This is a genomic window from Lysinibacillus mangiferihumi, from assembly GCF_003049665.1.
Taxonomy (GTDB): domain Bacteria; phylum Bacillota; class Bacilli; order Bacillales_A; family Planococcaceae; genus Lysinibacillus; species Lysinibacillus mangiferihumi.
In genome coordinates, this window is record NZ_PYWM01000001.1 from 288358 (window position 1) to 346028 (window position 57671).

The window sequence follows — 57671 nt, forward strand, 5'->3', positions numbered from 1 at the left end:
TTTAGTCAGTGAGCCACGATTACTGATTTTAGATGAACCAACAGTCGGCATTGATCACGAGAATGTGCAGTCCTTTTATGATATGCTGGCGAAATTGAATAGGGAACAAGGAATTACGATGATTCTTGTTACACATGATGTTGATACGGTATCAAACCGCATTAGCCATGTTGCTTGCCTTAATCAAACAATTCATTTCCACGGCTACAAAAACGAATTTGATTCAATTTCTCAGGATGCGCTAGACGCTTGGTATGGCCATTCGGTGAGAAAGATTCATTAGAAGGAGAAGGCACAATGATTGAAGCAATTTTTCACTATGAGTTTTTACAAAATGCCTTTTTCTCTGGCTTATTAATTGGCATCATCGCACCACTATTAGGTGTATTTATCGTAGTTCGTAGGCTATCACTGATTGCTGATGCATTATCCCATGTTACACTCGCGGGGATTGCTGGTAGCTTATATGTAAGTCAGTCTGTTGCTGCATTAGCAATGCTCAACCCAATTTACTTAGGCATACTTGCTTCTGTGAGTGGCTCGATATTAATTGAGCGCTTACGCCGTTTATATAAGCATTATGAAGAACTTGCCATTCCAATCATTATGTCTGGTGGAATTGGCATTAGCGCAATTTTTATTTCACTTGCCAGCGGCTTTAGTACCGATTTAATGAGCTATTTATTTGGTTCCGTTTCGGCTGTGTCGAGGCAGGATTTATGGGTCGTTATCGGGATTGCGATTATAGTTATTGTGTTTTTATATTTCTTCTTTAAAGAATTATTTGTGCTATCGTTTGATGAGGAATATGCCAAAGCAAGTGGTTTGCCAGCTCGCTCGGTTCACCTGTTGTTTATGATTGTGACAGCACTTGTAATTGCTGCTAGTATGCGCATCGTAGGTATTTTACTTGTTTCATCTTTAATGACTTTGCCAGTGGCTGCAGCCATGCGTCTGGCTAAAGGTTTTAAACAAACCATACTCTATGCAATTGTATTTGGCGAGGTAGCAGTGTTCATAGGATTAGTAAGTGCATTTTACTTAGATTTAGCGCCAGGTGGTACGATTGTCGTTACGTCTATTCTTATTTTATTGCTAGTTATTATCGTGAAGAAAATGATGTTAAAGGTATCTGTAAAACAAGGGGAGGAAGCACTGTGAATATTTCAAGAGCGTGGGAAATTTTAAAAGAAAACGGCTATAAAAAAACAGATAAACGTGAGTTAATTTTAAATATGTTTGCGGAAACGGATAAATATTTAACCGCTCGAGATTTATTAGATGTGCTGAAAAAAGATTTTCCAGGTATGAGCTTCGATACAATTTATCGTAATCTTTCAACGTTTGTAAAGCTTGGCATTTTAGAAGAGACTGAGTTGTCTGGTGAACGAAATTTTCGTATGCATTGTGAATCTGAACATCATCACCATCATTTCATTTGTATGGATTGTGGCAATGTAAAAGAGCTGAATGTTTGCCCGATGGAAATGTTAGGTGAGAAGCTACCAGATTATGAAATTGAAAATCATAAATTTGAAATTTACGGAAAATGCCCAGAATGTAAACATGAAACCCTGTCAAATTAGTTTTGACAGGGTTTTTACTTATATCAAAGGAGTATGTTTAGAAGGAAAGGGTATACTCCATTCTCAGTGAAAGAAGGCTACTATGCTCTTACTATACGGATAGCATCTATTTTTTTGCAATCGATAATAAGTGGTGATGTTGAACCTACTTCTAGGAAATAAGCACAGCAATTTCGTGCATTGAAGCTCACAAAAGTCAAACGAACGAAACTACCTGCTAATAAAACATCAACTACAGCGCCAACTTCTAATTTTCTTAATTGCTCACAGATGCAGCTTCTACAATTGTTCACTGCTTTGTGGCATTTCTCTTCTTTACATTCATGTTCTTTTTTGTGGCTACATTTGCAAGGTTTATGGCATTTACAAGGAGCCCAGTTCATATGAGTAGCATAACGTCTATCTTCCATTCATATTACCTCCTTTCTCCATCACTTAATGTAAAGCTATTGCCTTACACTAATAATCTATGTTTTGTTGAAGAATGCAGGGTGGTAATATGTCCGATAAACAAAGAAAAAACTATTTTTTTCTTTTAATAAATGTTGTTAAAGTTTATTTTATATGGCAAAGGTTGATTGTACCGATATGGTTGTCATAGAGATAGAAGTCTATCAGTGGGGAAATAGGAAAGAATGTTATGTTTAAAGAGCAGAACATGCATTTTAAAAAAAGAAACGACGAATGCTGTTATTTTTACAAGCATTCGTCGTTGTTTCATTATTGGTGTTTTTGTTGGAATGCTACCATGAAATCGCGAAGTGCTTCGCAAGTTTCTAATGGCACAGCATTATATGTTGATGCACGGCAACCACCTACTGAGCGGTGACCATTTAAACCGATAAATCCAGCTGCTTTTGCTTCAGCTAGGAATTGTTTTTCAAGTTCCTCATCAGCGACGCGGAACGTGATGTTCATTAATGAACGGCTTTCTGGCGTTGCGTGACCTTTATAAAAGCCATTGCTGTTATCGATTGCATCGTAAATTACTTGTGCTTTTGCTTCATTAAGTTTAGCAACAGCTTCGACGCCACCTTTAGCTTCCACCCATTTCAATACTTCACCTAACATGTAGATACCGAATGTTGGTGGTGTATTATATAATGAGTTACCATCCGCATGTGTTGTATATTTAAGCATTGTTGGAATTTCTTTATTTGCTTTTTCTAGTAAATCCTTGCGAATAATAACGACTGTTACACCAGAAGGACCAAGGTTTTTTTGCGCACCTGCATAAATGATACCAAATTTACTTACGTCTACAGGTTTAGATAGGATGTCACTTGACATATCTGCTACTAAAGGAACATTACCTGTTTCAGGGAATTCTTTCCATTGAGTACCATAAATTGTATTGTTAGAAGTAATGTGCACGTATGCATCGTCTTCATTAAATTGAATATCTGATAATGCTGGGATGTTACGATAATTATTTTCCTTTGTGCTAGCTGCCTCAACAGGTGTACCGAATAATTTAGCTTCTTTGAATGCTTTTTCTGACCATGAACCAGATAATACATAGCTTGCTTTTTTATCGGCTTGGAGGAAGTTCATCGGTACCATTGTGAATTGAAGGCTTGCCCCACCTTGTAAGAATAGTACTTCATAGTTTTCTGGAATAGCATAAAGTTTTTTTAATAGAGCAATTGCCTCGTTATGTACTTCGTCGAAAATTGCACTACGGTGACTCATTTCCATAATAGACATACCTGAATTACGGAAGTTTACTAATTGTTGTTGAGCGTTTTCTAATACTTCTAGGGGTAGTGCAGAAGGACCTGCGTTAAAATTGTATGCTCGTTGTGTCAAAATGGTACACTCCTTGTTTTGTTTAATAAAAGCACCTTTATTGGATTATAACTTAATTTTCAAGAGAAAAAACAAAATTCTCAATTTTTTATTTATGTACGATGAAAACGAGCATTTTAGTGTCAGGCACGCATACAATTCGCACACAATTTGTTTTATGTATTGCAAATTGATGAAAAACTACATAGATAAAAAATTTTCGGTATACTGAAAGGGAAGAAATAGTGAAAGGGGTGTATGTATGTTTACAGTAGAACAAGCAAGTCTGATTGTTGTGGATGTCCAAGGCAAATTGGCAACGATTGTAGAGGATAGTGAAACAGTCATTCAAAATGTAGCAAAACTAGTACAAGCGATGAAGGCTTTGGATGTACCTATGTTATGGCTTGAACAAAATCCAAGTCGTTTAGGTGGAACTGCCTTAGAAATAGCGCAGCATCTTCAGGGGGCCCCGATTGCCAAAATGGCTTTTAGTGCTTGTCAGGAGCAAGCCTTTATCGATGCAGTCAAAGCAAGTGGTCGTACCCAATTTATCGTGACAGGTATTGAAGCGCATATTTGCGTTTATCAAACAGCAAGACAACTGAAAGAACAAGGATTTGAAGTGGAAGTAGTCGTGGATGCGGTGTCCTCTCGCACAAAAGCCAATAAGGAAATAGGGCTAGATAAAATGAAGGCACTAGGTATATTGCCAACGAGCACAGAAATGATTTTATATGAGCTTTTACAAGGTGCGAATCATCCACATTTTAAAACGGTGTTACAACTCGTTAAATAACGATTTACTTGCCAGCAACCTTTAAAAGTAAATGCATAGCAGACAAAGGCGACAGCAAAAAAGTGTTAGATTGATGGCAGTCAATCTAACACTTTTTCTCTTTTGTGTCAGCACTTTTTATGCAGGCATTTCCGTTGGAGTTGGTTTTGCATAACCATTTTTGTATGTTTTATCAATTGTTTGACGGATTTCTTTTAATGTCATGCCATCTTTATGCATTTTTGCTGATTGTAGTGCGATTTCCAGACAAACAGCGCAACGTGTACCATGATCATCCCATACAATTGTTCCATCTTGCCTTTTTTCTTGAATAAAGCAGTTTAAATTACTTTTATGTCCAACAGATTCTCCACAGCCACAGTAGCATGGCATCCATTCTAAAATTTCGGTTGATTGTCCTGCTATTTGGTAGACTAAGCGAATATTTTCAGATTGGCTATCTAAAAATGTTGGCAGGACATCAGCACTTGCTGTCTCTTCCTGAATATCTCCTGTTACATGAGCATGTCCATCATGTGAAGCTTCATTTTGAGTATCTTTTGGCTGTTCTTCCGTTCCTTGTTTGTCGGTCCCGCAAGCACTTAATACGAGCAATAACAACGTAAAAATGGATATTAGTTTTTTCAAAAAAACGCCTCCTACATGTTTACAATATTTTCATTATAACATTGGTCATGTCAATATTTATAGCTAGCGTAGTCACAAATCAGTGAAAAATATCTAATCCGCGTGTTTTGTTCATTAAAAGTTCCATTTTTTCGCCTAGCAATTTTTTTAAGAAGAAGCCAAACAACAGAAAAACTAACCAGAAGCTTAGTAAGAATGCAAGGTCTATCCATATTTTGGACCAAATGATGCCACCAACTGCTTCACGCATCATGCCGATTGCATAAGTAAACGGTAAAAATGGATTAATTACTTGGAAAAAAGTCGGTAACAATTCAACGGGATAGGTACCGCCAGAACCAGCAATTTGTAAGACCAACATCACAATGGCTAGTGCTTTTCCTACATTTCCAAATATGGATACTAGCGTGTAGACCACTGTAATAAAAACAAAGCTAATGATCAAACCAAAAAGAATAAAGGAAAAAGGCGCACGAATGGAGATATCTAATAGTAAAACATCACCAATTGTAATAATCAATGTTTGTATAATGGATATAGTTGCAAAAGTCATTAATCGCCCAAAATATATTTCACGAATGCTATATTGTGGGTTGTCGTGAATATTCACTGCAAGCAGAGAAATCAGCAACAAACAACCGACCCAAATAGATAAAACGGTATAAAATGGTGTCATGGCTGTTCCGTAATTTGCAATTGGAAATATTCTATGTTCTGCTAGTTTGACTGGTTCTTCAAAAAAATCTCGCTCTGCTTCGACATCATTTTTTAATAATTGAACGATTTCAGAGATATCGGTTTCATTTTCTAATGTCCGTAGCTTATTAGCAAGGTCGATAATCTTTTTACTTAGTGTAGGGAAGTCAGATTGAATGGTAGCTATAGCCTGATTGGCTGTAACTAACGTATTTTTGGCATTGCTTAATCGTTGTTTTGCCTGTGGAATGGAGCTTTGCACCTTCGTTAGCACAGTAGATGCATTTGTTAATGTATCCTTTGCAGTATTCAAGGTTGTATGAATTTGTGGTTCCAGTTTATCTGAATAGTAACTAAGAAACTGATTTAAATGATTTGCAGCATCTTGAGCCGTTTTTTGGACTGCGGCAATATCTTTTTTTACTGTTTGCTCGTCGATATTATTGAATTGTTGTACTTTATTTGAGACATCCGTTACTAGAGAACTTAGTTGACGTATTGTAGAGAGCACACTAATCATAGAGTCGCTAGCAATAGGATTTGCTTGTAACTTTCCTTGTATGGACTCTAATTGCTGAATAATACCTTTATTATCTAATAGAGCGATAACATCGTTCGAACGCTCCTGTTGAAGCGATGAAATCACCGTTTGGAGAGAGTTTTCCAGTTGTTTACGAGATGAGGCATCTGCCTGTGTTAACTTCTGTAAAGCTTCCAACGTTTGGATACTATTATTTACCTTATCTTGTGAAGATGTTAACTGCTTTTGCAGTTCGTCTTTAGATTTTGCTAAGGTAGCTGTATCTGTCTGGATAGTTTGCAATTGCGCTAAAAGCTGTGAGAATCGTTGAGCGATTGTTTGTACGCTTCCTAAATCTTCTTTTACGATAGGTGAAAGTTGAGTGAACAGCGTATCTGCCTCGTTTATCAGCTGTAAACCATTGTGGATAGTTGTTAGACCGCTAGCCGTCATTTTTTCTATCTCGGGAATTTCACTGATAGTGGTGTCCAATAATTTTTCGGCATCTTTTCCACCTTTTGCAGTTTGTGCCAAAAATAATTCAATATCAGGAAGATGTTGCTCAATTGTGAAAATATAATGTTCAAATTTTTTGAAGTCTGGAATTTCGTGTTCGATTTCAATGCCAATGGTATTGAACATAGAAAAAAGTGTGCCATTGACTGTCGAGATAAATTCACTCGAAACTTGTTGGGTAATAACACCGGCGCCTTTACCTGTAATTTTGGGAGCAATAGGATTAATTTTTTCATTTACATAATAATCAATATGCGCTTTTGTAGGTTGATCGGTTAAAATGGATGTAAGATTTTCTGAAAAATCGTTAGGAACGATAAGTACTGCAAAATAATCACCATTGTTTAATGAATCGAGCGCTTCTTGCCTTGGGAGAAAATACCATAAAAAGCTATTGTTTGCTTGTAAATTGCTCATTAATTCCTTTCCAATGTTTAAATTTTCACCTTTAATTGTAGTGCCATCATCTTCATTGACAACGGCAATTTTCATATTTGCCGTGTGCGCGTATGGATCCATCGAAGCATAGATATTCAACCATGCATACAAAGAAGGTAAAAAAATGAGCCCACCAACAATGACAGCAACTACCCAGTTTGATACTATATTTAAGATATCACTTTTATAAATTCGAAAAACATGTTGGAAAGTAGGTTTCATAGTAAATTTCACTCCAAATTCATTTTGAGCATTCTAGTAAGTAGGTTTCCATAAATACACTAAATTATGTTTGAATTGTGCGAAAACTTACTATGAAAGACGAATTAGTTTACTAGGATCTAAAAACACTTTATAATCAATTCCAAATACACTAAAAGTAGGACATTTTTATGTGAAATCGGAGGAGTTTAATTGAAAAAGCTACTAATTATTGGTTCGGTTATTGTTGTATTATTTGCAGCGATTATTGTACTTACAAATGTATCGAACAAAAACAAACTGGCAAGTGCGAATAATCCATACGGTGACAAAAATCTAAAACAAGAAACAATTGACCAATTAGATGATGAAAATTATCAAAATATTATGTTGCCGGATGAGCTAGAAAAGAAGATTAAAGCTGGGGAAGATGTCAATGCGTATTTCTTTAGTCCAATTTGTGGACATTGTCAAGCATTCACACCCGTATTAATGCCGATTGCAGATGATTTAGGCATAAATATTGCACAATTAAACGCATATGAATATGAAGATTTATGGAACAAGTATAATTTCAAAGAAACGCCAACTTTTATTCGTTTTGAAGATGGCAAAGAAACTGCACGTTTTGTAGGGGCATTAGCTGAAGAAGATTTGCGAGCTTTCTTAGATAAAGAAGTATTAAAAAAATAACGCACAGAAGAGACTGAACCAATTGGACAGTCTCTTTTTTGTTCGAATAGATAGCAAACGAAATGGAGGGTGCTTTACAGAGTGAAGTATGTATAATATATACTATATAGAATGAGGTGTATGAAAACTGGAGGAAGAATGTATGACAATGGAAGAATATTTTTATAATGGAGAGCTGATGAAATGTTATAAGGCTGCTTTGCAAGTTGCAGATGGGCCTGATAAGGAGTTAGCTACTAAATATATTACTTTGTTGGATGAGTACGATGTTGCTACATTGCCGAAGCCAACACTTTTCGTGGAAACACAGCATAGTGAACGGGCGAATGAAAGTTATCCTGAATCAGATGATGTTTTAGAAATACGTGCTATAAAAGATGAAGCGGCATTTGCGAAGCGAGTAAAAGCGCTAGAGGAAGTGGCTAAATCAGGTTCAGCTAATGAAAAGGCACAATCATTTTTTACGCAGGGCGAGCTGTTTTTATTTGCCCATCATTACAATGAGAGTGTACATTGCTTCAAGCAGGCAGTAAAAGCAAATCCTAATAAGGCTTTGTATTGGGGCATAACAGGTCAGACGATGCATCGTTTTGGTTGGATGCCTTTTGATGCACTTGCTTATTTAGAGCAAGCCATTGACTTAGATCCGACAAATGCTCGCTGGAAGTGGAATAAAGCCCTTGTGTTAATTCAGCTTGCAAAAGATTTACAGATGGCACCGTTTATAGCGAATGCAGCTATTACATTAGAGGAATCCATTGCTTCTTGTGGTGAGCATCAGCGATCTCTAAAAGATGCAATTCAAAATACCATTGATAATATGGATAGTTATGTATTTTCATAAAATGAACATATTTAAGACTGAAGATAAACTCGTTAATTTCGGGGATATTTTTAGTCTTCTTCCTTTTTTCAACAGTTGAAACATTTTATCCATTTTTCTGTGATTGAATTTTAGGTATATCATGGTAATCTATTAGTAGAATCATCTCAAAATTATTTATACATAATGAATTATTATAAAGTAGCGGTTATCAGCCAAGTGAAAGTAGGAATCATCGTGTGGGAATTAAATAAACATTTTTCTTTATTTAGGAAAGAGATACTATTCATATTATTCTCTAGCGTATTATTGATGATCATTGGTTATTGGAGTGATGAATTTTACGGGATTTTTGGAAAGAGTAATTATGTTTCGATGCATTTGCTAATAGAAATTTTGATAATTGTTGTGACGATGACGATTGCCATCCAATCATGGTTAACAACACCTTATATTCTATCAAATAGAACTCTATATATAGGTGCATTATTTTTAACGTATAGTTTAATTGAAATTGCACATGCACTTTCTTATAAGGGGATGCCGCATTTTATTATGGAGAGTACCCCCTATGCTGCAACATGGTTTTATATTATTGGAAGGTTAGTGTTATCATGTGGAATCTTGCTCATATTTTTCATTAAGGAAAAAGCCATTCTTAATAAAACTTATCGATGGTTCATTTATAGTACACCATTTGTTGTCATTGTTGGATTATCCATGCTTGTATATGTACCGACTACCCCTATTCTGCCACCGCTTGTTGTTGAAGGAGTCGGTCCAACACCTTTAAAAAATTCGTTACAGTATGTCGCAATGGCATGCCATTTTCTCATCATGTACTTATTACTAAAAAAAATCAAGGTAGCACCCAACATTATCTTTTTGTTGTTAGGTAGTGCAAGTTATTTAATCATTAGTGATTTACTTTTTACTACATATCGTGACGTTTACGATATTAAAAATTTTATTGGACATATTTTTCAATTGTGTTCTTTTTATTTTCTTTTTAAAGCAATTTACTTTTCATCTATTGAAAAACCGTTTCAGGATTTAATAGAAATGCAGAAACATTTAGAGAAATCTAGAGAGAAGATGCATTATATGGCTTATCATAACGAGGTGACAAGCTTACCAAATGAACGGTTTTTAATGGAGACGTTACATAAGAACTTATATAAATCGAATGTTAAGAAGGCTATTTTAGCTATTGAGATTGAACGCATTTCAGCTATTAAAGCGTCACTAGGTAGTTCATATGCAGATAAATTAATTAGTCAAGTTGCACAGAGGCTAAAGGATATTTTACCTGAGCAGTATTTGCTAAGTATGCTTCGAGAAGATTATTTTATCGTATTTATTGATGATGCAAATCATACACAACGAATCATGGAGCTTTGTAAACAGTTGCAAATGGCAATGGCGAAATCCTTCCAAATACAACATATTTCTTTAAATGGGCATTTGAATATTGGCATATCTTTATTCCCGACGGATGCCTACAAAGAAGAAGAGCTTGTCAGGTTTGCTGTGTATGCGATGCAGGAGGCGAGAAAAGTACCTTCACGCATCGTATTTTATGAAACTTCCATGTCTAGCGATATTACAGAGAAAATTATTTTAGAAAATGATTTACGTCATGCTTTGGATAATCATGAGTTGTTTGTGGAATATCAACCGCAAATAGATTTGCAGACGGGGCATATATTATCGGTTGAAGCACTAGTCCGTTGGCAGCACCCAAGTAAGGGCATGATTTCACCAGGTTTGTTTATTCCGATTGCCGAAGAGTCAGGTATCATCATTCCGATTGGACAATGGGTATTAGAAACGGCGTGTAGACAAGTGAAGCAGTGGGAACAAGCAGGCTTGCCACCTATCAAAGTAGCGGTTAATCTTTCTTTAGGCCAATTATTTCAGCAAGATCTAGTGGAGATGATTCAATCTGTACTTGAAGAAACTGATTTAGACCCAAAATATTTACAATTAGAAATAACGGAAAGTATGACCATTAATATCGATCATATCACGATGATTTTACATCAATTAAAAGCGCTTGGCGTGACAATTGCTGTTGATGATTTTGGAACTGGTTATTCATCGCTATCATATTTAAAAGATTTTCCAATCGATTGTTTGAAAATTGATCGGTCTTTTGTTCAAAAAATTCAAAGCGATCCTACTGATAAAGCATTAGTTGATATGATATTATCGATGGCTAAACATTTACGTTTGAAAGTAGTGGCAGAAGGAATTGAGGAAGTAGCTCAGCTCAATTATTTAGTGGCAGGGCATTGTGAAACGGTACAAGGGTTTTTATTTAGTAAGCCATTGCATCCGACATACTTACAAGATAACTATCAAGCACTTCAAGATAATGCACAAACGATTTTAGAAGCGTTACACACTCAATGCTGAAACTTTAAAACACCCTTGTTTCGAAAGGAAACAAGGGTGTTTTTGTATGAATCACTTATTTTTGGACAGTATTAAAATGAAAACGATTTCATCTATTTAAAATATTCTAAAAATATTAACAATTTAAAAAGTTTTGTATAGTATTGCACTTGACGACGTTGACTTTAGTTGGATGAAGTAATATAATTTTCAAAATATAACAAGATTAATTATTTAGAATAGTATTACAATAATAATTTTTTTGTTAAGAATGAATGGAAAAACTAAATGACATGTAGATAGAAGATAGGAGTTTAGACAATGGATATTATGCAAAAGGCAAAAGAGATGCACAAAGAAGCACAAGGGAAAATGGAGATTGTAGCAAAGGTACCTGTGCAGGATACATATGATTTAAGTTTAGCTTATTCACCTGGCGTTGCGCAGCCTTGTATTGAAATCGAAAACAATCCGCAAGCAGTGTACGATTATACAATTAAAGGAAATCTAGTTGGCATTGTGACAGATGGGACAGCCGTTCTAGGTTTGGGTGATATCGGCCCAGAAGCGGCATTACCAGTGATGGAGGGAAAGGCGATTTTGCTAAAACGTTTTGCCAATGTGGATGCATTTCCTATTTGTCTCGCAACAAAAGATGTGGATGAAATCGTACGCACTGTTAAGGCGATTGCTCCAACATTTGGTGGTATTAATTTAGAGGATATTTCCGCTCCGCGCTGCTTTGAAATCGAAGATCGTCTACGACAGGAGTGTAATATACCCGTATTCCACGATGACCAGCATGGTACGGCGATTGTTGTTGGGGCTGGCTTAATGAATGCGATTAAAATTGTCAACAAGAAACCAGAAGATATGAAGGTAGTGATAAACGGTGCGGGTGCAGCTGGCATTGCTATATTGCGCTTATTACTTCAAATGGGTTATAGAAATGTTGTGATGTGTGATACAAAGGGGATTATTTATGACGGGCGTAAGGAAGGGATGAACAGCATCAAAGACCAGATTGCACAAATTTCAAACCCATTCAAATTAGTTGGGACATTAGAAGATGCGATTGCTGGCAGTGATGTTTTTGTCGGTGTATCCGTTGCAAATTTATTAACGAAAGAGCATATCGAATCAATGAACGAAAATCCTATAGTATTTGCGCTAGCTAATCCTAATCCAGAAATCACGTATGATAATGCTCGTGCATGGGGTGTCCGTGTTATGGGGACTGGCCGTTCAGATTATCCGAATCAAGTAAATAATATGCTTGCTTTTCCTGGTATTTTTAGGGGGGCATTAGATGTCCGCGCTACAGATATAAATGAGGCGATGAAACTGGCAGCGGTAGAAGCAATTGCTTCGTTAGTATCAGCAGAAGACTTATCAGAAGAATTTATTATTCCAAAGTCGATGGATGCGCGTGTAGCGAGCGTTGTCGCGAAAGCTGTTGGCAGTGCTGCAATTGACTCAGGCGTATCGGTGTTATTCCAGCAACCACATCAACATGTCTAAACGTTGTCCGTTTCTTTCTATTTAACAATCATGGTATGATAGAGGTGTAATGATTTGTTGAGATAAGGACGGGTTTCGATCATGGCACAGGAAGTAGCAAATAAATTTATTGAAAATGTATGTTACCATTTAGTACGTAATATGGATATTGAAAAGGTTGAGCAACACTTTAATCAGACGATTGATATGCAACGTCAATCGGCTAGTTCGAAAACAGATTTTTGGGATAGACTGATGGTGAATATGTTGTATTTTACAGACAATGAGCAAGTTTGGGAAAATCAGCTTATCAATATGCTAGAACAGAAACAATGGGTAACACCAGCAGTACTTGAAGAAGAATTGCTCATGCATCAAATGCGAATTCGGCAGCAAGTAGCTGAACGAATGGAGATGGCAAAAGAATTGTTCCATCAACAGTATGACGCTGAAGGTCTTACAGAGGAAGCGATTATTTATGACTATGCCTATAGCTCTGCTGGACATTCGATGCGAATGGATTTACTCTCGGTTCTTGTATCAACGCCTGCACAATCCAACGTGCTATTTGACGCTGATCCGCAAGAAACACTTCGCATTATTAACGGATATATTGCCTATCATACAGACGGGCTTATTTCGAAAACAAATTTAACATAAAGTTTGTAGGCATTGAATTAGAGAGTTTTCTCTAATTCGATGCCTTTGTAGTGTCAGGCACACAAACAATTTTCAAGCAATTAGGGTAAGATTCCAAAATCAACATCTATGCAGTATAATTGGGCAATATGTTAAAATAGTTTTGATTTTACTTGAAAGGAATTAATAGCAATGAATACACCATTCACCTTTAAACATACACAACCAGCAAATATGGACCCTACTAAAAAGTATCCAGCGATTTTTTTATTGCATGGAATGGGTAGCAATGAAGATGATTTACCGCAATTGGTACAAGATTTTCAAGACCAATGTCATATCATTAGTTTGAGAGGTCCTATCGCACAAAAGCCGGGTTTTGCCTTTTTCACGATACAGGAAGTGGGAAAGCCAGACCGTGCTATTTTTGATAAAGTGTTAATTGCACTGCAACGATTTATTTTAGAAGCGATTGAAGAGTTTCAAATTGATCCGCATAAAGTATTTGTCCTTGGCTTTAGTCAAGGGGCTGTTCTTGCACAGTCACTAGCTTTTGTTATGGGCAATTTAATTACAGGCATTGTAGCATTAAGCGGATATACGCCAAAATTTGTTACGGAAGAATATGCGATTCGCACGGTCAATCATTTACATGCTTTTATTTCTCATGGTGATTATGATTATGTGATTCCTTCACAATGGGGTATGGAAAGCAAAGAACTGTTTGAGCAATTTGGCGCGACAGTCACTTTCAAGCAATATCCAGATGGACATGGTGTTACACCAGAAAATTGGCGAGATTTAGGCATGTTTTTAGCGCAACAACTACAAGAACAAGATCGTATGCAGTAACGCTAAGTAATAGGTAAAAGGCATCGGGAATTCAACTTCTCGATGCCTTTTGTTCGTGAATATTTTATTTAGAGAGACTGCGGTCTTTATCTGTTACAGCTGCAACAGCATCATGGATTGTCGTTTCGAAATGATTGCTTTGAAGGGAAGATACGCCTTGAATGGTTGTTCCACCTGGAGAGCAGACTTGATCGACCAGCGCCCATGGATGCTCTTTTGATTGTAAAATCATTTTCGCACTGCCGAGTACTGCATTTGCAGCAATGTCCAGTGCCATGTTTTTCGGCATGCCTTCACGCACAGCAGCGCGAGCTAATGCATCGATATACATATAGGTGAATGCTGGTGAAGCCCCACCAATTGTTGTAAAGATGGAGAATAAGTGTTCAGGTACTTCAATTATCGTGCCGATTGTTTCAAATAACATGGTGATAAGACGAAGTTGTGTCTCTGTTACTTGCTCATTTGCTGTATAGCAACTTGTTGATGCGCCAATTAGCGCATTGATATTCGGCATTACGCGAATAATAGGCGTGGACTCTGAAAGATAACCATGGAAGTAATTGAGGTTTTTTCCCGCAGCAATGGATACGATCAAATGATTTTCTTGTAGATGTTTTTTGACCTCAGGTAAAACATCGGGTAGCATTTGAGGTTTCACACCTAAAATAATGACATCACATTTTGCCATGAGTTCCTCGATGGAAGTTGTTGCTTGTATACCATAAGAGGTTGCGAGTTTTGTTGTTTTTGATTTTGTACGATTATAGCCATATATATAAGAGGAATCAAAATCTCCGCTATTGCACATCCCTTTAATAATGGCTGTGGTCATATTACCTAGACCAATAAATCCGTATTTCACGTGTTAGACACTCCTTCGTTTAGATAGAACATACCCATTAGTATAGTGCAGATTGTTTTTCTTGAATAGCATTATGCAGGAAAGAAGGCAATTAGGTTCAAATTCATGCAAGTCGGTGGTATCATAGAAGGAGTTGTGAATTGACATTATACCTTCTATTCATAAAATCATGTACTTTATGTGAACTTTGAGACATAGCTATCCTAAAAGGGGTAAAATAATAATTTGATATGTTTAATGCAAAAAATGTCTCATTCTATCGAAGGACGTAAGTAGAAATTATAAGAGAAAAGGAATTAAGAGGAATGGAACAAAATCTAAAAACGGACCAAAATCCACAAACTGTAGAAAAAACAATAGAGAAACATTCGCGCTCTAATGTTTTAGCTCAAACAGTTAAAACAGGTATCATAAAATCCAATTTAATTCCTATGTGGGCTGGCTTGTCGCTAGGGATGTATAAAAATAAAATGACATTATTGGACAATATACCAGAAATCATTTTCGCAACAATTGGTTCGGCACTTGTTATAGGTGCGGCAGGAGCTTTTAATAATGTGTATGACCGTGATATAGATGCCATTATGCCGCGTACGAAAAATCGTCCGACTGTAACAGGTGAGATGTCAGCAAAATCCACGATGAGTTTAGCGATTATTATGCTTGTTGTTGGAGTAGCTGTACTAGCATTAGCCTCACCACTAGCTGCATTATTTGGATTCTTAGGTGTATTTTTATATGTTGTGCCGTATACAATGTGGACAAAACGTCGCACTATTTATAATACCGAAATTGGTAGTATATCAGGTGCAGTACCACCTTTAATTGGTTGGGCAGCTGTATCTACCGATATTACACATCCTGCTTTAATTGGGCTCTTTTGTGTGATGGTAATATGGCAAATGCCACACTTTTATGCGATTGCGATTCGTAAGCATGCGGATTATGAAGCAGCTAACGTTCCGATGCTTCCTGTAATAAAAGGGATGCGCCGTACGTATTACCAAACAAATTTTTATTTAATACTGTTAATATTATCAAGCTTTTTATTTGGTTCATTAAGTATTGGTATTATGCTTGTCGCACTTATATTAAGCGTGGCATGGCTTGCAATGAGTATTTACGGTTATCACAGTAACACGGATCAAGTGAAGTGGGCGACGAAAATGTTTGTTTTCTCGCTTTTCCATATGACAATTCTCTTCTCAACAGTTATTATTTATTCCCTAGCTGGGGTCATTTTTAAATTATATTAAATAGCATATTTAGATGAATCATAATTGAAAAGCCAACAAGTTATTCTAAGCTTGTTGGCTTTTCTCTTGCAACAGATGTAATTTGTCGATTTGGCCATTCGAGTGCATGAAGCTGTCCTCCAAACACAGCACCTCCATCAATACCAATAATATTATTATCGCCGAAATAAACACTGTAGTTTGTTGGATCTTGATGCAATTTATAGGTTGGCGTATGCCCGAAAATTATAGTTTTCTCACCATTGTAGCCGGTATGAAACTCTTCTCGAATCCACAAAAGTTGTAAAGGATCTGTGTCCGCTAAGGCTTTACCAGGTACAACGCCACCATGAACAAAAATGGCATCCTCCAACTCTATATACGTTTCAAACGTCTCAATAAGCTGTAAATGTTCTTCAAGCTTTGGCAATTTTTGAATAAAGCTAGGTAATGTGCTTTGGGCAATGGCATCTTCAAAATCTTCTGGCTGATAGCCGTAGCTTGCAAGTGTTGCATCTCCACCACAAAGTGAAATCCAATGATGCCATGCTTTTGGAATACCAGAACGACAAGCTTTGAGCATAATAGCCTCGTGATTTCCTAGTAGTACGCGTGCACCCGTTGCTTGTAGTTCCTCAATTATATTTAAAACGCCACAAGATGCAGGACCCCGATCAATATAATCCCCTAATAAAAGTAACTTATCTTGTGTGGCATCGAACTTCAATTTTAATAATAATTTTTCCAGAAGTTCTAATTCTCCGTGTATATCACTAATTGCTAGTATACGTGTCATAAAAAAGCATCCTTTCCAGTATAACAGGCGTTACTAATTATTATAGAGAAGAATGTTACAAAATTCGACTTTTCTCGTTTATTGATGATTTCCTCGGTATGGAAGAACTATTTTAAAGAGAAGTGTTGTACGACATAGTAATTGTTAGCGTTTGTCGTGTGATTCTATCTTATGTCACAATGATTGAGAGCTATTATTCGTTTGTCCATAGATTTCGAATAGTGGGGGAGGGATGTAGTGAATGCGCTAGTGAAAGACGTAATGTAATTCAGAATATTAGGTGATTTGAATATAAACCTTTTTTCGAAGGCCTATATTCAAATCGGTTAATATTAATCTTTGAGGTTGTTCCATTCTTTCTTGGCAATTGTTTCGTCAAAGGTTGACAGCAGGCGATAGTTGTCGGTATCTAAAATGCGATAATGTTGACTAATGACGTTTTGTTGTAAACGATAGCCTTGCCATTCATTTAGGTTTTTCCACCATATGTATCCGCCCATCGTTTTTTCCTTTGGCGGTAATGTGCCGTTATTGGCGATTAAATCAACCACCTCAAGTGGATCACCACCTAGCTCATGCTGCAATATGGAACTTTCACGGCATAAAGCACATACGGCAACTGCAGTTGTCCATCCGGTTTTAATACGACCTTTTTCAATTTGCACGAGTGTTTTTTTGGAAAGCCCAAGGAGATCGCTCATTTGATCTTGCGTTAATGCTTTTTCTGTTCGAATTAATTTTAGTTTTTCTGAAACGAGTAAAATGAGTTGTTCACGATTCATTCAAACACCCTTTCTTTCAGGTTGTTACGCTCCATTATACATGAAAAAAGTAGAAGAAGGTGTGCAAGCGATGATTTTGGAGATAGAGATAAAAGGGGAACTTGGACAGAGCTAAAGAAGTAGACTGCTCAAAGAAAAAAGCTTATGCATTGAGCAGTCTGTTAATTGTGGAACAGGCCATTACTTAATATTCATATTTTTTTGTGTCCGAAATAACACGGAAATGGATTCCTTTGATTTGGGCGCTTACTTTATGTCGAAGTGTATCAAGATATACTAGCTCGTCTCCATCGTTTACACACTCAGCAATTTCCTGTAAAAGTTTAGTGAATGCCTCTTTAAATAATGAGCGCATATTATCAAAGTCAAGACTTCTAAAGCTACCGTCGATATCAAACGCCTCTACAGAGTTTAACTGCTTAGAAGCACCGGCAAAGCGGTCATCGTATACTGTGTAGTTTTCATCTGTTACAACGATAATATATAATACTTCCCCTGTAATTGTTTTTAACTCAATATTTGTTTTGTGTTTTTTTACATCGGTAATAATATGGATACCGTCTGAATGATAAAGTTTGAAAAGTTTCATAACAATGCCCCCTGATAATAAAATCTTATACAGACTTATTATATAAAAATATGGCTAATAATGGAATGAGGCAAAAGTATTTAGATAAGCTAGTATAGCCCTTAAGTTGTAATCGCTATATAATCTTCAGACTATCGTTAACTTTTTATTAGCCTTCTATTGTAACGGGTGCAGCTTTATAAAGAGGACGCACTTCGATATAGTGAAGCTGATGACCATGCTGTTCATAGATGCTAAATACATATTGCGCTAGCTCGATGTTTTTAATCGCTTTGAGCCCATTGTTAACTGTTAAGAACCATCCCCCAAGTGTTTCTACTTCTTCGTTATCAAGAGATACTTGTAATAAATTTTCTACATCTTCTACAAGCATTTTTGCATTCAAAATATAATGATTGTCACCAATCTTCCGAATTTCAGCAACCTCATCATCGTCAAATTCATCACGAATTTCGCCAACGATTTCTTCTAAAATATCTTCGACCGTTACAAGCCCAGAGGTACCACCATATTCATCCATTAAAATCGCCATATGAATGCGTTCTTTTTGCATTCGAACTAGTAATTGTTGAATAGGGGTTGTTTCAATTACTCGAATTACAGGGTTAATAAAATTTTCGAGCACTAAAGAATCATCAGTTATTTGTTCTAATAAGCCATGTGTAAATAACTCTTTTGCATTAATAAAGCCTAAAATATTATCACGGTCACCATCATAGACAGGGTAGCGAGTATATTTCTCGGATGCGATAAAGTGAATAATATTAGTGAAGGTTTCGTTAATTTCAATACCTGCAATTTCTGTTCGGGGAATCATAATTTCGCGAGCAATACGTTCGTCAAATTCGAAAACATTATTCACGAACTTTAACTCGGTTTTATTGATTTCACCATTTTTAAAACTTTCAGATAACAAGGAACGCAATTCTTCCTCTGTATGTGAAATTTCATGTTCATTCGCCGGTTTCAAGCCGAATAAACCTAAAAGTATACGCGCCGATCCGTTTAAAAACCAGATGAATGGATACATCAATTTATAGAAAGCGATAATCGGTTTAGCGAAAAGCAATGAGATTGTTTCGGTCTTTTGAATAGCTGCCGTTTTTGGCGCTAATTCGCCGACAACTACATGGAGAAAAGTAGCGATAGCGAAAGCAGAACCGATTGTGAAAATGGGTATAAATTTATCCGAAATGCCGATCGTTTCAAAGAATGGATGCAACATAAATTCAAAGGTTTTTTCACCAACCATCCCGATACCAAGTGCTGTTATTGTGATACCAAGCTGACAGGCAGATAAGTATTCATCTAAATGGTTGACAACATGCTTCGCAGGTATTGCCTTTTTATTGCCCTCCGCAATTAACTGATCAAGTCTAGAGGAACGCATTTTAACAATAGCAAATTCCGTTGCCACGAAAAAGGCGGTTAAAGCTAATAAAATAGTGAAAATCGATAAATTTAATATGGTCTCCAAATAGTCGTTCTGCAAAACAGAACGTCACCTCCTAGGTATGAATGAGTAATAATAAAGATTGCATTAATGCAATGCTTTCAGGCGAAACATTTTTTTTAATCGTTTGGCTATATTTCGTGTCTTGATTGTTCATTTGTTCCAGTAAAGAAGTTACATCATGCTCTAAATCTTGCATTTTTAAACGTAGTATTTGAACATCGATTTCTTCATATGTTGTTGTGACATTAAGTGCTTGTTGTATTTCTACGAGTGAAAGTCCTTCCTGCTTACGTTCTTCGATGAAATGAAGTCGATCAATCATGGCAGAATCATAATAGCGGTAGTTTGATGGGGACCGTTCTGCCTCCAACAGGCCTAAATTCGTATAGTAATCAATCGTTCTTTTAGTAATGCCAGTTTTTTGAGCAAGCTCTCCGATTTTTAATTTTTCTGTCCCAATGCAAATACCTCCCAACCATCACGTGATGCTTTGATTATAACGTGACAGTTTTATAGTGTACAAATAATACGCTTTAAAATTTTAAAAAATATGATTTTTTTGTGGATACTGATTGTTGATAATGGCTTGCTAAAGGAATCATCAATTTGTACAAAAAAAGCTTTTCTAAACGATAAAATCGTTAGAAAAGCTACAGACCTTATTTATTTAAATAGGTATCGTATAGATGATGTAATGCATCCTCGCCATTCATTTGTAGTATTTTTTCTTGATTTAAAACAAGTGTTACGACTGTTTGCGCGCCATCAATTTGATCGTCATCTATTGTACACGTAACAGTCACTACACCGGTTTCAGCAAGCTTCTTTTGCATAGGAGTATCCCATGCTTGGTCAGAGAATAATGGTGCTTGCCATGTACCTTGAACATGTAGTTCATTTATTTCGGCGTCATATTCCCAGCGTATGTCACGTAAAATAGTTTTAAATAGGTCATTAATAGTAAATGTTTGGTCTTTGTAGTTAATCGTTAGCGCTCTTATTGCATGGACATCACGACTAACAGCGCTCGCGGCAGCATCAGCTGCTGAGTTAATGCCCGATGCGGCATCTTTGATTTCAGATAGTCGATCGCCACAGCCGGTAAGTAAGGTAGACAGGCATGCTACAAAAGTGAGTTTTGTCATCCATTTCACAAGGAGTACCCCCAGTTTACTAGTTGTTACTACTATATTAACGAAAAGAAAATTGTGAAGAAAGGGTTTGTAAGAGGCAGATTGTGACGGTTTTGCAACGATACGACCTTTTCAAATGTATTGGAAATAGCAATGGTAATCTAGAGTGAAATTTTGAGTAACTTATATCAAGAAGGGGAGCGGTTTCATATGAAAATTAATGATGAGATACTCGATCGATTAGGAACATATTTTGTTTATCATGCGGTCTATGATAATTATGGAATAACATTCGAAAATTTTGTGGAGCGTTGGTTGCGTGGGATACTTGAAGTTTAGTGATGTCTATTAAGATCGCAAGGAAGTCCATCGGGTAAGACCACGACAAGTTCTGTTAGGTTCGCTGTTGTAAACATCAACGTTGACGACAAAAAGGGGCTGGGACATAAGAGAAAAAGTGTTAGATTGACTGCAATCAATCTAACACTTTTTTACTAAGCCGTTGTTGTCCGCTACGGCGGTGCTTTCCGCTCAGCACAGTAAGCCGCAACCCTCGCTAACGCGCGGTCTGTTACGTCTTACATTATGTGCTGTTCCCGCCGGAGTCACCACCTTCGCTACCAACAACTAGTGAACACTTCTAATTTTTTATTAATTGCAAAAGCAAGAATAGCTAAGGTCTCCATATAGCAAAAAATTATGAACAGCTTTCGTCTGTTTCTTAAATTTTTTTAGTTATGTCCCAGCCCCTTTACTTTTTAATATTTTCTTGTCAGTATTACTTAAAGTAGTTCGTAATAAACTGATTTGCTTCTTGCCAATTATACACTCGCACAACATTGTCAGGTACAGCCAGACGATTATATGGTGTATCGAATAAAATAACAGGTATTTTTAATTCTTCAGCGAGCATCACAGCATTATCATGTTTATCTTCAAAGAAAGCGGCGACATTATGCTTTTTCGCAGTCGCTAATTTATCATGACTTCCGATAAGTTCTATATGATCATACGGAATAGCCTGTGATTTAAACCAGTTCATCGTAATATCAGAAACATTCTGACCACGTGCAGAAATATAATATAGCTCATAAGTATGTTGCCAAGCATTTAAAATAGCTTTGGCATCCTTTGCAGCTTCTGATACTTCATACATATAAGGCTCATTTTCCTTAAACCATGCGTTAAATGCAGTGCGATCTACTGGATAAGGAAAGGCCGATAAAAAATCATATTCACAAACATCATCCAGTGTAATATTGACATTATAGTGCTTATTAATATGCGGGATGAGTGTACTCGGACATGTCACTGTACCGTCAATATCAATACCAAAACGGGGCTTTGTCATGCAAGCACCTCCCTTAGGCGTTCGCTTTTGCAGCTTCTTCAGCCGCACGTTTTTCTGCCATTTCTGCAGCTAGCTTATCAATTTCTTTTTTCAATTCTTCTACCATTGTTTCTTCTGGAACTTTACGAACCGTTTTGCCTTTCATAAATAGCAGACCTTCACCACGTGCACCTGCAATACCGATATCGGCTTCACGTGCTTCACCTGGACCATTTACGGCACAACCTAGAACGGCTACTTTTAATGGCACATTTAATTTTGAAATATATTCTTCCACTTCATTTGCAATAGAGATAAGGTCGATTTCAATACGACCACATGTAGGGCAAGAAATTAACGTTGCCATGTTAGACGCTAAACCAAATGATTTTAATAGCTCACGTGCAACTTTCACTTCCTCCACAGGGTCAGCAGATAGTGAGATACGTAGCGTATTACCAATACCTTTTGACAGGATTGCGCCAAGGCCAGCAGCAGATTTTACAGTCCCAGCAAACAATGTACCGGATTCTGTAATACCTAAATGTAGCGGGTAATCAAAAGCTTGTGCAGCCTTTTCATATGCTTCAATCGCTAAATTGACATCCGATGCCTTCATTGACACGATAATATCGTGGAAATCTAAGTCTTCCAAAATTTTAATATGGTGTAGTGCTGATTCTACCATACCATCTGCAGTTGGATAGCCGTATTTTTCAAGAATGTGTCGCTCTAATGAACCGGCATTTACGCCAATACGAATAGGAATGCCTTTTGCTTTTGCAGCTGTTACAACGGCTTCCACTTTTTCTTTACGGCCAATATTACCTGGGTTAATACGAACTTTATCAATACCATTTTCAATTGCTTTTAAAGCTAATTTATAATCAAAGTGAATATCAGCTACTAATGGAATATGGATACGTTTTTTTATTTCGGCAATTGCATCAGCCGCACGCTCATCTGGCACTGCAACACGAACAATTTGACAGCCCGCCTCTTCTAGTCGCAGAATTTCTGCAACAGTTGCTTCGACATCATGTGTTTTTGTTGTACACATACTTTGAATGAATAATTCATTACTACCACCAATTGTTAAATTACCGACACGTACAGGACGTGTTTTTGAACGGTGACAAATTTCACTCATTAACTTTCTCTCCTTTTCGGGCCACTACTTTCAGCCGTCACTGACACTTATTTTAGCAGTGTAAGAAAATAAGGACAAGGAAGAAACGTTAACTTTTCATTTTCCGCATGCGTTTTCGATTTCAAAAGAGAGGGGAAGCTTAATATTTTCACCTGGTACAAGTGCTTGTAATTGTAAATGTGGATTTAATTGATAAAAGAGCTCCAGTCGTTCCGGAAAGGTCATCGGCATTTTTGCTGGGTGTAGTGCAAATAAGCTATGGATGGTATCGCCTTGAATTGTTTGTACCGTAATGTAAGCTGGCTCGCGCTGGTCTTCGCAAAGTGCATTTTGCCCATCTTTTGGATAGAAGGCAGCGAGAGATAATGTACCTTCTGTTAAATCTACTTTTACGACAAATGCGATAAGTACAATGGCAACCGTTAACAAGAATGCTCGCAAAAAAACCCCTCCTTTTTCTACACTATATTGAGAAGAGAGGGGAATCATGCCTATTATTTTGAAATTGGTTGTTTTGGATATTTTGTAAAGGCGATAATTAATAGCGTAATGGTTAAAAGTAATGACAAGATTGAGAGTATTGTTCGGGCAGTTGGTACGAATTCTGCTAACATGCTTAAAATAGTTGCCCAAGTAATAGCGAATGTTGTAGTGCGCCAAATATGGCGGTATTCACCACGACGTTTCATAACTTTTAAAATAAATAAACCTGCTAGGGCATAGAGCGCAATTTGACCAAAAACTAACATCGTTGTTAATACAAATAACATGATGAATGTGACTGGGTACAACAGCCATTTTATTTGATCTATGTATTCCGTTATCCCACTGATATCAAGGGTATTAACAGACATATCAGCAGAAAAACGTCCAAATGAAAATACAGTAACAATCGTAATTAATAGAAAGGTATATTGAATGACTTTGCCGATAGGTAATAAACGATAAGCTGCTAGTTTTTTAGGGTGTAATAAGCTATCGATTAATAATTGTGAGTGTTTCATATTTATATCTCCTCCATTCGTTATTCTAACATGTTCGTGAATGTCTAGATATGGATTGCATCACTTTAACTGAGAATGACATGCTAAAATGTTAACATTGTGTAAAGAAGTTAAAGGTTTTCTTTACTTTTTGTACATTTTCATTTAATGATTAGGAATAGTAGAGACGTAGGAATTGGAGCGAATACCATTGACAATAGATTGGCAAAGCATATTATTTCAATTTTTAGGCGGATTAGGGGTCTTTTTATTTTCCATAAAATATATGGGAGAAGGGTTACAAAAATCGGCAGATGACAGACTCCGTGAATGGTTGAATCGATTTACAACGAATCCGTTTATGGGTGTGTTAGTTGGGATAATCGTTACGGTTTGTATTCAGTCAAGTTCGGCGACAACAGTGATTACTGTTGGTTTAGTGAGTGCTGGCTTCTTAACATTACGACAAGCAATAGGTGTCATTATGGGAGCTAATATTGGCACGACAATAACGGCATTTATCATCGGCATTAATATAGGTATTTATTTTTATCCACTCCTCGCAATTGGCGCAGCATTTTTATTTTTCTTTAAAAAGGCTATTTATCATCATATAGGTCAAATTTTATTTGGCTTTGGTGGTTTGTTTTTAGGGTTGGAGCTAATGAGTGCTAGCATGCAGTCGCTACATGAATTAGCAGACTTTGCATCATTAACCATTCATTTGAGTAACCAGCCGGTAATCGGGATATTTTTAGGGACTATTTTTACCTTGCTCGTTCAAAGTTCGACAGCGACAGTTGGCGTTTTGCAAGGCTTATATGCTGAACAATTAATCGGTTTAGATAGTGCGCTACCGATTTTATTTGGTGAAAATATTGGCACGACAATTACTGCTGTCCTAGCTTCACTAGGTGCTTCGATTTATGCAAAGCGAGCAGCGGCTGCCCATGTGTTATTTAATGTGATTGGGACGGTTATTTTTATGTTGCTGTTTACCCCTTTTATAAATTATGTACAGTGGATTAGTCAGTTGTTTCATTTAGAGGCTCGAATGCAAATTGCTGTCGCACATGGTTCGTTTAATGTCTTTAATATGATGATCCAACTACCATTTATCGCAGGATTATCATTATTAGTAACCAAAATATTGCCTGGACACGATGGTGGTATTGATGTTGCAACGAAACATCTGGACCCATCCTTCATTGATTCTTCGCCAGCCATTGCATTAGGGCAAGCGAAAGAAGAAGTTTTACGGATGGGTGAGCATGCACTAAGGGGCTTAGAAGAAACGTTTTACTACATGAAAACGGGGGAGTCTTCCCATATCCCTACCGTAATACAGTTGGAAGTGGCACTTAATCATTTAGATAAAGAAATAACGAATTATTTAGTGATGGTGTCCAAGCAGCCGCTTTCTCATGCAGATTCGGTACGGCACCATACACTTTTAACGAATGTGCGTGATATCGAGCGTATTGGCGACCATTTTGAAAATATTTTGGAGCTATTGCAATATAAGGATCACCATGAAGTAAGTTTAAGTAAATCAGCGCGGCAAGATTTAATCGGTATGTTTAGTCTTGCCATCGAGGCGGTAAGGAAAAGCTTAGAGGCGCTTGATACGGCGAGTCTTAGCTTAGCGCAAGAAGTAACTGAATTAGAGAGTTTGATAGACGATATGGAGGATAAACTAAGACAAAAGCATATTGCACGTTTAAATACGGACGAATGTAGTGGTGCAGCTGGTATTGTTTATACGGATATTGTCAGTAACTTAGAGAGAATTGGGGATCATGCTGTGAATATTGCAGATTCTATTTTAGGAATTCGCCACTAGATTGAAACTTTTTGGCAATATTTTTCGTATGTAAGGCATGCAAGACAAAAGGAGAGAGCTTTGATGGAAGTTGTTGGCTGGATCGTAGTGATTGCCTGCTTTATCGTTTCATTTGTTGGTTTAGTGTATCCGATAATCCCAGGTGTTCTATTTTTGCTAGGTGGATTTATTCTCTATGGATTATTTTTCTCATTTGCTGATTTAAGTTGGTGGTTCTGGGCAATTGAAATTTTATTTGTTGTCCTACTCTTTGGCGCTGATACGGTTGCAAATGCTTTTGGCATTAAAAAATTCGGTGGCTCCAATGCAGGAATGTGGGGCAGTACAATCGGTTTATTGATCGGGCCATTCGTTATTCCTGTTGCCGGCATTTTAGTAGGGCCTTTTTTAGGCGCCATCATTGCAGAGCTTATTGTAGAGCGAAAAACTTTTAATGAAGCTGTAAAAAGTGGTGTTGGTTCGCTTATCGGTTTTTTAACGTCAACCGTAGCCAAGGCAGTTATTCAAATTGTGATGATTGTCGTATTCTTTATCGCTATTTAAACGTATTGTGGGGGTAATTATAAAGTTTAACAAATTAAAGAAGTGGGTATATTAGAAATTGGATTATTTATTTCGGTCAAAAGGCTGAAATCTTTAATTTGAGGTATTTTTCATTGAATGGTTTGACCAATTTTGATAATCTAAGGATGTACTAATTATTTCTTTATTTTAGGGAGGAACTTAATAATGGCTTACGAATTACCACAATTAACTTATGCTTACGATGCATTAGAACCAAATATCGATGCAAAAACAATGGAAATTCACTATTCTAAACACCACAATACTTATGTAACAAATCTAAACGCAGCAGTAGAAGGTACTGAATTTGCAGAAAAAGACATTAATGACTTAATCGCAAACATCGATGCACTTCCAGCTGACAAACAAACAGCAGTTCGTAACAACGGTGGCGGACATGCTAACCACACATTATTCTGGGAATTAATCGCGCCAGGCGGTTCAAAAACTCCAGTTGGTGAAGTAGCTAAAGCAATCGATGCTAAATTTGGTTCTTTCGATGCTTTCAAAGAAGAGTTTACGAAAGCTGCAACAACTCGCTTCGGTTCAGGTTGGGCTTGGTTAATCGTTGATGGTGATTCAGTAGCAGTTACATCTACACCAAACCAAGACTCTCCAGTAATGGAAGGTAAAACGCCAATCTTAGGATTAGATGTTTGGGAGCATGCTTACTACTTAAACTACCAAAACCGTCGTCCAGATTATATCGGTGCTTTCTGGAACGTAGTAAACTGGGATGCAGTAGAAGCTAAATTTCAAGCTGCAAAATAATCATTTGCGATAAAGCAAAATAATTAGTTTTCTGCGGAACTATTGTGAAGTGGAAATTTACTAATTATTTCTATGTAAAGGGCTATGCATAAGGTGGAAAATCACCTTGGCATGGCCCTTTTTATATGATTTTAGCGCATTCAGTGATGTAGTTTTCGAATAGTAAGAAAGCAATATATATGGAAGGAAACTTTTCTTGCCAAGTACCGTCAAATAAAATGATGCTTCCTCTAGTTAGGGATTCTTACGGGAGATCATTTCATAAATAGTCGAAAATTACGAATAGGTTAACGAAGCAAACGGCTGGGACTCCTCCAACGAAGTGTGAAAAGCGACCATCTGTAGTGTAAGTGATGTGATTGCTTCTATTTTACATTTTTCAATAATAAGTATTTTAATGATGACAAGGCGAATTATGAAAATGATGCAAGAGTATGCTTTTCTGACGCAACTTCGAATGGTATACTAGGTATCGTGTATTTAAACAGTTATTAGATGAGGAGGGGAATACATATGCGCAAAGCACCGGGGAAAAATCGCGCAGCGAGTGTTAAAGCGAAACATCACTCTAATTTAACATTTCGTATGAATGTCCTTTTCTTTGCTATATTTATCGTATTTTCGATGTTAATTTTTAGACTTGGTTATATGCAAATTGTCAAAGGGGAAGATTATGTTCGTATTTTAGAGCGGACTGAGGAAGTACCTGTCAATACAAGTGTGCCAAGGGGTCGGATGTATGATCGTTATGGGCGAATTTTAGTCGATAATCAGCCTGAAAACGCGATTACCTATACAAAAATGCAGACGACTAAAACGGAGGATATGTTAGCAATTGCTGAAAAGCTGGCTCAATTGATTGAGCAACCAACAAATCGTGTCACATTACGCGATAAATTGGATTTTTGGATTTTAAAAAATCATGACGCAGCATATGCAAAAATTTCTGATGAAGAGCAAACGAAAATTAAAACGCAGGAAAATATTACGACAAGTCAAGCGAATGCAGAGATCGATAAAGTTGTGCGTGAGCGTATTACTGACGAGGAATTAGCACAATTAACGGAAGCGGATTTAGAAGTATTAGCAATCTATCGCGAGATGGTATCGGGCTACAATTTGTCACCTCAAATCATCAAAAGTGAAAATGTATCAGCAGATGAATTTGCTCGTGTTTCAGAGCGTTTAACTGAGCTACCAGGAGTCAACACAACGACTGACTGGAAGCGTGTTAAACTATCTTCCCTTTCTGTATTAGGCCGTACAACTGTGCCAACAAAGGGGATACCGAAAGAGAAGCTAAATTATTATTTGGCCCGTGATTATTCACGCAATGATCGCGTCGGAGAAAGTTATATTGAAGCGCAATATGAAGAACTTTTACAAGGGCAAAAAACAGTTGTCAAAAATATTACGAATAAAAAAGGGCAAGTTGTTGATACCGTTACAACATATGAAGGCGAGCCTGGAAAAGATTTGGTATTAACATTTGATAGCGAGTTACAAGCCGCTAATGAAAAAATTGTAGAGGAAGAACTGCTGAAGTTAAAAGCAATGTCGGGCTCAAGTTTATTAGACCGAGCGTTCCTAATTATGATGGACCCGAATACGGGAGATATCCTATCAATGGTCGGTAAAAAAATCGAAAAAGATTCAGAGACAGGTAAAAATGTCATTGTAGATTATGCATACGGATCATTCACAACGGCATATGAGGCGGGGTCTGTAGTGAAAGCAGCCACTTTGCTGACAGGCTATAAACTAGGGGTGATTACTCCGAATACAGTATTAGGAGATGAACCGATTCATTTACTAGGTACACCCGTTAAAAAATCGATTTTCAACCGAGGTGGCTATATTTCAATGGATGGTTTAAGCGCACTTGAGCAATCTTCGAACGTCTATATGTTTAAAACGGCAATGCTTATTAATGGCACACCATACAGTTACATGATGCCATTGCGATTAAATGATCAAACATTCCCGAAAATGCGTAATTCCTATGCACAGTTTGGCTTAGGTGTTAAAACAGGCATTGATTTACCTAATGAATTTAGTGGGGTAGAAGGCCCAATCATGGGTGGTAAAACACTCGACTTAGCCATTGGACAGTATGATACGTATACACCGCTTCAGCTAGCACAATATATTTCAACGATAGCGAATGGTGGCTATCGTGTTCAGCCCCATGTCGTGAAAGAAGTGCGTGATCCATCAAAAGATGGTCAGCAGCTAGGGCAATTAGTGACAGAAGTAGGACCAAGAATTTTAAATCATATCGATAATACGGAAAAAGAAATTAATTATGTAAAAAAAGGCTTGCAACGTGTTTATACGGGCTCTCGTGGTACGGCACGTACAGCATTTGCGAACGCACCTTTTACGGCTGCCGGGAAAACAGGGACAGCCGAAGTAGTTTATTATGGACCATTACGTGAACGTTATGGTACAAATACGATTAATTTAACGCATGTTGGCTATGCGCCATATGAAAATCCTGAAATTGCTTATGCTGTTGTTATTCCATGGGCAACTACGAACCTTGATCAACATTTATCGAATAATAACGTGATTGCAAGACGTGCTTTAGATGCTTACTATGAGCTAAAAGCAAAATATGAAAAGACAAAAGTGACAGATAATAAAGTAGAACAACCAATTTTACCTGCGATTACAAAAGATAAAATCGGTGAAGATGAACAAGAATAAAAAAACCGCTAGCGCATATTATATGCCTAGCGGTTTTTTAGTATCTATATAGCTTTCTACTAGCGATTAAGCTGTTGAATCGCCAATTCAAATTGTTCCTTCGGTTTTTCTCCATAAAGCTCAATATTATTATAGAAATACGTCGTCATCATAAAATCAATAGCCTCCTGTAATGACAACTCTCGATGATCCATGATAAGTGTTAAATATGTTTTAAAGTAATCGGCATTTTGTACATTTGCATGATTAATCACAAAGTCAAACTCCTCTTATAATATTTCCTGACACAAATGAATATTATAGCATCTTTGCTAAAGGAAGCAAATCATTTAATTGCAATTGTAAACGTCTCTTTACAATCGTTTACAAAGCATTACATTCCTTTACGTGTCTTTTACGAACGGTTTATACGAATTCAACAATAAGTCATTATAGTAAAGATTGTAAGGCAAAACACAAATAAAAAAGTTAGTGACGGAGGCAAATGAGATGAAAAAGTGGAAGTACTTAACGATGACAGCGGTAATGGGTTCAGCATTAATGCTTGGTGCATGTAGCGGAGACAACTCAACGCAAAATAATAACAATGCAGAAACGAACTCAGGACAAGAAGCTGCTGACGAGAAACTGCAAGGTTCAGTTGCTGGAGATGGTTCATCAACAGTAGCACCAATTATTGAAGCAGTTGTTGAAGAGTATGCAGGTGCACAACCGGATGTCAAAGTATCGGTAGGTGTTTCTGGTACTGGTGGTGGCTTTGAAAAATTCATCGCAGGTGAGACAGACTTTTCAAATGCATCTCGTTTTATAAAGACAGAAGAGAAAGAAAAACTAGACCAAGCTGGAATAGCTTACACTGAGTTAGCTTTAGCATATGATGGTTTATCAGTAGTGGTGAATCCTGAAAACGATTGGGCAAAGGATTTAACTATAGAACAATTAAAGAAAATTTGGACTGAAGATGGCACAGAGAAAAAATGGTCAGATATCGACCCTTCATGGCCTGCAGAAAAAATCGTATTCTACTCACCAGGTACTGACTCAGGTACGTATGATTACTTTGATGAAGTCGTTTTAGATGGTGCTGATTTAGTAAGCGCAGCGACATTATCAGAGGATGATAATATGCTAGTTCAAGGTATTTCTGGTGACAAGTATGCAATTGGCTTCTTTGGCTTCGCTTACTACTTAGAAAATAAAGATAAGTTAAACATTGTTAAAGTCAATGGAATTGAACCAACACATGACACAATTGAAAAAGGCGAATATACGCCACTTTCACGCCCACTTTTCACTTATGTGAAAAACAGTGCGATGAAAGATAATGCTGCAGCATATGATTTCGTTAAGTTCACACTTGAAAATGCAGGGGATATGGCAGAAGCAGTAGGTTATGTTCGTCTACCTGAAGAAAAATATGCTGAAGGCTTAAAAACTTTAGAAGGCTTAAAATAAGTAGACATGCATAGAGGGAAAGAGATGGATGCTCTTTCCCTCGCTTATTGGAAAGGAGCACCCAATGGTTTCTCAAAAGGAAAATAAGACATCATCTGTGCAACAATTAATTGCAAATTCGCGCAATCATAAAACTAAGAAAATAGTGGAAAAAGCCATGCCAGCTTTATTATTTTCTGCAGCGCTTATCTCGATTTTGACAACATTTGGCATTGTTTTCACCCTTATTTTTGAAACGTTTGAGTTCTTCAAACGTGTTTCGATTACGGATTTTTTATTTGGTACACAGTGGCTACCGTTTTCTGGAAAGGAGCCGTTATTTGGGATTTTACCGCTTATCGCAGGAACACTGAAAGTTACGCTAATTGCAGTTGTTGTAGCAGTACCATTTGGGATTGCTTCAGCCATCTATTTAAGTGAATATGCGAGTGAGAAAACAAGACGTACTGTTAAACCGATTTTAGAAGTATTAGCAGGTGTACCGACAATCGTTTATGGTTTCTTTGCATTAACGTTTGTAACACCTGTGCTACAGGGAATTATTCCAGAACTTAAATTATTTAATGCACTTAGTCCAGGGATTGTAGTGGGCATTATGATATTACCAATGATTACATCACTATCAGAAGATGCAATGTCATCAGTACCAAACAGTATGCGAGAAGGGGCTTTAGCGCTAGGTGCAACGAAGTTTGAAGTCGCTATAAAAGTAGTGTTACCAGCCGCTTTATCGGGAATTGTGGCATCAGTCGTACTTGCTATTTCCCGGGCAATTGGGGAAACAATGATTGTGTCCCTAGCAGGAGGATCGACACCTAAATTTGATTTAAATGTCACAGATTCCATCCAAACGATGACAGCATATATTGTACAAGTTTCTACGGGTGATGCTGGTTATGGAACGACAATTTATTACTCCATCTACTCAGTTGGATTCACATTATTTATCTTTACATTAGTGATGAACTTAATCGCTCATTATATTTCGAAACGCTTCAGGGAGGTTTACTAGCATGCGCTATATTGATGATACAGTCGTCAAGAAACGAATGACTAAACGTATTACATTCAATAAAGTCTGGAAATCCTTATTTTTCTTGGCAACTACATTTGCGCTTGTAATGCTAGCGATTTTGCTCTACCGCATTGTGACGCAAGGAGTAGGTTACTTAAACATTGATTTCCTAACGAATTTTGCTTCACGCTTTGCGGATAAGGCAGGGATTAAAGCTGCATTAATCGGCTCACTTTGGTTAATGGGAGTAGTAGCTCCGGTATCGATTGTGTTAGGTGTAGGAACAGCAATTTATCTTGAAGAATATGCAAAGAAAAATAGATTGAACGATTTTATTCGCATGAATATCTCAAACTTAGCAGGTGTACCTTCAATTGTTTTTGGTTTACTTGGGTTAACAATTTTTGTTCGTATGATGGAACTAGGTAAAAGTATTTTAGCAGCAGGTTTAACAATGAGTTTGCTAATATTACCTGTAATAATCGTGGCTGCTCAGGAAGCAATACGCGCTGTACCGAATGAACAACGTGAAGCTTCTTATGGGATGGGAGCGACGAAATGGCAAACCATTTTACGTGTCGTATTACCAGCTGCCATACCAGGAATTTTAACAGGTAGTATTTTAGCTTTATCTCGTGCAATAGGTGAAACAGCGCCACTCGTAGTAATTGGGATTCCTGTTATTTTGCAATTTTTACCTAATGATTTATTAAGCCAGTTTACTGCATTGCCGATGCAAATTTATGATTGGGCTAAACGTCCGCAAGAGGCATTCCAATATGTAGCGGCAGCGGGGATTTTAGTGCTGATGATTGTGCTGCTAATGATGAATTCCATCGCTATTTTTATTCGAAATAAATTCCAAAAACGTTATTAATGAGGTGACCTTATGGTACTAGATTTTAAAGAGGAAAAATCAGTTGTCAAATCGATTAATATAAATGTAAAGCCATCTGCTGAAGTTGCGAAAAAAGTAGTCTATGATACACGTAACTTAAATTTATGGTACGGTGATCATCACGGTTTAAAAGATGTTAATTTAAGTATTTATGAAAATGAAGTAACAGCAATTATAGGCCCTTCAGGTTGTGGGAAATCTACTTATTTAAAAACGTTAAACAGAATGGTAGAGCTAGTACCGATTGTTCGTACATCGGGCGAAATATTATATCGTGAACGAAATATCTTAGATAAAAACTATACAGTAGAGGAATTGCGTACTCGCGTAGGGATGGTATTCCAAAAACCTAACCCATTCCCAAAATCAATCTATGATAATATTGCTTACGGTCCGCGTATCCACGGCATTAAAAACAAAAAAATTCTAGATGAAATTGTTGAAAAATCATTGCGTGGTGCGGCCATTTGGGATGAAGTAAAAGATCGTCTAAATCAAAATGCATATGGTTTATCAGGTGGTCAGCAACAGCGTATTTGTATTGCGCGTTGTTTAGCAATCGAGCCAGATGTTATTTTAATGGATGAGCCGACTTCTGCACTTGACCCAATTTCTACGTTAAAAGTAGAGGAGCTTGTACAAGAGCTTAAAAAAGATTATTCGATCGTTATTGTTACACATAATATGCAACAAGCGGCACGTATTTCAGACCGTACAGCATTTTTCCTAAGCGGCGAAGTTGTGGAATATGACAAAACAGATGTGATTTTCCAAACACCTGCAGATCAACGTACAGAAGATTACATTTCAGGACGCTTCGGCTAAGCATAGGGGGAACTATAGATGGTAGTACGCGAACGCTTTGAGCAAGAGCTAAAGGAAGTTCAAGAACAGTTTGTAGAAATTGCAACAAATAGTATTAATGCATTAAAAATGTCTTTTGAGGCATTGTTAGAGCAAGATTTGGAGAAATCATTAAAAATTATTGAAGATGATTTATATATTAATCGCCTTGAGGAAGAAATTAATGATCGAGTAATTTTGATGATTGCCAAGCAACAGCCGGTAGCAACCGATTTGCGCCGTCTTATGGTTCTTGTAAAGGCTGCATCTGATATGGAGAGAGTGGGAGATTATGCGGTTAATATCGCAAAAGAGACGATTCGTTTAGGTAAGGAACCTCTAATTTTCCCAACGACCAATTTACAATCGATGTGTAATAAGACAGTCGAAATGCTTGAAAGTATTATTACTGCTTTTAGGGAAGAAGATACTGTCCGAGCAAAAGAAATTGCTGAACTTGACGATTACGTAGATGATTTATATGGAGCAACAGTGACATTATTACTTCGTGCTGGTGCAGAAAGTCCATCTCATATTTCGCAATTTACACATTTAACATTTGTCTGTCGTCATTTAGAACGTTCAGCGGATCATGCAACGAATATTGCGGAACATTTATTTTACTTAATTAAAGGTAAACATTATGAATTGAATAATTAAAAGAGAAGGGCTGCGACTAAGTGGCCGTTCTCTTTTTGCCCTTTAATACACTATTATATATAAGAAATCGCGGCAACATTACACTCTACACATACGTCAAATATGTTAGTGTGTTTATTTGTATTGTCAAAAAAAATTTTTGGTTATACTATAGACATTATCCAAAAAAAAGTTCTTAGGAGGTGCTGCTTCGTGAAAGACGGTGTAGAATCACTTATAAAGAAATTTGGTCTAGAGATTTCGTCAGAACAACGCAACTACTTAGATTATCTGTATGAAAATTTACATTTAGAAGAGCTAAGTGAGAAGGAACAACATTTTTTTATTGATTATTTTTACAAAAGTGAGACACTGCGTAATATGGCAGCATTTGCACTTGAACTAGCGGATGTTATGCATGAAATCCGAGAAAACGTTCCAGCCATTGAACAGGCCGAGCGCTTAGCCAACGGTAAAGAGCAACGTATGTACTATGCGCAAAAATGGCAAGAAGCGAGACGTCAAAAGTTAAAGCAGCATACAACTAAAAGTGGAAATGTACTATATGTGCCATTTGTTGATTACAAGGAAGAGCAAGGGCCTATTATTATTTGTCTTGAACAAACTTTTGGCATGGAGAGGTATTCAGCGCTTTGTAAAAGTATGATTTTGCCGTTATTTATGAATGCATATAAAGAGCAAAGAGATTTATATATCGTGCCATACGATTGTCAAATTCATGTGCACTTCCGCTTTGAAAATGGTCAATTAAATCTATCTGATTTTAAAGATTTTATTGAATATAAGGCACAAGGTGAAGCAGCTATTTTACCTGTGCTACAGTTTGTAAAAGGTTTGCTACAAGAAAATCAGCAATGTGCAGAAACAGAAGTTCTTATTTTTACTGAAGGGAATCCTGTTGATGGACCACATTTATTAGGAAAGCGTGCAAAGACAATGTTAGATGAAATGAAGCAGCGCTACCATGCTGAATTTTCCGTTATTGCGATGAATGAGCATTGTTTTAATGAGCATCACTTCTGGTTTGCAAATAGAGCCATTTTTGCAGATGATGCGATTCAATAAAATGCGAAGCTGACCAGATTGCTATTGGTCGGCTTATTTTTACTGTAAATAGTAACATCAATTTTTTTGCACAAGTATAATTGAAAATGTACATAGGTATATAAAAGGAGTATTACATGGATTCATTGAAATGGTTATTACCGAACTTGACTGTGCCAACATGGATAGACATTACTATTGCGGTGGCATTTTGTGTTGTGGGATGGTTGTTTCAGCATTTTGTGCTGAAGAAAATCATTACGAGCAGTGTTACATTTTTAAAGAATAGACAGCGTCATTTTCAAGCGACTGTTCTTGGACAATTTAATAAGGCAATCCGATATGCGTTTATGTCAGCAGTAGTTGTCCTAAGTTTATCAAATTTACTTAAAGTATTTTTATTTACTCATTTTGCAACAAAGAATTTTGTGTTGTCTATCATGGTGTTTTTTGCCTTTAAAGGCGTATATGATGTGCTTCACTACTATACAAAGAAACCATTAGAGTTAAATAGTGACGAGGAGCAAAATGTTCTTTTACCGTTTTTCCTGCGTATTGGTAAAGTGCTTATTATGATTTTAGCTATGTTTACCATTGCGTCCTTTTGGAACTTTAATCTAAATGGCTTTTTGACAGGAATTGGTTTAACAGGGGTAGCGATTGCTTTTGGTATTCGTGACACTCTGGCACATGTTTTTGGTGGGATGTCCGTTGCACTCGACAATCCATTTCAAATAGGCGATTGGATTGCGACAGAGGATCAAAAAATAGAAGGTACCATTGAGGATATCAACCTTCGCAGTACACTTATTCAAACAGGCGACAAAGGGCTTGTATATGTGCCGAACTCTTATTTAGTGAATCGTCCAATATATAATTTATCAAAACGAGAGAAACGAAAATGTGAGTTGTTTTTATATGTAGCTGCGGAAAACGAAGAAGAAACATTACGTAGTGCTTTAAGCACCATTCATCAGCAAATTCATTTGCATGCAAATACTGAAAAAGAGCTGATTCATGTATATATAGATGAGTTATATCATGCATCATATCGGGTTCTTGTTCGTTTTTATGTTGCAACTAACGATACGGCTGTTATGTTAAATGTACGGCAGGATATTTTATTTGTAATCCGCCAAGTTGTTCAAGATTATGAGATAGTACTTGCAGAACATCCGGACGAGTGTAAACTTGAGAAAAAATAATTTGAATTGTTCGATATTTTACATTACAATATATACTAATAATTGGCTTAGATGAAGAGTAGTAACTATTATTATTTGTTCAAGAGAGCTAGCGGTTGGTGGAAGCTAGTACAAATAAATAGCGAATGGACTTCGGAGCCCTAATCCAGAAGTTAAGTATGGATTAGCGTTTGCCTACGTTACAAGGCGTAGAGAGGGTCTTTTAAGACCAATGAAGGTGGCACCACGGCTTTTCCGTCCTTTGCGATGGAAAGGCCTTTTTATATGGTTTTTTGGTGTAGTAGAGCAGAGCATAGTGAAGGAGAGATTAAGAATGACAGTTGAGCTTAGTAGATTTGCCATCAAAGTATTACAGGGGGATATGATGACGCCTATTTCGGTGTATCAATCTCTGACAGGAAAGCATAAGATGCTATTTGAATCTTCAGCCAAGCATGAGGAAAGTGGGCGTTATTCCTTTATCGCCGTTAACCCAATAGCAGAACTGATTGGGGATAAAAACGGTTATCAATATAAAAAAGGGATGAAAATTGATACGTCTAACGATAATGTCTTACAAAAACTAAAAGAAGTAATGCCATTCCATGAAGCGGATTATCCTTTTGCTTTTTTTGGTGGCGCAATCGGCTTTTTTGGTTATGAAACCGCCTTTTATGCTGAAAAAATTGGTGAATATTTACATGATAATTTAGAAATGCCTGATGTCCATGTTTTTTTCTATGATACGTTTATCGTGTTTGATCATTTGAAGCAAGAGGTGACACTAGCAGCAATCGATTTATTTAATGAAGGGCGCACACTTGATAGGATGGAAGCCGCGATTGCTGAAATTGAGCAACAGCTACATGCAGGAACGACATTTGGTGCAATGGAGCTAGGTACAATTGATTTTCAACCAATGATACCAAAGGAAGAGTTTATTGCGATTGTTGAGCGCGCAAAACAGCATATTGTGAAAGGAGATATTTTTCAAATCGTGTTATCCCAACGTTTTTCTTCATCGTTTACGGGCAATCCATTTGCCTTATATCGGCAGTTAAGAACGTCGAATCCATCACCTTATATGTTTTATATGGATTTTGAGGCATACACAATTTTAGGAACTTCTCCAGAGAGTCTTGTAAAGGTCAAGAATCGCAAAGTTACAACAAATCCAATTGCTGGAACGAAACCACGTGGTACAACACAACAGCAAGATGAAGCGATTGCTGAAAGCTTATTGACGGATGAAAAAGAAATCGCTGAGCATCGAATGTTAGTGGATTTAGGGCGTAATGATCTTGGAAGAATTTCCAAGATTGGCACCGTAAAGCTTGTTAAATACATGAACATTGAACGCTACAAACATGTTATGCATATTGTATCGGAAGTTATTGGTGAACTTCGTGATGAAGTCCATGTGTTAGACGTCCTTAGCGCATGTTTACCAGCTGGCACAGTGTCAGGGGCCCCAAAGATTCGAGCAATGCAGTTAATTAATGAGCTAGAGCCAGTGAAGCGCGGCGTTTATGCTGGTGCAGTAGGGTATATTTCAGCTTCAGGTGATATGGATTTAGCGTTGGCTATTCGTACGATGGTTATCAAAGATGGGTTTGCACATGTGCAAGCAGGTGCAGGCGTTGTGTATGATTCAGTACCTTTGTCTGAATATGAAGAAACATTAAATAAAGCTCGTGCGCTACTGGAGGTTAAAAAATGATTTTACTCATCGATAATTATGATTCATTCACATATAATTTATTTCAGCAAGTCAGTATGCTAGGTAAGGAAGTTCAAGTAGTAAGGAATGATGAAATAACAATTGAAGAAATAATCGACATGCAACCAGAAGCAATTATTTTATCTCCAGGTCCAGGTACACCAAATGAGGCAGGAATCACAGTACAAGTTGTACAAGAACTATATACAAAATATCCGATTTTAGGAATTTGTTTAGGTCATCAGTCGATAGGGCAGGCATTCGGAGGAACAATTGAGCAAGCTAAAAATATTATGCATGGCAAGCTGTCTACTTTACAGTATGAGCAAGCAGGCGTTTTTGCACAATTCGAAGGTGAAATCGAAGTAATGCGCTATCACTCGTTAATCATAGAGCCATCGACGTTGCATGAAGATTTTATTATAACTGCCACTTCGCGTGATGATGGAGAAATTATGGCTATTCAACATAAGCACTATCCACTTGTTGGATTGCAATTCCATCCAGAATCAATAGGCACTAAGACAGGTAGTGACATCGTGCAAGCCTTTTTAGCACTCGTTTAGGTGCGTGCCAGGCACTCAAACAATTTCCAAACAATTTGATTTTCAATAGAAAAAATCCACTTGCCTCCTGCAGCGTATGAAATGTTGCATCGGGGTGAAGTGGATTTTTTTATTTATTGCTTTTTACCAGTTATTAATTTGGCAATTTCCTCTAATGACATGGAAGAATTGACCTCATACGAGCCGATTTGTAAACTTCGAGCATATTTTGCGTTCGCAAGTAATAGCTCCATTTCTACACTATTTGTAATAATGCCACCGTCTTCGAGCTTTTGCGCCACAATATAGGGCGTTATGCCGCTATATATTTGAAGTGTCATTGTGACTTCATTATCAGCGTTCGGGGTACTATCAATACGCTTATCTTCTGTAGACGTGTCAGTTGTATTTTCTTGTTGCTTATTTTCATTCCCAGTTTCTTTCGTCGAGTTCGCCTTTAATGTTGCGATTTCTTTCGTTGCTTGCTCAAGTTTTTTTTGTAGTTCCTCTACGTCCTTATCGTTTGAGGAGGCAACTGTCGGTAGACCAATATTCAGATCCAAGCGATCGGCTAAAGAAAGCAATGCGCCGACTAGGAAAAGGGCGATACCAAATGCACGGATGGCGGATTTGTTCATTATTATCTACCTCCGTTTGCAATCACTTGTCGCACTTGCTCTTCCGTTAAATTGGAGCGAATACTAATATCAGCAATGGAAAGTCCTTGCTTGTTGAGTTCGAGTACCTGACTGATAATGATTTCATGAATCGGCTTTAAGTTGTTTGGCATCGGTTCAGCCTTTTTTACTTGTGCAGCTTGTTGAACAGCCTGCATAACCTGTTGAACCTTTGGATTTTGCGTCGGAGGATTTTTAGCTATGGATGATTTAACCTGAAATTCAGGTTCTAGTAATAGCTCTTCTTCCACAATTTTGAGACGTCGCTTTAAATTATTCGTTTCTTGAAAAATAGAAATGGATAATTCTTCGACATCTTGTTCGACTTTTTTCGCACTATCTTTGAAAAAGAACGATAAAAAGATAAGAACGATACCGACAATCATAAGTATGATGGATAAATCCACTAGTTTCACCCCATTAAATTATGTAATTATAAGGTATTTTACCACATGCAAACTTAATATGAAATGAAGGTAGATTTTTTTTCAGTTTATGTTATAATAGGTTAGTCGTATAAATCATGCTCAAATTTAAATTCTTGATATAGAGTGGGAGGGTTAATAATGCGCGTAAATATTACTTTAGCTTGCACAGATTGCGGCGAACGTAACTACATTTCTAAAAAGAACAAGCGTAACAATCCAGAGCGTCTTGAACTTAAAAAATATTGCTCTCGCGAGAAGAAATACACTCTTCACCGTGAAACAAAGTAATCGCTCATTAAGCCAAAACCACACGTGGTTTTGGCTTTCTACATTTTAAAGGGAGGTGCGATGTCGTGGATAAAACATCGTTGCGAAACAAGGTGCGTGAAGCACTCTCAAATATGAGTGCAGCTACATATCGCGAACAATCATTTGCTATCGCAAGAAAAGTGCTACAGGAACCATATATAATAGAAGCAAATACGATTGGCATTACCATTTCTAATAAGCCAGAAGTTGACACAATTCATCTAATCGAAGCACTTTGGAAGCTTGGTAAAACAGTGGCAGTTCCAAAATGTAACGCAAAAACAAGAGAAATGTCATTTTATGCGATAGAATCGTTTGCCCAGTTAGAAACTGTTTATATGCATTTGCGTGAACCAATTCCGGAAATAAGTGAGTTTGTTGACGCAAATGAAATGGATATCATACTTGTTCCTGGCGTAGTTTTTGACACACAAGGCTATCGAATAGGCTACGGTGGTGGTTATTACGATCGCTATGTATTACACTATAAAAAAGGTAAACTAATGTCTGTGCTTTTTGATGAGCAACTATATGAACAGGTGCCTGTAGAGACGCACGACTACCCAGTAGATCTTATCATCACACCGACAAAACGCATTGATTGTGAAGCGCAACGAGGAGCGAAATAAAATGGATAAAATGCTAGATATTTATGATTTATTAAAAACATATGGCACTTATATTTATACACGTGATCCCATTGGCGATTTAATGTTAATGGAGGATGAAATTCGTGAGTTGTACAAGGCGAATGTACTCGACATTAAAGATTACCAAATGGCATTGTTGTTAATACGACAAGAAACGACAAGACTGCGGGTTGAGCAAAATAAGCAGTAATGTTTCAATAGCGAATAATTTGGGTACCGTAAAAATATCGTAATATGTATGTAAAATTCGTAAAAACAGTGGTTTACCACTGTTTTTATGTTTTTACGAAACTTTTTACATTTAAAAACGTATATATTAATGTTAAGCTATAATGAAGCCGAGGAGAAAGGCTGCCTAAAAATATATCTGTTGATTATCTGTAAAAAATGGATTAAGATATATTTTGTTTCAGAAATCAAATTGTAAATTTTATTATTTTTTTGTAAGGAATAGGGAGGATGTTAGGAATGAAATTAACTAAGTGGCCTAAACATTCATTTATGATACTAGCAATCGTAGCAACTTGGATAAAAACGGTCATTGTGTACCACACAAGCTTTGAGTTGAAAATTGAAAATGCAATGCAACAATTTATTTTGTTTATTAATCCATTAAGTTTTTTACTGTTTGTTTATGGATTATCGTTATTCTTTAAAACACCTAAAATAAGAAATCGCTATATAATCACTATGAGTATCGTATTATCGATTGTTTTATATGGAAACGTTGCGTTCTATCGATTCTACAATGACTTTATTACATTGCCGGTATTATTTCAGACAAGTAACTTTAGTGATTTAGGAACTTCCGCTGCAGCTATTATTAATCCGTGGGATCTTTTATATTTTGCTGATGTCTTTATTATTATTATCGCTAATAAGTATTTACCTAAAATGAAAGCAGCGGTAAAAGTAAACGTTGAATTCCGCCGTGCATTTTTCGTGTTAGCTATTGCCATGACATTTTTAAACTTAGGTTTAGCGGAAACAGAGCGTCCACAATTATTAACACGTAGCTTCGACCGCGAACTACTTGTTAAAAATATAGGTACGTACAACTATCATCTATATGATATTTATATTCAGTCAAAGTCATCTGCACAACGCGCATTAGCGGATGGCAGTGAATTAGTAGAAGTAAACAACTACATTCGTTCTAACCAAGCAGCGATTAACGAAGATATGTTTGGAAAATACAAAGATCGCAACTTAATTGTCGTGTCTCTCGAGTCATTACAAAACTTTGTGATTAATAATGATATGAATGGACACGAAATTACGCCATTCTTTAACTCTTTAACAAAAGATCCAGATACGTATTATTTCAGTAATTTCTATCACCAAACAGGGTTAGGGAAAACATCAGACTCTGAGTTTATTGTAGAAAACTCATTATTTGGTCTTGGCCGTGGTGCGGTCTTCTTCACACATGGTGGTAATACGTATAACTCAATGGCAGAGCGTCTTGGGGAAAATGGTTACTTTACAAATGTTATGCACCCGAACAATAAATCGTTCTGGAATCGTGATATAATGTACCAATCTTTAAAAATTGATAAATTCTATGATGTAGACTCATATAAAATAGAAGAAGGCCAAGCTGTCAACTGGGGTATGAAAGATATTCCGTTTATGGAGCAGTCCGCTGCATTGATGAAAGACATGCCACAGCCATTCTACTCTCGTTTAATTACGTTAACAAACCACTATCCATTCACTTTAGATCCAGAAGACGTGATGATTCCTGAATACACGTCAAACTCAGGAACGTTAAATCGCTACTTCCAAACAGTTCGTTACATGGATGAGGCGCTAAAAGATTTCTTCCAAGATCTAAAAGACCAAGGTGTTTATGATAATTCGATTATCGTTATGTATGGAGACCATTATGGTATTTCCGAAAACCATAATAAAGCAATGGCACAATATTTAGAAAAAGACGGCATTACACCGTATGATAATGCATTATTGCAAGAAGTACCTTTATTCATCCATATCCCTGGCGATGGTCAAGGAAAAGAGATGACAGAGGTATCCGGACAAATAGATTTACGACCAACTATTTTACATTTACTTGGCGTTGAAACGTCAAAAGATATGCAACTTGGTGCAGATTTATTCTCACCAGAGCACGAGGATTTCGTTATCTTCCGTGACGGCCGATTCATTACAGATAAATACGTTTATGCTGGTGAGGCTTGCTACGACAAAGCAACAGGGGAACAAATTGATGTAGCGCCTTGTCAACCTTATGCAGACCGAGCAACAACGGAATTAGAAAATTCGGATGCCATCATAAACGGCGACTTACTCCGATTCTATGATGAAAAAACAGGCAATTTAAAACAAAATGCAGTGAAATAAATCAAAAAAGGCATACTAGAAATTCTAGTATGCCTTTAATTTTTTGGGTGCCAGTCACGCAAACAATTCAGGTAATTTTGAAAATTTAGCAATGCAATCGCATGCTAGTTATCATTTACAGATTCGATAGGAACTGCTGTAAGTCCTTTTGTGTAACTTGCCCCTCCACTGTATATCTCAAAGTCCCCTCAGCATCAATAATAAAGGTAGTAGGGTAAGCCATGACTTCGAAAGCCTTCCCAAGTGCTCGATCATGATCTAAGAAAATAGGAAAACTTAAATTGTATAATTGTTGAAATTTGATTGCATTTTCACGACTATCATTTGAAGTCGCATTGATTGCTAGCAACTCAACATTATTTGGTTTTTGCTCATAAAAAGTATTTAAATCTGGCGCTTCCTCATGACAGGGACCGCACCAAGAAGCCCAAAAATTAATAATTAGAATGTTCCCTTTATATTCTTCTAACGTCGTTGAGGATTCATCTAAGCGTGTTAATGGGCTTTCAAAGTTAAGCATCTTTGCCCCTGTTTGTTTATCTACAATCAAATTAGGTTGGCTCTCTTTGTATATTTCATTTTTCACAGCAATACCAATGAGTGCCAGTACAACTACTAACGAAATGAGCATTAAAATCGTTTTACGTTTCATCATAAATCTCCTTTTAGTGCATATAGATATAGGTAAATTAGATAAATTATTCCATTTTTAAAAAACCCTACTTATATGATAACGTAATTTATGAGAAGAAACCTCCTATTTTTTATAAGGGTTAGCATGATTCGTGGATGAAAGCATTCTACAAAAAAAGAAAAAGAGCAGCCTCATAATAGAGACTGCTCTTTTCTGTCTGGATTTTAGTGTAACACTGGAGGATATCCACTATGAATGATTGTCATGATGACGAACCAACCGAATACCCCAGCACTTGCTAAGTTGAAAACAATGCTTAGTAAGTTTTTTTCTTTAATTGCTTGGAATGTACCAACGACAGCTAAAATCGCTACTAGACCAAAAATAACCATTAATAAGTTCATTAAAAAAGACACTCCTTTCGACATCAGAAAATGAATGTCGTAAACAATATTCCTCCTTAATTGTAAACGTTCTACCTGTTTTTGTCGAGGACTAATATAGCGTAAAGTATGAACTTTTATCGTCAAATTGTGGCAAAGAATGTATAATATGAAGTTGAGGTGATAAAGATGATGAACGTACGAAGCTATTCCCTTGGACCAATCCAAACGAATTGTTATATCGTATCGAATAAAGAGAAAGAATGCTTAATATTTGATCCAGGCGAAGAAGCGACAAAAATTATAAAGGTAATTCGCAGCAATGGATTGAAGCCATTGGCCATTTTTTTAACACACGCCCATTTTGACCATATTGGTGCAGTGGATGAAGTCAGAGAAGCTTTTCATATTCCGGTGTGGATTCATGAAAAAGAGGTTAGCTGGCTAGATGACCCGATGAAAAATGGTTCAGGTAAATATGCTTCTTTACCGGATTATAAGGTTGCTGCTCCTGCTAAAGAACATATTATTAAGAAAGAACAACTTTTTGAAATAAGTAATTTTGTATTTAATGCCGTATTTACTCCTGGCCATTCACCTGGTAGTATTTCATATATTTTTGAACAAGATGGTTTTGCCATCGTTGGAGATACATTATTCGAACAAAGTATAGGGCGTACAGATTTACTTGGAGGATCAACAAAACTATTACTTGCATCCATTCATGACAAACTCCTATCATTGCCTGAAGATACCATTGTTTACCCTGGTCATGGTAATTACACAACAATTGGTACAGAAATGGAAACGAATCCTTTCTTAAATGGCTTTTAATGGCATGTGATAGTAAAAAGTGATAGGTAATAAAAAAAGCGTGTCTCAAGATTGTTGAGACACGCGATTTTTTGTATTAATGACCGCCACCAGGTACGTGAATGAATGTTGTATAGTACGTGAAGCCAGCGAAGAATACAGTTAAATATGCTCCGAAAATGTACATGTACATACGTTCTGAAAGGTTCAAGAAGCCTAATAATAAGAATAAACCTGTATTACCTACGAATAATAGCGATACCTCGTTCATACCACCAAGGTAGAACATAACTGCAAAAATACCTGTCCAGAATGCCATAACTTTATACATATTATCCATGAAGATTTCCCCTCCTTTTGCCCACGACACAATAATCTCTTACTCATTATAAATGATATGAAAGGTGTCTGTAAACTGGAACTTCTGCTTCTTTGTGACAAACAAATGGATTTTACAAATTAGCTATCAATTTCTGTCACGTTAATTTCATATTTGCATAAATCGCAGTTATGTACCATGCTTTCGATTTGGAAAAATTCATTATTAGAGAATAATGCATTTAATTGTCCTTTTAAGTAAGATTCGTGTAAAGTACAAACGATGTCCGAGTGGGTATTAAGCTGCTCTTGAAATGGGCAATTAAAAATGGAGAAAATCACTTTTTTCCCTTTTTCCGTTTGCTGTATTTGTGGAGTATAGCCAATTAATGCAGCATTGTCTGTTAATAGCTGAAGCTTGTGTTCGAAGGATAGCATGTTATTTAGTTTTAATTCAGCATTTACATAATTTTTCATTTGTTGATAGCCATCTTGATAACTAATTTCCTGACATTTAGTTAAAGCAGATGGTCCTAACTCTTGTACTAACTGGATCGTCCATTTTAATAAGCGCTCCTCATCACGTCTAGGGAATGTTAGTGAAACACCTTTTTCAGATGCCTTATAAACACGACCAGGTCGTCCGCCTTTACCAGTTTTTGCGAAGTCTGCTGTAATAATATTAATTTCTGAGAGCTTGGTTAAGTGAAGGCGTGCAACATTTGGATGAATGCTGAATTTATCAGCAATATTTTGTACAGTTACCGTTTTTTTCTCTTTTAAAATATACTCATAAATGGAGTATCTCGTTTCGTCGGCTAAAGTACTAGTAATTTTTAATGGATGGATCATTTACATCACCTCATTGTATTATTTGAAAAATTGCTGTTAATGAAAAGTTAGGAAAAAAATCATGCTGATTCTATTATATTGCATTATTGGAAAAGATACAGATTCTTTAGGCTTAAATATTATCTTTTTCATATGTTTTGTTCATATTTTGTGAAAATTTGTATGTTATCCACAACATTTTTAGAAAAATCTGCATTTGCTAGTGAAATATCCATCAAATTTTTTTTTTAGAAAAAGGGCTTTTCTCGTAACGTGTTCCTCTTTATACTAGGAAATAACGAATAGAGCGGTCATATTCGAATGAACTAGAAAGAAGGGGTAACTATGCAAACTTTTGAATCTGTTGTAGAACAAAAGAGTGAGCATCTTTTAGTGAAAGCCTATCATTTTGGTGCTTCGGATTTATTACTTATACCGCAAGAAAATCGGTATATAATCTATTTTCGAAAATATGATAAGTTGCTGACAGCAGGAGAGCTCCCCACTGAACTCGCCGAGCGTATCGTATCCTATTATAAATTTTTAGCAGCATTAGATATTAGTGAGCGACGTAAACCACAAAGCGGCTCTTTTCAGAAAATAGTGGAGCAAAATCGTTTTGCTTTACGCGTTTCCACACTTCCTTCTGCTTATTTAAAAGAAAGCCTGATTATACGGCTTCTACTTCAAAACCACGCATTTCCACTTACATCCTTAAGCTATTCCAAATGTGCAGCTGATAAGTTAACAAATCTAGTGGACAATCAACAAGGCATTTTATTGTTTTGCGGCGCAACGGGCACTGGTAAAACAACGTCTTTGTACTCTTTAATACACCATTGTTCTAGCGAGCTTCAACGCCATGTTATTTCATTAGAAGATCCTGTAGAAAATAAACAAGTCAATCTTCTTCAAATTCAAGTAAATGAACGAGCTGGCATTACTTATGCGGCGGGCTTAAAAGCGATTTTGCGGCATTCGCCAGACGTGATTATGATCGGTGAAATACGCGATCAAGAAACAGCTAAAATTGCTATTGAAGCAGCTCTTACAGGTCATTTAGTGCTGTCAACTATTCACGCTAAGGATTCAGTAAGTTGTCTCTATCGGCTTTTAGATTTAGGGGTGTCACCAGAAGAGCTGCGTCAAACAGTAATTGCTATTGTGGCACAAATGTTACTTCACATTCCGCAACAGCAAGAGGAAAGACGAGCATTATTTGAAATATTATGTGATCGCCACCTTGATCATGCCATTCAAGCTTTGATACAAAAATCGCATTATGCAATGCCTTATCGTCTTACGTTGGCTGGTCAAAAAGAAGAAATTATGAGGCAACAATATGCTGCAGCTCAGAGCGTTTATTGACAAACTACAACTGGATTATAAAAGAACAACAAAGTGGCGACTAAAAGAACAAGCACAATTTATTAGGCGTTTAAGTGTCTTAATACAGGAAGGCTATTTGTTTGCTCAAGCGGTGTCCATGCTGCTGCCACACCATGTAAAAAACCATGAGGAGGTACAACAATTTGTAGATGAAGCACTTAAACAAGGCAAAGGTGTTATTGGCGTATTTGACACTTTACAATTAGCCAAGCATTATTTAGTAGCCATTTCAATTGCTGAACATAATGGCCATTTGGTTGAAGCATTAGGTGGTGTGGCCAAGCAAATGGCGTTGAGCCAAGAGACTAAGAAAAAATTAATAAAGTTACTTTTGTATCCAGTAGTATTGATTGTATTTTTATTATTGTTGTTTCTGTTATTTCGTACTTTTTTCTTTCCTAATATTGAAGCAATGGTGACAAGTCGCAACGATTATGCAACAGAGGAACAGTCGTCTATTGCCGTATCTAAATTATTACTACATGTTCCAGACGTATTTATCGTAGTGTTTTTTGTTTTGACTTTAGCTAGCATCATTTTTCAGCGTATGCTAAAAAGGTTATCGGTTGCTCGACAGCTCCAAATAATGTTAAAAACACCTTTTGTGAATAGCTATTTTCGCTTAACCATTACAAAACAATTTTCTGCTTATTTGGGTAGCTTGCTGCACAGTGGTTTTTCCTTACAAGCAAGCTTGCAGATTTTAGAGCGACAACGGTACCAACCGAATGTACGCTTTTTAGCTAGTCGCATAAAGGAAAGGGTTACTTTTGGAGATACGTTAACACAGGCAGTTTCTTTACTTCCAGTGTGGCAAAACGATTTTGCAACGTTTGTAGAGCATGGGGAGCAAAGCGGTTACTTAGGGAAGGAATTAGTATTATATAGTGAATTATTGTTAGAAAAGCAAGAACTCCTGTTGCAAAGATTGCTTGCATTTGTACAACCAACGTTTTTTGTTTTTATTGCTTTATGTATTGTTGCGGCCTATGTCAGTCTATTGTTACCGATTTATCACATGATTGAACTTATATAGGAGGACCTATCATGAAACATATACAACAAGAAGGTGGATTTACTTTAATTGAAATGTTAATTGTTCTGTTGATTATTTCTATTTTAATACTTATTACAATTCCAAATGTTACAAAACATTTTGCGACGATTGATGAAAAAGGATGTGCTGCATATATCTCGATGGTGCAAGGACAAGTCGAGGCTTATCGGGTAGATTTTATGGAGTATCCTACATTAGACGATTTGGTCAAAAAGGGATATTTAAAAGAGCAGGGAACGACTTGTCCAAATAAGGAAAAGATCGTGATTACCACTAAAGGAGAAGTGCAATTAGCAAAACAATCCTCTACAGCAGAGGTTGATGGGCAATGAATCGCATTAAAAATGAGCGAGGCTATACGCTGCTTGAAATGGTCATGGTGTTGTTTGTAGTAATGTCATTAACTGCTATTGTGACAAAATTATCAGTGAAAGTAGCTGAAGCAAAAGAAGTGGAACGCTTTTTTATGCAACTGCAATTAGACCTTCACTATTTGCAAACGTATAGTATGCACCACAAGGATTATATATTTATAAAATTTGAACCACACTTACAACGTTACAGTATTAAAAAAGATTTTTTTACAACAGTATATACTCGCCCCTTTCCAAAAGGGGTGGAACTATTGACAGAGGGGACAAACGTTTATACAGTGCGCTTTAACTTTATCGGTAATATGATGACCCCAGGGACACTTTATTTTCATACACCTCATGGGCTTAAAAAAGTAGTCATAACGTTAGGGCGAGGGAGAATGAGAGTCGAATGAATGAAACAGGCTACTCATTTGTTGAAACAATTGTTTCTGTTGTTATTGTAATGGTGCTCTGCTCGACGTTAATTCCGATTAGCTACACAATGAAAACAACACTCTATCATCAAAAGCTTGAAGTTGCCGCTGCCGAAACGGCTTATGAAGGGTTAAAGCACTATCGTTATTTCCAGCAAGTTGCAGGAGTAAAAACGATTGACGATGTAGATTATCATTGGCTATTTGATGGACAGAAAATATGTGTCACATTTCAAAATACAAGAGAACTGCGTCAAAAGTGTATCGAATTAGCAGGTGAAATTCGATGAACGACAAAGGATATACTTTATTGGAAGCGCTGTTTCAAATAGTCGTCTTTGTGCTCGTTTGTCATGTTTTCGTCCTGATTATTCTGTGGGCAACTACAATGAAAACTTCTATCATGACGGATGAACATTCAAAATGGGAGTTATTTGTTTTCGAAATGAGTACGAATTTAGTAAATGCTACTTCCTTATCGGTAAGGCAAAATCAAAGAACGATCATGCTTCAAACAGCCAATACATGGCAGTATTTTGACTGCTATCACAATATGATTCGACAAAGAGTGAATGGTGGTCATGTCCCGATGATTGTGGGTATAAACAATTGCCAGTTTCAATTGAGTGGCAATGAACTGACAATCGCTGTCGAATTTCCAAGCGGTTTAAAGAAGGAGCGGACCTATTTTGTACCAATTATTGAAAAATGACAGAGGGGCTGTTTTTTTAATCGCAATTGCATTATTATTTTTTGTAACTACTTTTGTTCTTACGTATTGCATGTCTTATGAGATTCAGTTTCGAACATATGATGGGTTAGAAAAGATGAATGTTCGAGCTACGATAAATTTATTAGGACAAATTTTGTCAGACAGTGTAGAATCGTAGTAAGAAGGTGATTCGAATGCGAAAAATATATTTAGTTGGCTTTATGGGCTGCGGGAAGAGTGCGTTAGGTAGACGGTTAAGTTATTTATTAAAATTACCCTACTATGATATGGATCATGAAATTGTCAGACAGCAGGGAATGACGATTCCACAAATTTTTGAGAAATATGGGGAGGCTCGTTTCCGTGAAATAGAAACGGAATTTTTGAAAAATTTCCGCGACGAAGCATGTATTATCTCTACAGGTGGCGGTGTGGCTATAAATGGGGAAAACCGAAAAATTATGAGACGCAGTGGACTTGTATTCTTTTTAGATGCGACATTCGAAGATATTTATAAACGAATACAGCATGATCCCAATCGACCAATAGTACAAAGATCGACGAAGGAAGAGTTAGAGGAGCTGTATCATTACAGAAGAAAGTTTTATCGCGATGCAGGACATATTCAAGTGCTGACAGAAGGTAGAACGATTCGGCATATTCTAGAGTATTTAGTATTTCAAGTAAAAAGATTAAAAAGCGAACGATGATTGATTTATACGACTGCAATATTCGTCTTTTAAGTTAATTTAAAAAATGTTTGCCTTTTCAATGCAATCAATGTTAGGATATAGACTAATAAGATAACTTTTTGTACATTGAATACTAAATAGTACCAAGAGCATTCTTGGGCGGATGATTGTACGGGGAGAGCGCGTGTAGACGCCACCGAAGGAGCAAGTAGCAAAGGGCTATGAATCTCTCAGGTAAAAGGACTCGTACAAGACGCAACTCTGGAGAGAGCTGTAATACAACAGCCACCAAAGGGGAAAGCCTACTAAATTGGCATTTTCGCAATGCGAGTTAGTTTGGTGTAACTTTCAGGTGCAAGGACAGAGAATCCCGAAAAGGGGTTCGTCTGTCTTTTTTTATGTCTAGACATTTGTCAAAGTACAATCGAGGCACATAGTTTTTCGTTTGGCACAAAGGATAACTGCCTTAGCGTACTTAAGGCGTATGCGCTTGAAATGTCAAAAAAGCAGACGAACTACTACCAGTAAAATGATACGAACAATAAGGAGGCAATAGTAATGACGAATGAATTAAAACGTACACCTCTATTTGACGAATACGCAAAGTATGGTGGTAAAACAATTGACTTCGGTGGATGGGAATTGCCAGTACAATTTACTTCTATTAAAGAAGAACATGATGCAGTGCGTAATCGTGCAGGCTTATTTGATGTGTCTCATATGGGCGAAATTTTAGTAACGGGTCCAGATGCACTAGCGTTTTTACAAAATCTTTTGTCCAATGACATCGCTAAAATTGCTACTGGTCAAGCGCAATACAATGCAATGTGCTATGAAGATGGTGGCGTTGTCGATGATTTATTAACTTACAAACTTGCAGATGATCATTATTTACTATGTGTCAACGCAGCCAATATTGAAAAAGACTTTGATTGGATGATGGAAAATCAACATCAGTATGATGTCACAATTGACAATCAATCCGAAGCTTTTGCACAAATCGCTTTACAAGGACCACTTGCAGAAGAGCTTCTTCAATCATTAACGGCTACGGATGTAAGTGCGATTAAATATTTCCGCTTCCAAGAGGATGTTGACATTGCAGGACATAAAGCGTTAGTATCTCGCAGTGGTTACACGGGTGAAGATGGCTTTGAATTGTACGGTGCTCCAGCGGATATTAAAGCTCTTTGGGCTATTATTTTAGAGGCAGGAAAAGACAAAGGCGTTGTGCCAGCAGGCTTAGGTTGCCGTGATACATTGCGCTTTGAAGCGGGTCTGCCACTTTATGGGCAGGAACTTTCTGCTACAATTTCACCACTTGAAGCGGGCATTGGCTTTGCTGTGAAATTGAATAAAGATGACTTCATTGGGCATGATGCGTTAGTAGCACAAAAAGAGAATGGTTTAGCGCGTAAAATTGTCGGTATTGAAATGATTGATAAAGGGATTCCACGTCATGGTTACAAAGTGTTCAAGGATGGTCAAGAAATCGGTGAAGTGACAACAGGTACGCAGTTGCCTTCTTCAAAACGTAATGTTGGTAACGCCTTAATTGACAGCCAATTCGCAACTATCGGAACAGAATTGGAAATCGAAATTCGTGGTAAGCACTTAAAGGTAGTAACAGTTGAAACACCGTTTTACAAGCGTTCAAAATAAAATTTGAAAAGAGGGACCTACATTTATGAAACATCGTTATTTACCAATGACGGAGCAAGACAAACAAGACATGTTAGACGTAGTTGGTGTATCGTCAGTCGATGAGTTATTCGAGGATATTCCTGAAAAAGTTCGTTTCAAAGGCCTTTATGATATTAAAGAAGCAAAATCAGAATCAGCACTTTTAAAAGAGTTATCAGCACTCGCTGCAAAAAATAAAGATACAAATGCGAACGTATCATTTTTAGGTGCAGGTGTCTACAATCACTATAAACCGATTATCGTAGACCATGTCATTTCTCGTTCTGAATTTTATACAGCCTATACTCCGTACCAACCTGAAATTTCACAAGGGGAATTACAAGCGATTTTTGAATTCCAAACAATGATTGCGGAGCTTACAGGCATGGATCTTGCCAACTCCTCTATGTATGACGGTGGAACAGCACTGGCAGAAGCAGGGATGCTAGCTGCAGGTCATACACGTCGTAAGAAAATTTTAGTATCTGAAACGGTTCACCCTGAATATCGTGATGTCGTTGCTACATATGCATACGGTCAATCAATCGACATCGTTACAATTCCTCATAAAGATGGTGTCACAGATGTAGAAGCTTTAAAAGAGCTAATTGATGAAAATACAGCGGCTGTTATTGCACAATATCCAAACTTCTTCGGTCAAGTAGAAGATTTACAAGTTATCGGAGATATTGCACATGATGCGAAAAGTTTATTTGTTGTATCATCTAACCCACTTGCACTAGGAATTTTAACACCACCAGGTAAGCTTGGTGCCGATATTTGCGTTGGCGATGCACAAGTATTTGGTATTGCGGAAAGCTTCGGCGGTCCACACTGTGGATTCTTCGCTGTCACAACAAAATTAATGCGTAAAGTGCCTGGTCGTCTTGTTGGGGAAACAGTAGATGGTGAAGGTCGTCGTGGTTATGTGTTAACACTACAAGCGCGTGAACAGCATATTCGTCGCGATAAAGCAACATCGAATATTTGTTCAAACCAAGCGCTGTTAGCTCTAGCAGCATCTGTTGCAATGACTGCTTTAGGCAAGCAAGGCGTACGCGAAATGGCCATGCAAAATATTGCGAAAACACGCTACGCAAAAAATGCTTTTGAAGCGGCAGGCTTTACAGTGGCATTCCAAGGTGCACACTTTAACGAAATCGTTGTAAAAACAAATAAATGCGTGAAAGAAATCAACAAAGGCTTACTTGAAAAAGGCATTATCGGCGGTTATCCATTAGGTCAAACATACGATGCACTGAAGCAACATGTACTAATCGCTGTCACAGAATTACGCACGAAGGAAGAAATTGATGCACTTGTTGCAGAAATGGGGGCTCTCAATGCATAACGAAAATCAATCACTCATTTTTGAAATTACAAAAGAAGGTCGCGTAGGGTATAGTTTAGAAGCGTTAGATGTACCAGAAATCGATCTTGCGGATTTACTTCCTGCAAACTGTATTCGTGAAGAAGCGGCGGAGTTACCAGAAGTTTCTGAGCTTGATATTATGCGTCATTATACTGCGCTATCTCGTCGTAACCACGGTGTAGACTCTGGTTTCTATCCACTTGGTTCATGTACGATGAAGTACAATCCAAAAATCAATGAGTCAGTGGCACGTCTATCTGGCTTTGCCAATGTACACCCATTACAAGATGAATCTACTGTTCAAGGTGCAATGGAACTTCTTTATGAACTGCAAACGTCTTTAGTCGAAATTACAGGGATGGATGAAGTCACATTACAACCAGCGGCAGGTGCGCATGGTGAATGGACAGCATTAATGATGATTCGTGCTTTCCATGAAGCGAATGGCGAAGGACATCGTAATAAAGTCATCGTTCCTGACTCTGCACACGGTACAAATCCAGCATCAGCAACAGTTGCAGGCTTTGAAACAATTACAGTTAAATCTGATGAAAACGGCTTAGTCGATATCGAGGATTTACGTAAAGTTGTAGGGCCAGACACAGCGGCATTAATGTTAACAAACCCAAATACACTAGGTTTATTTGAAGAAAATATTATCGAAATGGCAGAGCTTATTCATGAAGTTGGCGGGAAAGTATACTACGATGGCGCTAACTTAAATGCCGTAATGAGTAAAGCACGTCCTGGCGATATGGGCTTTGACTGTGTACACTTAAACTTACACAAAACATTTACAGGTCCACACGGTGGCGGTGGTCCAGGTTCAGGTCCAGTAGGCGTAAAGGCTGATTTAATTCCATTCCTACCAAAACCAGTTCTTGTCCGAACAGAAGATGGCACATACCACTTCGATTACGAGCGTCCACAATCAATCGGCCGCGTTAAACCTTACTATGGAAACTTTGGCATTAACGTACGTGCTTATACGTATATCCGTACAATGGGTCCAGATGGCTTAAAAGCTGTTACAGAATATGCTGTACTCAACGCAAACTACATGATGCGTCGTCTAGAGCCATTCTACGAACTACCTTATAACCGTCATTGCAAGCATGAATTTGTATTATCTGGTCGTCGTCAAAAGAAACTGGGCGTTCGTACATTAGATATCGCAAAACGTCTGTTAGACTTTGGCTACCATCCACCAACAACGTACTTCCCACTCAATGTGGAAGAGGCGCTAATGATCGAGCCTACAGAAACAGAATCAAAAGAAACATTAGATGCTTTCTGCGACATTATGATTCAAATCGCCAAAGAAGCAGAAGAAAACCCATCGATCGTACAAGAAGCACCACATACAACAGTCGTATCTCGCCTAGACGAAACACGCGCTGCCCGTACACCAGTGCTTCGTTATCAAAAAGCATAATGTATAAAAAACCGTTCACGTCAAGTTGAACGGTTTTTTTGTTCACACTTAAGCAATCCAAACTATAGATAAAAATATAAAAATTGATATAATTACATTAATTTGTAATTTAATGCACGTATGATTGTGAAGGGAGATTAAAATGCAGGAAACTATGTTTGAATTGAGCTTACCAATAAATAGTCTATTAAATAATACATATAAAATTATGCGAGCTCTTGCTACTAGTAAGTTATCCTTTGTGTATATGGCTGAACATATCCATTCTGGAGAGCAATTAATCATTAAAGAATTTTTCCCTATAGAAATAGCTTTACGAGACTTGGATAACATGTCTGTAATCAATCGCTTACCGTCTACAAAAGATAAATTTAATGATTTAAAGGACAGGTTTCAAAGGGAAGCATTAATGATTCAGTGTTTGAATCATCAAAATATTGTTCAGTATCGGGATCATTTTACTGAAAATGAAACGATATATATGGTAACAGATTATTATGAAGGGATATTATTAAATCAATATATACAAAAATATGCTATTGATGAGAGGCATTTTCTATATGAAGAAATATTCCTTCCCTTGATTGATGCCATCACATATTTACATAGTAAGGGCATTATACATCGTGATATAAAGCCGAATAATATTATAATTGATGCGCAAGGCAAACCTCGCTTATTAGATTTTGGTTCAGCAATTTATTATAAAAAAGATAGTAAATATCCAATATTTACTACGACTGGATACTCTCCTATAGAGCAGTATTCTATAAAAGGAGAGCAAGGTATTTATACAGATATTTATAGTTTAATGGCAACTTTATACTACTCATTAACTAATGTAATACCAATAGATGTGTCACAGAGGCTAATTGAAGATAAACTTATAAATGTGAGAAAATTCAATAAAAAAGTCAGCATTCCTATGGCGTTGACAATAGTATGGGGCTTACAAGTACAGAGTAAAAAAAGATGTTCTTCCCTTTCTTTTATTAAGTACATCATGATACTGGAAAAAAAGTTCAAATGTATAAAGAACTATCTATTGAAAAATAATTCTAAAAGACCAAATTAACTATTTAATTATTACTTTTTATTCATTTTGGCTATATAGAACAGTTTTTTAAAAACAGCTTAGGTCCTAAGAGTAATTGGACAATAGCTGTTTTTTTTATAAAAAAATGGGAATAATCCATTGTTTATAAAGAAAATAGCATAAATATTATAAGTGATATTTTTACTAAAAATACTTTTAAATACTTATTATTACAATAAATTACATTGAAAATATTGACATTAATCTTATGTGTTGTATAGTTATTTTTGTAATACATAAATTTTAGTGTGAATATACAAAAATACATAATAATGGATTTTTTCTTGTACATAGCACAGTACATCTTTTGTATTGTAATATTTTACCTTAAATAATTTTATTATCTTTTTTATTTTTTAGTTAATTTATAGAAATTTTAAGATGCTGCTCAAT

Annotated in this window: 64 protein-coding genes, 1 riboswitch and 1 other annotated feature (1 of these 66 running past the window's edge); of the genes, 42 read left to right on the top strand and 22 right to left on the bottom strand. The window is 36.9% G+C overall.

The annotated features are described in order from the left end of the window. The 3 genes in view from C9J37_RS01600 to C9J37_RS01610 are tightly spaced (at most 14 nt apart) and all read left to right on the top strand, a layout consistent with a single transcriptional unit that may run on beyond the window. Positions 1-283, top strand: partial view of a metal ABC transporter ATP-binding protein gene (locus C9J37_RS01600; protein WP_107893949.1) — the final stretch only. The gene continues 464 nt to the left of window position 1, outside the view; 283 of the gene's 747 nt are visible here — the last part of the coding sequence; its start codon lies beyond the left edge, outside the window; the stop codon is at positions 281-283. Between the two features lie 14 nt (positions 284-297). Continuing rightward, complete coding sequence (locus C9J37_RS01605) at positions 298-1161, top strand: metal ABC transporter permease (RefSeq protein WP_107894029.1); 864 nt, start codon at positions 298-300, stop codon at positions 1159-1161. Continuing rightward, positions 1158-1586 carry a Fur family transcriptional regulator gene (locus C9J37_RS01610; protein ID WP_024362971.1) on the top strand — a complete coding sequence of 143 codons (429 nt, stop codon included), beginning with the start codon at positions 1158-1160 and terminating at the stop codon, positions 1584-1586. The genes C9J37_RS01605 and C9J37_RS01610 overlap by 4 nt, the downstream gene beginning before the upstream one ends. An 80-nt stretch (positions 1587-1666) precedes the next feature. On the opposite strand, the gene C9J37_RS01615 is transcribed toward C9J37_RS01610, so the two are convergent. Further along, the gene (locus C9J37_RS01615; protein ID WP_107893950.1) at positions 1667-1996 is read right to left on the bottom strand and encodes a hypothetical protein; all 330 of its coding nucleotides are present in this window, start codon (positions 1994-1996) and stop codon (positions 1667-1669) included. 310 nt (positions 1997-2306) lie between these two features. Beyond that, positions 2307-3395 (bottom strand): 3-phosphoserine/phosphohydroxythreonine transaminase, encoded by a 1089-nt coding sequence (serC, locus tag C9J37_RS01620; RefSeq protein WP_069509183.1) that lies wholly within the window; start codon positions 3393-3395, stop codon positions 2307-2309. Between the two features lie 241 nt (positions 3396-3636). Here serC and C9J37_RS01625 point away from each other — a divergent pair, with 241 nt between their 5' ends. Then, positions 3637-4173: a hydrolase gene (locus C9J37_RS01625; RefSeq protein WP_107893951.1), complete on the top strand. Its 537-nt coding sequence runs from the start codon at positions 3637-3639 to the stop codon at positions 4171-4173. Between the two features lie 117 nt (positions 4174-4290). On the opposite strand, the gene C9J37_RS01630 is transcribed toward C9J37_RS01625, so the two are convergent. Together C9J37_RS01630 and C9J37_RS01635 are read right to left on the bottom strand one after the other, a co-directional pair. After that, a complete protein-coding gene (locus C9J37_RS01630) occupies positions 4291-4800 on the bottom strand; it encodes a PCYCGC motif-containing (lipo)protein (protein ID WP_107893952.1) in 510 nt (169 codons plus the stop codon). Between the two features lie 79 nt (positions 4801-4879). Next, positions 4880-7192, bottom strand: a complete 2313-nt coding sequence (locus C9J37_RS01635; RefSeq protein WP_107893953.1) for a YhgE/Pip domain-containing protein — start codon at positions 7190-7192, stop codon at positions 4880-4882. Positions 7193-7384: 192 nt separating this feature from the next. On the opposite strand from C9J37_RS01635, the gene C9J37_RS01640 reads away from it, so the two are divergent. From C9J37_RS01640 to C9J37_RS01665, 6 genes are all read left to right on the top strand, one after another. Then, on the top strand, positions 7385-7864 hold the full coding sequence (locus C9J37_RS01640; RefSeq protein WP_107893954.1) for a thioredoxin family protein: 480 nt from the start codon (positions 7385-7387) through the stop codon (positions 7862-7864). Positions 7865-8006: 142 nt separating this feature from the next. After that, positions 8007-8708, top strand: coding sequence for a tetratricopeptide repeat protein (locus tag C9J37_RS01645; RefSeq protein WP_107893955.1), 702 nt, complete (start codon positions 8007-8009; stop codon positions 8706-8708). A 216-nt stretch (positions 8709-8924) separates the two neighbouring features. Further along, positions 8925-11105 (top strand): bifunctional diguanylate cyclase/phosphodiesterase, encoded by a 2181-nt coding sequence (locus tag C9J37_RS01650; RefSeq protein WP_167397239.1) that lies wholly within the window; start codon positions 8925-8927, stop codon positions 11103-11105. A 300-nt stretch (positions 11106-11405) separates the two neighbouring features. Further along, positions 11406-12605 (top strand): NAD(P)-dependent malic enzyme, encoded by a 1200-nt coding sequence (locus C9J37_RS01655; RefSeq protein ID WP_107893957.1) that lies wholly within the window; start codon positions 11406-11408, stop codon positions 12603-12605. 81 nt (positions 12606-12686) lie between these two features. After that, on the top strand, positions 12687-13244 hold the full coding sequence (locus tag C9J37_RS01660) for a hypothetical protein (protein WP_107893958.1): 558 nt from the start codon (positions 12687-12689) through the stop codon (positions 13242-13244). 171 nt (positions 13245-13415) lie between these two features. Then, positions 13416-14075, top strand: coding sequence for an alpha/beta hydrolase (locus C9J37_RS01665; RefSeq protein WP_107893959.1), 660 nt, complete (start codon positions 13416-13418; stop codon positions 14073-14075). 64 nt (positions 14076-14139) lie between these two features. Here the strand turns inward: C9J37_RS01665 and proC are convergent, their stop codons facing one another. Further along, positions 14140-14940, bottom strand: a complete 801-nt coding sequence (gene proC / locus C9J37_RS01670) for a pyrroline-5-carboxylate reductase (RefSeq protein WP_107893960.1) — start codon at positions 14938-14940, stop codon at positions 14140-14142. A 305-nt stretch (positions 14941-15245) separates the two neighbouring features. Between proC and cyoE the strand changes: the two genes are divergently transcribed. Continuing rightward, the gene (gene cyoE, locus C9J37_RS01675; RefSeq protein WP_107893961.1) at positions 15246-16196 is read left to right on the top strand and encodes a heme o synthase; all 951 of its coding nucleotides are present in this window, start codon (positions 15246-15248) and stop codon (positions 16194-16196) included. 40 nt (positions 16197-16236) lie between these two features. Here cyoE and C9J37_RS01680 read toward each other — a convergent pair whose 3' ends face one another. The 6 genes from C9J37_RS01680 to C9J37_RS01705 all read right to left on the bottom strand — a co-directional run bounded on the left by C9J37_RS01680 (position 16237) and on the right by C9J37_RS01705 (position 20943). Further along, positions 16237-16971, bottom strand: a complete 735-nt coding sequence (locus tag C9J37_RS01680; RefSeq protein ID WP_107893962.1) for a metallophosphoesterase — start codon at positions 16969-16971, stop codon at positions 16237-16239. A 332-nt stretch (positions 16972-17303) separates the two neighbouring features. Next, a complete protein-coding gene (locus tag C9J37_RS01685; RefSeq protein ID WP_107893963.1) occupies positions 17304-17753 on the bottom strand; it encodes a helix-turn-helix transcriptional regulator in 450 nt (149 codons plus the stop codon). Between the two features lie 184 nt (positions 17754-17937). Then, a complete protein-coding gene (locus C9J37_RS01690; RefSeq protein ID WP_024361300.1) occupies positions 17938-18342 on the bottom strand; it encodes a hypothetical protein in 405 nt (134 codons plus the stop codon). A 148-nt stretch (positions 18343-18490) separates the two neighbouring features. Further along, positions 18491-19819 (bottom strand): hemolysin family protein, encoded by a 1329-nt coding sequence (locus C9J37_RS01695; protein ID WP_107894030.1) that lies wholly within the window; start codon positions 19817-19819, stop codon positions 18491-18493. A gap of 31 nt (positions 19820-19850) precedes the next feature. After that, on the bottom strand, positions 19851-20273 hold the full coding sequence (locus C9J37_RS01700) for a MerR family transcriptional regulator (RefSeq protein ID WP_235616990.1): 423 nt from the start codon (positions 20271-20273) through the stop codon (positions 19851-19853). Positions 20274-20457: 184 nt separating this feature from the next. Continuing rightward, complete coding sequence (locus C9J37_RS01705) at positions 20458-20943, bottom strand: hypothetical protein (protein ID WP_235616998.1); 486 nt, start codon at positions 20941-20943, stop codon at positions 20458-20460. A 198-nt stretch (positions 20944-21141) separates the two neighbouring features. On the opposite strand from C9J37_RS01705, the gene C9J37_RS29350 reads away from it, so the two are divergent. Then, entirely contained in the window at positions 21142-21270 is a 129-nt protein-coding gene (locus C9J37_RS29350) for a hypothetical protein (protein ID WP_255313805.1), read from the top strand. 439 nt (positions 21271-21709) lie between these two features. Here the strand turns inward: C9J37_RS29350 and C9J37_RS01710 are convergent, their stop codons facing one another. From C9J37_RS01710 to C9J37_RS01725, 4 genes are all read right to left on the bottom strand, one after another. Continuing rightward, positions 21710-22282, bottom strand: coding sequence for a 5' nucleotidase, NT5C type (locus C9J37_RS01710; protein WP_107893965.1), 573 nt, complete (start codon positions 22280-22282; stop codon positions 21710-21712). Between the two features lie 13 nt (positions 22283-22295). Further along, positions 22296-23411, bottom strand: coding sequence for a flavodoxin-dependent (E)-4-hydroxy-3-methylbut-2-enyl-diphosphate synthase (gene ispG, locus C9J37_RS01715; protein WP_107893966.1), 1116 nt, complete (start codon positions 23409-23411; stop codon positions 22296-22298). Positions 23412-23507: 96 nt separating this feature from the next. Further along, the gene (locus C9J37_RS01720; RefSeq protein ID WP_107893967.1) at positions 23508-23852 is read right to left on the bottom strand and encodes a protein YqfZ; all 345 of its coding nucleotides are present in this window, start codon (positions 23850-23852) and stop codon (positions 23508-23510) included. Positions 23853-23905: 53 nt separating this feature from the next. After that, entirely contained in the window at positions 23906-24415 is a 510-nt protein-coding gene (locus tag C9J37_RS01725) for a DUF1189 family protein (RefSeq protein WP_107893968.1), read from the bottom strand. Between the two features lie 190 nt (positions 24416-24605). On the opposite strand from C9J37_RS01725, the gene C9J37_RS01730 reads away from it, so the two are divergent. The 4 genes from C9J37_RS01730 (at position 24606) to C9J37_RS01745 (ending at position 30281) form a co-directional block, all read left to right on the top strand. Continuing rightward, entirely contained in the window at positions 24606-26237 is a 1632-nt protein-coding gene (locus C9J37_RS01730; RefSeq protein WP_107893969.1) for a Na/Pi cotransporter family protein, read from the top strand. Between the two features lie 63 nt (positions 26238-26300). Then, on the top strand, positions 26301-26780 hold the full coding sequence (locus tag C9J37_RS01735; protein ID WP_107893970.1) for a DUF456 domain-containing protein: 480 nt from the start codon (positions 26301-26303) through the stop codon (positions 26778-26780). 186 nt (positions 26781-26966) lie between these two features. Continuing rightward, positions 26967-27572 (top strand): superoxide dismutase, encoded by a 606-nt coding sequence (locus C9J37_RS01740; protein ID WP_107893971.1) that lies wholly within the window; start codon positions 26967-26969, stop codon positions 27570-27572. 513 nt (positions 27573-28085) lie between these two features. Then, on the top strand, positions 28086-30281 hold the full coding sequence (locus tag C9J37_RS01745; RefSeq protein WP_107893972.1) for a peptidoglycan D,D-transpeptidase FtsI family protein: 2196 nt from the start codon (positions 28086-28088) through the stop codon (positions 30279-30281). Between the two features lie 59 nt (positions 30282-30340). On the opposite strand, the gene C9J37_RS01750 is transcribed toward C9J37_RS01745, so the two are convergent. Continuing rightward, complete coding sequence (locus C9J37_RS01750; protein WP_036204720.1) at positions 30341-30535, bottom strand: hypothetical protein; 195 nt, start codon at positions 30533-30535, stop codon at positions 30341-30343. Positions 30536-30770: 235 nt separating this feature from the next. Between C9J37_RS01750 and C9J37_RS01755 the strand changes: the two genes are divergently transcribed. From C9J37_RS01755 to C9J37_RS01795, 9 genes are all read left to right on the top strand, one after another. Then, the gene (locus tag C9J37_RS01755) at positions 30771-31736 is read left to right on the top strand and encodes a PstS family phosphate ABC transporter substrate-binding protein (protein ID WP_107893973.1); all 966 of its coding nucleotides are present in this window, start codon (positions 30771-30773) and stop codon (positions 31734-31736) included. 64 nt (positions 31737-31800) lie between these two features. After that, the gene (pstC, locus tag C9J37_RS01760) at positions 31801-32748 is read left to right on the top strand and encodes a phosphate ABC transporter permease subunit PstC (protein WP_107893974.1); all 948 of its coding nucleotides are present in this window, start codon (positions 31801-31803) and stop codon (positions 32746-32748) included. 1 nt (position 32749) lies between these two features. Continuing rightward, entirely contained in the window at positions 32750-33628 is an 879-nt protein-coding gene (gene pstA / locus C9J37_RS01765) for a phosphate ABC transporter permease PstA (RefSeq protein ID WP_024361285.1), read from the top strand. A gap of 54 nt (positions 33629-33682) precedes the next feature. Continuing rightward, entirely contained in the window at positions 33683-34474 is a 792-nt protein-coding gene (pstB, locus tag C9J37_RS01770; protein WP_176723134.1) for a phosphate ABC transporter ATP-binding protein PstB, read from the top strand. 18 nt (positions 34475-34492) lie between these two features. After that, positions 34493-35152 (top strand): phosphate signaling complex protein PhoU, encoded by a 660-nt coding sequence (gene phoU / locus C9J37_RS01775; protein ID WP_107893976.1) that lies wholly within the window; start codon positions 34493-34495, stop codon positions 35150-35152. A 192-nt stretch (positions 35153-35344) separates the two neighbouring features. Then, positions 35345-36217 (top strand): vWA domain-containing protein, encoded by an 873-nt coding sequence (locus tag C9J37_RS01780; RefSeq protein WP_107893977.1) that lies wholly within the window; start codon positions 35345-35347, stop codon positions 36215-36217. 116 nt (positions 36218-36333) lie between these two features. After that, complete coding sequence (locus C9J37_RS01785) at positions 36334-37401, top strand: mechanosensitive ion channel family protein (protein ID WP_107893978.1); 1068 nt, start codon at positions 36334-36336, stop codon at positions 37399-37401. A gap of 39 nt (positions 37402-37440) precedes the next feature. After that, positions 37441-37646, top strand: a binding site (T-box leader). Positions 37647-37714: 68 nt separating this feature from the next. Continuing rightward, complete coding sequence (gene trpE, locus C9J37_RS01790) at positions 37715-39100, top strand: anthranilate synthase component I (RefSeq protein ID WP_107893979.1); 1386 nt, start codon at positions 37715-37717, stop codon at positions 39098-39100. Beyond that, positions 39097-39666, top strand: coding sequence for an anthranilate synthase component II (locus tag C9J37_RS01795; RefSeq protein ID WP_107893980.1), 570 nt, complete (start codon positions 39097-39099; stop codon positions 39664-39666). Before trpE ends, C9J37_RS01795 begins: the two co-directional genes overlap by 4 nt. 113 nt (positions 39667-39779) lie before the next feature. Here the strand turns inward: C9J37_RS01795 and C9J37_RS01800 are convergent, their stop codons facing one another. Next, a complete protein-coding gene (locus C9J37_RS01800; RefSeq protein ID WP_107893981.1) occupies positions 39780-40283 on the bottom strand; it encodes a hypothetical protein in 504 nt (167 codons plus the stop codon). Between the two features lie 2 nt (positions 40284-40285). After that, positions 40286-40729 carry a hypothetical protein gene (locus tag C9J37_RS01805; protein WP_024361278.1) on the bottom strand — a complete coding sequence of 148 codons (444 nt, stop codon included), beginning with the start codon at positions 40727-40729 and terminating at the stop codon, positions 40286-40288. Positions 40730-40888: 159 nt separating this feature from the next. On the opposite strand from C9J37_RS01805, the gene rpmG reads away from it, so the two are divergent. From rpmG to C9J37_RS01825, 4 genes are all read left to right on the top strand, one after another. Then, positions 40889-41038 (top strand): 50S ribosomal protein L33, encoded by a 150-nt coding sequence (gene rpmG / locus C9J37_RS01810; protein WP_008408521.1) that lies wholly within the window; start codon positions 40889-40891, stop codon positions 41036-41038. A 65-nt stretch (positions 41039-41103) separates the two neighbouring features. Continuing rightward, positions 41104-41688, top strand: a complete 585-nt coding sequence (locus tag C9J37_RS01815; RefSeq protein WP_107893982.1) for a 5-formyltetrahydrofolate cyclo-ligase — start codon at positions 41104-41106, stop codon at positions 41686-41688. 1 nt (position 41689) lies between these two features. Continuing rightward, positions 41690-41899 (top strand): YqgQ family protein, encoded by a 210-nt coding sequence (locus C9J37_RS01820; protein WP_024361277.1) that lies wholly within the window; start codon positions 41690-41692, stop codon positions 41897-41899. Positions 41900-42177: 278 nt separating this feature from the next. Then, complete coding sequence (locus tag C9J37_RS01825) at positions 42178-44073, top strand: LTA synthase family protein (protein WP_107893983.1); 1896 nt, start codon at positions 42178-42180, stop codon at positions 44071-44073. A 115-nt stretch (positions 44074-44188) separates the two neighbouring features. On the opposite strand, the gene C9J37_RS01830 is transcribed toward C9J37_RS01825, so the two are convergent. Together C9J37_RS01830 and C9J37_RS01835 are read right to left on the bottom strand one after the other, a co-directional pair. Further along, complete coding sequence (locus C9J37_RS01830) at positions 44189-44725, bottom strand: TlpA family protein disulfide reductase (RefSeq protein WP_167397240.1); 537 nt, start codon at positions 44723-44725, stop codon at positions 44189-44191. Positions 44726-44931: 206 nt separating this feature from the next. Beyond that, positions 44932-45111 (bottom strand): DUF2759 domain-containing protein, encoded by a 180-nt coding sequence (locus C9J37_RS01835; protein WP_107894032.1) that lies wholly within the window; start codon positions 45109-45111, stop codon positions 44932-44934. A 168-nt stretch (positions 45112-45279) separates the two neighbouring features. On the opposite strand from C9J37_RS01835, the gene C9J37_RS01840 reads away from it, so the two are divergent. Next, the gene (locus C9J37_RS01840) at positions 45280-45924 is read left to right on the top strand and encodes an MBL fold metallo-hydrolase (RefSeq protein ID WP_107893985.1); all 645 of its coding nucleotides are present in this window, start codon (positions 45280-45282) and stop codon (positions 45922-45924) included. A 76-nt stretch (positions 45925-46000) separates the two neighbouring features. Here the strand turns inward: C9J37_RS01840 and C9J37_RS01845 are convergent, their stop codons facing one another. Beyond that, positions 46001-46243 carry a DUF2626 family protein gene (locus C9J37_RS01845; protein ID WP_024361272.1) on the bottom strand — a complete coding sequence of 81 codons (243 nt, stop codon included), beginning with the start codon at positions 46241-46243 and terminating at the stop codon, positions 46001-46003. Between the two features lie 119 nt (positions 46244-46362). Continuing rightward, on the bottom strand, positions 46363-47073 hold the full coding sequence (locus C9J37_RS01850) for a helix-turn-helix transcriptional regulator (protein ID WP_107893986.1): 711 nt from the start codon (positions 47071-47073) through the stop codon (positions 46363-46365). 324 nt (positions 47074-47397) lie between these two features. On the opposite strand from C9J37_RS01850, the gene comGA reads away from it, so the two are divergent. The 12 genes from comGA to C9J37_RS01910 all read left to right on the top strand — a co-directional run bounded on the left by comGA (position 47398) and on the right by C9J37_RS01910 (position 57257). Continuing rightward, on the top strand, positions 47398-48420 hold the full coding sequence (gene comGA / locus C9J37_RS01855; RefSeq protein ID WP_107893987.1) for a competence type IV pilus ATPase ComGA: 1023 nt from the start codon (positions 47398-47400) through the stop codon (positions 48418-48420). Then, the gene (comGB, locus tag C9J37_RS01860; RefSeq protein ID WP_235616991.1) at positions 48395-49477 is read left to right on the top strand and encodes a competence type IV pilus assembly protein ComGB; all 1083 of its coding nucleotides are present in this window, start codon (positions 48395-48397) and stop codon (positions 49475-49477) included. The genes comGA and comGB overlap by 26 nt, the downstream gene beginning before the upstream one ends. 11 nt (positions 49478-49488) lie before the next feature. After that, a complete protein-coding gene (comGC, locus tag C9J37_RS01865) occupies positions 49489-49830 on the top strand; it encodes a competence type IV pilus major pilin ComGC (RefSeq protein ID WP_107893988.1) in 342 nt (113 codons plus the stop codon). Beyond that, on the top strand, positions 49827-50267 hold the full coding sequence (comGD, locus tag C9J37_RS01870) for a competence type IV pilus minor pilin ComGD (protein WP_107893989.1): 441 nt from the start codon (positions 49827-49829) through the stop codon (positions 50265-50267). The genes comGC and comGD overlap by 4 nt, the downstream gene beginning before the upstream one ends. Then, on the top strand, positions 50264-50578 hold the full coding sequence (locus C9J37_RS01875; protein ID WP_107893990.1) for a hypothetical protein: 315 nt from the start codon (positions 50264-50266) through the stop codon (positions 50576-50578). The genes comGD and C9J37_RS01875 overlap by 4 nt, the downstream gene beginning before the upstream one ends. Then, on the top strand, positions 50575-51000 hold the full coding sequence (gene comGF / locus C9J37_RS01880) for a competence type IV pilus minor pilin ComGF (protein WP_107893991.1): 426 nt from the start codon (positions 50575-50577) through the stop codon (positions 50998-51000). The genes C9J37_RS01875 and comGF overlap by 4 nt, the downstream gene beginning before the upstream one ends. Further along, positions 50978-51178 (top strand): hypothetical protein, encoded by a 201-nt coding sequence (locus tag C9J37_RS01885; RefSeq protein WP_024361264.1) that lies wholly within the window; start codon positions 50978-50980, stop codon positions 51176-51178. Before comGF ends, C9J37_RS01885 begins: the two co-directional genes overlap by 23 nt. 16 nt (positions 51179-51194) lie before the next feature. Beyond that, a complete protein-coding gene (locus C9J37_RS01890; RefSeq protein ID WP_107893992.1) occupies positions 51195-51710 on the top strand; it encodes a shikimate kinase in 516 nt (171 codons plus the stop codon). Positions 51711-51855: 145 nt separating this feature from the next. Continuing rightward, positions 51856-51948: riboswitch (glycine riboswitch) on the top strand. A gap of 302 nt (positions 51949-52250) precedes the next feature. Then, entirely contained in the window at positions 52251-53354 is a 1104-nt protein-coding gene (gene gcvT / locus C9J37_RS01895; protein ID WP_107893993.1) for a glycine cleavage system aminomethyltransferase GcvT, read from the top strand. A gap of 25 nt (positions 53355-53379) precedes the next feature. After that, positions 53380-54726 carry an aminomethyl-transferring glycine dehydrogenase subunit GcvPA gene (gene gcvPA / locus C9J37_RS01900; RefSeq protein WP_107893994.1) on the top strand — a complete coding sequence of 449 codons (1347 nt, stop codon included), beginning with the start codon at positions 53380-53382 and terminating at the stop codon, positions 54724-54726. Beyond that, positions 54719-56182: an aminomethyl-transferring glycine dehydrogenase subunit GcvPB gene (gene gcvPB, locus C9J37_RS01905; protein ID WP_107893995.1), complete on the top strand. Its 1464-nt coding sequence runs from the start codon at positions 54719-54721 to the stop codon at positions 56180-56182. The genes gcvPA and gcvPB overlap by 8 nt, the downstream gene beginning before the upstream one ends. A gap of 142 nt (positions 56183-56324) precedes the next feature. Beyond that, positions 56325-57257 (top strand): serine/threonine protein kinase, encoded by a 933-nt coding sequence (locus tag C9J37_RS01910; RefSeq protein ID WP_107893996.1) that lies wholly within the window; start codon positions 56325-56327, stop codon positions 57255-57257. Positions 57258-57671 lie beyond the last annotated feature (414 nt).

Coding starts and splice junctions, on each gene's coding strand:
- C9J37_RS01605 (WP_107894029.1), top strand. CDS start 298: ATGATTGAAGCAATTTTTCACTATGAGTTTTTACAAAATGCCTTTTTC.
- C9J37_RS01615 (WP_107893950.1), bottom strand. CDS start 1,996: ATGGAAGATAGACGTTATGCTACTCATATGAACTGGGCTCCTTGTAAA.
- C9J37_RS01625 (WP_107893951.1), top strand. CDS start 3,637: ATGTTTACAGTAGAACAAGCAAGTCTGATTGTTGTGGATGTCCAAGGC.
- C9J37_RS01635 (WP_107893953.1), bottom strand. CDS start 7,192: ATGAAACCTACTTTCCAACATGTTTTTCGAATTTATAAAAGTGATATC.
- C9J37_RS01645 (WP_107893955.1), top strand. CDS start 8,007: ATGACAATGGAAGAATATTTTTATAATGGAGAGCTGATGAAATGTTAT.
- C9J37_RS01655 (WP_107893957.1), top strand. CDS start 11,406: ATGGATATTATGCAAAAGGCAAAAGAGATGCACAAAGAAGCACAAGGG.
- C9J37_RS01660 (WP_107893958.1), top strand. CDS start 12,687: ATGGCACAGGAAGTAGCAAATAAATTTATTGAAAATGTATGTTACCAT.
- C9J37_RS01665 (WP_107893959.1), top strand. CDS start 13,416: ATGAATACACCATTCACCTTTAAACATACACAACCAGCAAATATGGAC.
- cyoE (WP_107893961.1), top strand. CDS start 15,246: ATGGAACAAAATCTAAAAACGGACCAAAATCCACAAACTGTAGAAAAA.
- C9J37_RS01680 (WP_107893962.1), bottom strand. CDS start 16,971: ATGACACGTATACTAGCAATTAGTGATATACACGGAGAATTAGAACTT.
- C9J37_RS01685 (WP_107893963.1), bottom strand. CDS start 17,753: ATGAATCGTGAACAACTCATTTTACTCGTTTCAGAAAAACTAAAATTA.
- C9J37_RS01690 (WP_024361300.1), bottom strand. CDS start 18,342: ATGAAACTTTTCAAACTTTATCATTCAGACGGTATCCATATTATTACC.
- C9J37_RS01705 (WP_235616998.1), bottom strand. CDS start 20,943: ATGACAAAACTCACTTTTGTAGCATGCCTGTCTACCTTACTTACCGGC.
- C9J37_RS29350 (WP_255313805.1), top strand. CDS start 21,142: ATGAAAATTAATGATGAGATACTCGATCGATTAGGAACATATTTTGTT.
- C9J37_RS01710 (WP_107893965.1), bottom strand. CDS start 22,282: ATGACAAAGCCCCGTTTTGGTATTGATATTGACGGTACAGTGACATGT.
- ispG (WP_107893966.1), bottom strand. CDS start 23,411: ATGAGTGAAATTTGTCACCGTTCAAAAACACGTCCTGTACGTGTCGGT.
- C9J37_RS01725 (WP_107893968.1), bottom strand. CDS start 24,415: ATGAAACACTCACAATTATTAATCGATAGCTTATTACACCCTAAAAAA.
- C9J37_RS01735 (WP_107893970.1), top strand. CDS start 26,301: ATGGAAGTTGTTGGCTGGATCGTAGTGATTGCCTGCTTTATCGTTTCA.
- C9J37_RS01740 (WP_107893971.1), top strand. CDS start 26,967: ATGGCTTACGAATTACCACAATTAACTTATGCTTACGATGCATTAGAA.
- C9J37_RS01745 (WP_107893972.1), top strand. CDS start 28,086: ATGCGCAAAGCACCGGGGAAAAATCGCGCAGCGAGTGTTAAAGCGAAA.
- C9J37_RS01755 (WP_107893973.1), top strand. CDS start 30,771: ATGAAAAAGTGGAAGTACTTAACGATGACAGCGGTAATGGGTTCAGCA.
- pstC (WP_107893974.1), top strand. CDS start 31,801: ATGGTTTCTCAAAAGGAAAATAAGACATCATCTGTGCAACAATTAATT.
- pstA (WP_024361285.1), top strand. CDS start 32,750: ATGCGCTATATTGATGATACAGTCGTCAAGAAACGAATGACTAAACGT.
- phoU (WP_107893976.1), top strand. CDS start 34,493: ATGGTAGTACGCGAACGCTTTGAGCAAGAGCTAAAGGAAGTTCAAGAA.
- C9J37_RS01785 (WP_107893978.1), top strand. CDS start 36,334: ATGGATTCATTGAAATGGTTATTACCGAACTTGACTGTGCCAACATGG.
- trpE (WP_107893979.1), top strand. CDS start 37,715: ATGACAGTTGAGCTTAGTAGATTTGCCATCAAAGTATTACAGGGGGAT.
- C9J37_RS01795 (WP_107893980.1), top strand. CDS start 39,097: ATGATTTTACTCATCGATAATTATGATTCATTCACATATAATTTATTT.
- C9J37_RS01800 (WP_107893981.1), bottom strand. CDS start 40,283: ATGAACAAATCCGCCATCCGTGCATTTGGTATCGCCCTTTTCCTAGTC.
- rpmG (WP_008408521.1), top strand. CDS start 40,889: ATGCGCGTAAATATTACTTTAGCTTGCACAGATTGCGGCGAACGTAAC.
- C9J37_RS01820 (WP_024361277.1), top strand. CDS start 41,690: ATGGATAAAATGCTAGATATTTATGATTTATTAAAAACATATGGCACT.
- C9J37_RS01825 (WP_107893983.1), top strand. CDS start 42,178: ATGAAATTAACTAAGTGGCCTAAACATTCATTTATGATACTAGCAATC.
- C9J37_RS01830 (WP_167397240.1), bottom strand. CDS start 44,725: ATGAAACGTAAAACGATTTTAATGCTCATTTCGTTAGTAGTTGTACTG.
- C9J37_RS01835 (WP_107894032.1), bottom strand. CDS start 45,111: ATGAACTTATTAATGGTTATTTTTGGTCTAGTAGCGATTTTAGCTGTC.
- C9J37_RS01840 (WP_107893985.1), top strand. CDS start 45,280: ATGATGAACGTACGAAGCTATTCCCTTGGACCAATCCAAACGAATTGT.
- C9J37_RS01845 (WP_024361272.1), bottom strand. CDS start 46,243: ATGGATAATATGTATAAAGTTATGGCATTCTGGACAGGTATTTTTGCA.
- C9J37_RS01850 (WP_107893986.1), bottom strand. CDS start 47,073: ATGATCCATCCATTAAAAATTACTAGTACTTTAGCCGACGAAACGAGA.
- comGA (WP_107893987.1), top strand. CDS start 47,398: ATGCAAACTTTTGAATCTGTTGTAGAACAAAAGAGTGAGCATCTTTTA.
- comGB (WP_235616991.1), top strand. CDS start 48,395: ATGCTGCAGCTCAGAGCGTTTATTGACAAACTACAACTGGATTATAAA.
- comGC (WP_107893988.1), top strand. CDS start 49,489: ATGAAACATATACAACAAGAAGGTGGATTTACTTTAATTGAAATGTTA.
- comGD (WP_107893989.1), top strand. CDS start 49,827: ATGAATCGCATTAAAAATGAGCGAGGCTATACGCTGCTTGAAATGGTC.
- C9J37_RS01875 (WP_107893990.1), top strand. CDS start 50,264: ATGAATGAAACAGGCTACTCATTTGTTGAAACAATTGTTTCTGTTGTT.
- comGF (WP_107893991.1), top strand. CDS start 50,575: ATGAACGACAAAGGATATACTTTATTGGAAGCGCTGTTTCAAATAGTC.
- C9J37_RS01890 (WP_107893992.1), top strand. CDS start 51,195: ATGCGAAAAATATATTTAGTTGGCTTTATGGGCTGCGGGAAGAGTGCG.
- gcvT (WP_107893993.1), top strand. CDS start 52,251: ATGACGAATGAATTAAAACGTACACCTCTATTTGACGAATACGCAAAG.
- gcvPA (WP_107893994.1), top strand. CDS start 53,380: ATGAAACATCGTTATTTACCAATGACGGAGCAAGACAAACAAGACATG.
- gcvPB (WP_107893995.1), top strand. CDS start 54,719: ATGCATAACGAAAATCAATCACTCATTTTTGAAATTACAAAAGAAGGT.
- C9J37_RS01910 (WP_107893996.1), top strand. CDS start 56,325: ATGCAGGAAACTATGTTTGAATTGAGCTTACCAATAAATAGTCTATTA.